This is a genomic window from Acidimicrobiales bacterium, from assembly GCA_016716005.1.
In the GTDB taxonomy this organism is placed as follows: Bacteria; Actinomycetota; Acidimicrobiia; order Acidimicrobiales; family JADJXE01; genus JADJXE01.
This window is the reverse complement of record JADJXE010000001.1, coordinates 960582-1018252: the sequence shown is the minus strand read 5'-3', so window position 1 is coordinate 1018252 and position 57671 is coordinate 960582. Positions and strand designations below refer to the sequence as shown.

Annotated in this window: 52 protein-coding genes and 1 pseudogene (2 of these 53 cut by a window edge); 46 read left to right on the top strand and 7 right to left on the bottom strand. The window is 73.7% G+C overall.

All coding sequences use genetic code 11. The features are described from left to right. From tsf to IPM45_04815, 21 genes and pseudogenes are all read left to right on the top strand, one after another. On the top strand, positions 1 to 92 hold the 3' portion of the coding sequence (gene tsf / locus IPM45_04915; protein MBK9178905.1) for a translation elongation factor Ts. 703 nt of this gene lie to the left of the window's left edge; only the last 92 of its 795 coding nucleotides appear in the window; its start codon lies off the left edge, out of view; its stop codon occupies positions 90 to 92. Next, on the top strand, positions 89 to 811 hold the full coding sequence (locus tag IPM45_04910) for a UMP kinase (GenBank protein ID MBK9178904.1): 723 nt from the start codon (positions 89 to 91) through the stop codon (positions 809 to 811). The genes tsf and IPM45_04910 overlap by 4 nt, the downstream gene beginning before the upstream one ends. 54 nt (positions 812 to 865) lie before the next feature. Continuing rightward, entirely contained in the window at positions 866 to 1423 is a 558-nt protein-coding gene (gene frr / locus IPM45_04905; GenBank protein MBK9178903.1) for a ribosome recycling factor, read from the top strand. 45 nt (positions 1424 to 1468) lie between these two features. Next, a complete protein-coding gene (locus IPM45_04900) occupies positions 1469 to 2875 on the top strand; it encodes a phosphatidate cytidylyltransferase (GenBank protein MBK9178902.1) in 1407 nt (468 codons plus the stop codon). Between the two features lie 9 nt (positions 2876 to 2884). After that, on the top strand, positions 2885 to 4054 hold the full coding sequence (locus IPM45_04895; GenBank protein ID MBK9178901.1) for a 1-deoxy-D-xylulose-5-phosphate reductoisomerase: 1170 nt from the start codon (positions 2885 to 2887) through the stop codon (positions 4052 to 4054). A 61-nt stretch (positions 4055 to 4115) separates the two neighbouring features. Continuing rightward, positions 4116 to 5423 (top strand): site-2 protease family protein, encoded by a 1308-nt coding sequence (locus tag IPM45_04890; protein ID MBK9178900.1) that lies wholly within the window; start codon positions 4116 to 4118, stop codon positions 5421 to 5423. Further along, positions 5420 to 6640, top strand: a complete 1221-nt coding sequence (gene ispG / locus IPM45_04885) for a flavodoxin-dependent (E)-4-hydroxy-3-methylbut-2-enyl-diphosphate synthase (protein ID MBK9178899.1) — start codon at positions 5420 to 5422, stop codon at positions 6638 to 6640. Before IPM45_04890 ends, ispG begins: the two co-directional genes overlap by 4 nt. 82 nt (positions 6641 to 6722) lie before the next feature. After that, positions 6723 to 8132, top strand: coding sequence for a proline--tRNA ligase (locus tag IPM45_04880; protein MBK9178898.1), 1410 nt, complete (start codon positions 6723 to 6725; stop codon positions 8130 to 8132). Between the two features lie 197 nt (positions 8133 to 8329). Then, positions 8330 to 8854 (top strand): ribosome maturation factor RimP, encoded by a 525-nt coding sequence (locus tag IPM45_04875; GenBank protein ID MBK9178897.1) that lies wholly within the window; start codon positions 8330 to 8332, stop codon positions 8852 to 8854. A 17-nt stretch (positions 8855 to 8871) separates the two neighbouring features. After that, a pseudogene (gene nusA, locus IPM45_04870) lies at positions 8872 to 10131 on the top strand (transcription termination/antitermination protein NusA). A gap of 197 nt (positions 10132 to 10328) precedes the next feature. Further along, entirely contained in the window at positions 10329 to 10637 is a 309-nt protein-coding gene (locus IPM45_04865; GenBank protein MBK9178896.1) for a YlxR family protein, read from the top strand. A 1192-nt stretch (positions 10638 to 11829) separates the two neighbouring features. Then, complete coding sequence (infB, locus tag IPM45_04860; GenBank protein ID MBK9178895.1) at positions 11830 to 13647, top strand: translation initiation factor IF-2; 1818 nt, start codon at positions 11830 to 11832, stop codon at positions 13645 to 13647. 43 nt (positions 13648 to 13690) lie between these two features. Continuing rightward, positions 13691 to 13969 carry a DUF503 domain-containing protein gene (locus IPM45_04855; protein ID MBK9178894.1) on the top strand — a complete coding sequence of 93 codons (279 nt, stop codon included), beginning with the start codon at positions 13691 to 13693 and terminating at the stop codon, positions 13967 to 13969. Beyond that, the gene (rbfA, locus tag IPM45_04850) at positions 13966 to 14367 is read left to right on the top strand and encodes a 30S ribosome-binding factor RbfA (GenBank protein ID MBK9178893.1); all 402 of its coding nucleotides are present in this window, start codon (positions 13966 to 13968) and stop codon (positions 14365 to 14367) included. Before IPM45_04855 ends, rbfA begins: the two co-directional genes overlap by 4 nt. Next, positions 14367 to 15260, top strand: a complete 894-nt coding sequence (gene truB / locus IPM45_04845; protein ID MBK9178892.1) for a tRNA pseudouridine(55) synthase TruB — start codon at positions 14367 to 14369, stop codon at positions 15258 to 15260. The genes rbfA and truB overlap by 1 nt, the downstream gene beginning before the upstream one ends. Further along, complete coding sequence (locus IPM45_04840; GenBank protein MBK9178891.1) at positions 15260 to 16249, top strand: bifunctional riboflavin kinase/FAD synthetase; 990 nt, start codon at positions 15260 to 15262, stop codon at positions 16247 to 16249. Before truB ends, IPM45_04840 begins: the two co-directional genes overlap by 1 nt. Next, on the top strand, positions 16246 to 17412 hold the full coding sequence (locus IPM45_04835) for an alpha/beta hydrolase (GenBank protein ID MBK9178890.1): 1167 nt from the start codon (positions 16246 to 16248) through the stop codon (positions 17410 to 17412). Before IPM45_04840 ends, IPM45_04835 begins: the two co-directional genes overlap by 4 nt. A 130-nt stretch (positions 17413 to 17542) precedes the next feature. Then, the gene (gene rpsO / locus IPM45_04830) at positions 17543 to 17800 is read left to right on the top strand and encodes a 30S ribosomal protein S15 (GenBank protein MBK9178889.1); all 258 of its coding nucleotides are present in this window, start codon (positions 17543 to 17545) and stop codon (positions 17798 to 17800) included. Positions 17801 to 17980: 180 nt separating this feature from the next. Beyond that, positions 17981 to 20383, top strand: a complete 2403-nt coding sequence (locus IPM45_04825) for a polyribonucleotide nucleotidyltransferase (GenBank protein MBK9178888.1) — start codon at positions 17981 to 17983, stop codon at positions 20381 to 20383. 38 nt (positions 20384 to 20421) lie between these two features. Further along, the gene (locus IPM45_04820) at positions 20422 to 21684 is read left to right on the top strand and encodes an insulinase family protein (protein ID MBK9178887.1); all 1263 of its coding nucleotides are present in this window, start codon (positions 20422 to 20424) and stop codon (positions 21682 to 21684) included. A gap of 43 nt (positions 21685 to 21727) precedes the next feature. Beyond that, on the top strand, positions 21728 to 22522 hold the full coding sequence (locus IPM45_04815; GenBank protein MBK9178886.1) for a 4-hydroxy-tetrahydrodipicolinate reductase: 795 nt from the start codon (positions 21728 to 21730) through the stop codon (positions 22520 to 22522). A gap of 61 nt (positions 22523 to 22583) precedes the next feature. Here the strand turns inward: IPM45_04815 and IPM45_04810 are convergent, their stop codons facing one another. From IPM45_04810 to IPM45_04800, 3 genes are read right to left on the bottom strand one after another with little or no spacing between them, the layout of a single operon-like run. Continuing rightward, complete coding sequence (locus IPM45_04810; protein MBK9178885.1) at positions 22584 to 23345, bottom strand: dihydrodipicolinate synthase family protein; 762 nt, start codon at positions 23343 to 23345, stop codon at positions 22584 to 22586. Beyond that, positions 23342 to 24094 carry an SDR family NAD(P)-dependent oxidoreductase gene (locus tag IPM45_04805; protein ID MBK9178884.1) on the bottom strand — a complete coding sequence of 251 codons (753 nt, stop codon included), beginning with the start codon at positions 24092 to 24094 and terminating at the stop codon, positions 23342 to 23344. The genes IPM45_04810 and IPM45_04805 overlap by 4 nt, the downstream gene beginning before the upstream one ends. Continuing rightward, complete coding sequence (locus IPM45_04800; protein ID MBK9178883.1) at positions 24091 to 24891, bottom strand: VTT domain-containing protein; 801 nt, start codon at positions 24889 to 24891, stop codon at positions 24091 to 24093. The genes IPM45_04805 and IPM45_04800 overlap by 4 nt, the downstream gene beginning before the upstream one ends. A 93-nt stretch (positions 24892 to 24984) precedes the next feature. Here IPM45_04800 and IPM45_04795 point away from each other — a divergent pair, with 93 nt between their 5' ends. From IPM45_04795 to IPM45_04780, 4 genes are all read left to right on the top strand, one after another. Continuing rightward, positions 24985 to 26637, top strand: coding sequence for a long-chain fatty acid--CoA ligase (locus IPM45_04795; protein ID MBK9178882.1), 1653 nt, complete (start codon positions 24985 to 24987; stop codon positions 26635 to 26637). A gap of 74 nt (positions 26638 to 26711) precedes the next feature. Continuing rightward, positions 26712 to 27305 (top strand): TetR/AcrR family transcriptional regulator, encoded by a 594-nt coding sequence (locus IPM45_04790; protein ID MBK9178881.1) that lies wholly within the window; start codon positions 26712 to 26714, stop codon positions 27303 to 27305. Positions 27306 to 27383: 78 nt separating this feature from the next. Further along, on the top strand, positions 27384 to 28019 hold the full coding sequence (locus IPM45_04785; GenBank protein ID MBK9178880.1) for a TetR/AcrR family transcriptional regulator: 636 nt from the start codon (positions 27384 to 27386) through the stop codon (positions 28017 to 28019). Between the two features lie 21 nt (positions 28020 to 28040). Then, positions 28041 to 29168: a diiron oxygenase gene (locus tag IPM45_04780; GenBank protein ID MBK9178879.1), complete on the top strand. Its 1128-nt coding sequence runs from the start codon at positions 28041 to 28043 to the stop codon at positions 29166 to 29168. A gap of 64 nt (positions 29169 to 29232) precedes the next feature. Here IPM45_04780 and IPM45_04775 read toward each other — a convergent pair whose 3' ends face one another. Beyond that, positions 29233 to 30024, bottom strand: a complete 792-nt coding sequence (locus IPM45_04775; protein ID MBK9178878.1) for a DUF2510 domain-containing protein — start codon at positions 30022 to 30024, stop codon at positions 29233 to 29235. Positions 30025 to 30147: 123 nt separating this feature from the next. After that, the gene (locus tag IPM45_04770) at positions 30148 to 30975 is read right to left on the bottom strand and encodes a DUF2510 domain-containing protein (GenBank protein MBK9178877.1); all 828 of its coding nucleotides are present in this window, start codon (positions 30973 to 30975) and stop codon (positions 30148 to 30150) included. A gap of 111 nt (positions 30976 to 31086) precedes the next feature. Here IPM45_04770 and IPM45_04765 point away from each other — a divergent pair, with 111 nt between their 5' ends. The 5 genes from IPM45_04765 to IPM45_04745 all read left to right on the top strand — a co-directional run bounded on the left by IPM45_04765 (position 31087) and on the right by IPM45_04745 (position 38096). After that, a complete protein-coding gene (locus IPM45_04765) occupies positions 31087 to 32283 on the top strand; it encodes a beta-lactamase family protein (GenBank protein MBK9178876.1) in 1197 nt (398 codons plus the stop codon). A gap of 10 nt (positions 32284 to 32293) precedes the next feature. Beyond that, positions 32294 to 32929, top strand: coding sequence for a MarR family transcriptional regulator (locus tag IPM45_04760; protein ID MBK9178875.1), 636 nt, complete (start codon positions 32294 to 32296; stop codon positions 32927 to 32929). Then, the gene (gene dapA, locus IPM45_04755; GenBank protein ID MBK9178874.1) at positions 32929 to 33807 is read left to right on the top strand and encodes a 4-hydroxy-tetrahydrodipicolinate synthase; all 879 of its coding nucleotides are present in this window, start codon (positions 32929 to 32931) and stop codon (positions 33805 to 33807) included. The genes IPM45_04760 and dapA overlap by 1 nt, the downstream gene beginning before the upstream one ends. A gap of 79 nt (positions 33808 to 33886) precedes the next feature. After that, positions 33887 to 35548: a ribonuclease J gene (locus IPM45_04750; protein MBK9178873.1), complete on the top strand. Its 1662-nt coding sequence runs from the start codon at positions 33887 to 33889 to the stop codon at positions 35546 to 35548. A 289-nt stretch (positions 35549 to 35837) separates the two neighbouring features. Further along, on the top strand, positions 35838 to 38096 hold the full coding sequence (locus IPM45_04745; GenBank protein MBK9178872.1) for a DNA translocase FtsK 4TM domain-containing protein: 2259 nt from the start codon (positions 35838 to 35840) through the stop codon (positions 38094 to 38096). Here the strand turns inward: IPM45_04745 and IPM45_04740 are convergent. Beyond that, a complete protein-coding gene (locus IPM45_04740) occupies positions 38093 to 39103 on the bottom strand; it encodes a DUF4436 family protein (GenBank protein ID MBK9178871.1) in 1011 nt (336 codons plus the stop codon). The two genes, IPM45_04745 and IPM45_04740, sit on opposite strands and share 4 nt — an antisense overlap. Positions 39104 to 39217: 114 nt before the next feature. Between IPM45_04740 and IPM45_04735 the strand changes: the two genes are divergently transcribed. The 16 genes from IPM45_04735 (at position 39218) to IPM45_04660 (ending at position 56558) form a co-directional block, all read left to right on the top strand. Beyond that, positions 39218 to 40288: a zinc ABC transporter substrate-binding protein gene (locus IPM45_04735; GenBank protein MBK9178870.1), complete on the top strand. Its 1071-nt coding sequence runs from the start codon at positions 39218 to 39220 to the stop codon at positions 40286 to 40288. A 50-nt stretch (positions 40289 to 40338) separates the two neighbouring features. Further along, positions 40339 to 41136, top strand: coding sequence for a metal ABC transporter permease (locus tag IPM45_04730; GenBank protein MBK9178869.1), 798 nt, complete (start codon positions 40339 to 40341; stop codon positions 41134 to 41136). Positions 41137 to 41184: 48 nt separating this feature from the next. Beyond that, positions 41185 to 42099, top strand: a complete 915-nt coding sequence (locus tag IPM45_04725; protein ID MBK9178868.1) for an SMP-30/gluconolactonase/LRE family protein — start codon at positions 41185 to 41187, stop codon at positions 42097 to 42099. A gap of 56 nt (positions 42100 to 42155) precedes the next feature. Next, the gene (locus IPM45_04720; protein ID MBK9178867.1) at positions 42156 to 43406 is read left to right on the top strand and encodes a radical SAM protein; all 1251 of its coding nucleotides are present in this window, start codon (positions 42156 to 42158) and stop codon (positions 43404 to 43406) included. Next, positions 43406 to 43990 (top strand): CDP-diacylglycerol--glycerol-3-phosphate 3-phosphatidyltransferase, encoded by a 585-nt coding sequence (gene pgsA, locus IPM45_04715; GenBank protein MBK9178866.1) that lies wholly within the window; start codon positions 43406 to 43408, stop codon positions 43988 to 43990. The genes IPM45_04720 and pgsA overlap by 1 nt, the downstream gene beginning before the upstream one ends. Then, the gene (locus IPM45_04710) at positions 43980 to 45224 is read left to right on the top strand and encodes a competence/damage-inducible protein A (protein MBK9178865.1); all 1245 of its coding nucleotides are present in this window, start codon (positions 43980 to 43982) and stop codon (positions 45222 to 45224) included. Before pgsA ends, IPM45_04710 begins: the two co-directional genes overlap by 11 nt. Next, a complete protein-coding gene (locus IPM45_04705) occupies positions 45217 to 46608 on the top strand; it encodes a M23 family metallopeptidase (GenBank protein MBK9178864.1) in 1392 nt (463 codons plus the stop codon). The genes IPM45_04710 and IPM45_04705 overlap by 8 nt, the downstream gene beginning before the upstream one ends. A 9-nt stretch (positions 46609 to 46617) precedes the next feature. Next, positions 46618 to 47148 (top strand): hypothetical protein, encoded by a 531-nt coding sequence (locus IPM45_04700; GenBank protein MBK9178863.1) that lies wholly within the window; start codon positions 46618 to 46620, stop codon positions 47146 to 47148. A 229-nt stretch (positions 47149 to 47377) separates the two neighbouring features. Continuing rightward, the gene (gene recA, locus IPM45_04695; GenBank protein ID MBK9178862.1) at positions 47378 to 49501 is read left to right on the top strand and encodes a recombinase RecA; all 2124 of its coding nucleotides are present in this window, start codon (positions 47378 to 47380) and stop codon (positions 49499 to 49501) included. Between the two features lie 197 nt (positions 49502 to 49698). Then, the gene (locus tag IPM45_04690; GenBank protein ID MBK9178861.1) at positions 49699 to 50043 is read left to right on the top strand and encodes a stage V sporulation protein S; all 345 of its coding nucleotides are present in this window, start codon (positions 49699 to 49701) and stop codon (positions 50041 to 50043) included. 62 nt (positions 50044 to 50105) lie between these two features. Continuing rightward, positions 50106 to 51584 (top strand): MiaB/RimO family radical SAM methylthiotransferase, encoded by a 1479-nt coding sequence (locus IPM45_04685; GenBank protein MBK9178860.1) that lies wholly within the window; start codon positions 50106 to 50108, stop codon positions 51582 to 51584. Then, complete coding sequence (miaA, locus tag IPM45_04680; GenBank protein ID MBK9178859.1) at positions 51581 to 52504, top strand: tRNA (adenosine(37)-N6)-dimethylallyltransferase MiaA; 924 nt, start codon at positions 51581 to 51583, stop codon at positions 52502 to 52504. The genes IPM45_04685 and miaA overlap by 4 nt, the downstream gene beginning before the upstream one ends. Further along, a complete protein-coding gene (gene dapF, locus IPM45_04675; protein MBK9178858.1) occupies positions 52501 to 53331 on the top strand; it encodes a diaminopimelate epimerase in 831 nt (276 codons plus the stop codon). The genes miaA and dapF overlap by 4 nt, the downstream gene beginning before the upstream one ends. After that, positions 53322 to 54581 carry a GTPase HflX gene (gene hflX, locus IPM45_04670; protein ID MBK9178857.1) on the top strand — a complete coding sequence of 420 codons (1260 nt, stop codon included), beginning with the start codon at positions 53322 to 53324 and terminating at the stop codon, positions 54579 to 54581. Before dapF ends, hflX begins: the two co-directional genes overlap by 10 nt. A 10-nt stretch (positions 54582 to 54591) precedes the next feature. Next, entirely contained in the window at positions 54592 to 55710 is a 1119-nt protein-coding gene (locus IPM45_04665; protein ID MBK9178856.1) for a succinyldiaminopimelate transaminase, read from the top strand. Next, positions 55710 to 56558: a hypothetical protein gene (locus IPM45_04660; GenBank protein ID MBK9178855.1), complete on the top strand. Its 849-nt coding sequence runs from the start codon at positions 55710 to 55712 to the stop codon at positions 56556 to 56558. Before IPM45_04665 ends, IPM45_04660 begins: the two co-directional genes overlap by 1 nt. A 58-nt stretch (positions 56559 to 56616) precedes the next feature. Here IPM45_04660 and IPM45_04655 read toward each other — a convergent pair whose 3' ends face one another. Then, positions 56617 to 57671, bottom strand: partial view of an acetyl-CoA hydrolase/transferase family protein gene (locus IPM45_04655; protein MBK9178854.1) — the 3' portion only. It continues 229 nt past the right edge of the window; only the last 1055 of its 1284 coding nucleotides appear in the window; its start codon lies beyond the right edge, outside the window — the gene reads right to left on this strand; its stop codon occupies positions 56617 to 56619.

Below are 57671 nucleotides of genomic sequence, written 5' to 3'. Positions count from 1 at the left end.
AGCCCTACGTGCGCGACGAGAAGCAGAGCGTGCAGCAGTACCTGGGCGATGCCCGCATCGTGCGGTTCGCGCAAGTGGTGGTGGGCGGCTGACGGTGCCGCGCTGGCGCCGGGTCGTCCTGAAGCTGTCCGGCGAAGCCCTCGCCGAGCACGGCAGATCGGGCCTCGATGCCGCCGTCATCGAGCAGATCGCGTCCGAGCTGGTCGACGCCCGGCTGGAGCTCGGGGTGGACATCGCGGTCGTCGTCGGTGGCGGCAACATCTGGCGAGGCATGCGCGGCGCCGGCGTCGGGATGGACCCGGCCCAGTCCGACTACATGGGCATGCTGGCCACGGTCATCAACGCCCTCGCCCTCCAGGACGCCATGGAGCGCCTCGGGCTCCCGACCCGGGTCCAGACCGCCATCGAGATGGAGCGCATCGCCGAGCCCTACATCCGCCGGCGCGCCATCCGGCACCTGGAGAAGGGCCGGGTGGTGATCTTCGCCGGGGGCACCGGCAACCCGTTCTTCACCACCGACACCGCCGCGGCGCTCCGTGCCGCCGAGGTGGGTGCCGAGGCGATCCTGAAGGGGACGCACTCGGGGGTGGACGGCGTGTACAGCGCCGACCCCAAGGCCGACCCCGCCGCCGTCCGGTTCGACCAGGTCAGCTACATCGAGGTCCTGAATCGGGGCCTCAAGGTGATGGACTCCACCGCCATCACGTTCTGCATGGACAACCAGCTCCCCATCGTCGTGTTCGACGTGCTGCAGCCCGGGAACCTGCGGTCCGTCCTCGAAGGCCAGGCGGTCGGTACGCTGGTCTCCTGACCGGCGGCACCATCCGGCCGACCGTCACAGCCCTCCCACAGCCCAGGATCCGTCATGATCGACGAGACGCTGCTCGAGACCATCGACAAGATGAAGAAGGCCGTCGAGCACACCCACGCCGAGTTCGCCACCCTCCGCACCGGTCGCGCGGCCCCGGCGCTGGTCGAGAAGCTCCACGTCGACTACTACGGCTCCGACGTCGAGCTCCGCCAGCTGGCCGGCTTCTCCGTGCCCGAGGCCCGCACCCTGGTGGTCCAGCCCTACGACAAGGGCGCGCTCGGCGCCGTCGAGAAGGCCATCCGCAACTCCGACCTCGGCCTCAACCCGTCGAACGACGGGGTCGTGATCCGTCTGACGTTCCCGCCGCTCACGGCGGAGCGCCGCAAGCAGCTGGTGAAGGTGGCCCGGCACATGGCCGAGGAGGGGCGGGTGGCCGTGCGCAACGTGCGGCGCCAGACACGCCACGAGCTCGAGGCGGCCGAGAAGAAGAGCGAGATCTCGATCGACGAGCTCGATCGGGCGGAGAAGGAGCTCGAGAAGATCACCCACGACCACGTGGACGAGATCGACAAGGCCCTGCACCACAAGGAACAGGAGCTGCTCGAGGTGTGAGCGCGCCCGGCCGCCGGCCGGGAGGCGCCCACCGAGGAGGTGTCCGTGGACGACCAGAGCCGCTACAAGCCTCCCGACGAGGAGGGCACGCCGGAAGGCGTGCGGATCATCGGCGCCGAGGAGGCGGCGGAGGCGGTCGAGCGCGGTGATCTGGCGTCCCGGCGCCCTGCCGACGCGCCCCGGTTCGGTGACCGGCCGCCGGCACCGGCGGGGCCCCGCCCGCCGTTGCGGTTCCCGTTGCCGGAGTCGGCCGACCCGGCCTCGCTCGGGCGCCCGCAGCCGGCGGGCGCGGCGCCGAACCTGCCCCACTGGACCGAGCCGGCCACCGGCGAGGTGCCCCGCATCCTGGCCGAGGGCTCCGACGAGGGCGGCGCCGAGGGCGGCGACGACCTCGATGCCTGGTCGTCGTTCGCGCAGGCGCCCCGTTGGCGCGACCAGCCCTCCGACTGGGAGGAGCCCGACTACGAGGACGGTTCCCTGCTCGCCGACGAGACCACACGGCTCGGCGCCCTCGATCCCGACCGGCCCGGCGAGGCCGAGCTGTTCTCGTTCGACGACGTCGAGCCCGACACGGTGGTGACGCCGATCCGCAGCCGCGCCGTGGCGGCCCCCGCCGAGGCCGGCCACGCCCCCGCCACCGGCGACATGGGCCGCAACCTGCCGCTCGCCGTGGGCACGGCGGTCGGCCTGGCGGCCGTGGCGCTGGTGCTCTTCTACATCGGGCCCGGCGCCGCCATGATCCTGGTCACGCCGATCCTGGTGCTGGCCGCGGCCGAGCTGTTCGGCGCCCTCCGCAAGGCCGAGTACCAGCCGGCCACCCTGCTCGGGCTGGTGGCTGTCGGCGCCCTCGGGCTGGCCTCGTTCTGGCGGGGCGAGTCGGCGTACCCGCTCGTGCTGTTCCTCACGGTTGTCTTCGGCCTCCTGTGGTACCTGGTGGCCGACACCATGGACCTTCCGATCCCCAACCTGGCGATCACCCTGCTCGGGGTGCTCTACGTCGGCGTGCTCGGGTCGTTCGCGGCGCTCCTGCTCAAGTTCCCGAACGGCATCGGGATGCTGCTGGGCGCCGTGATCGGGGCCGTCGCCTACGACGTGGGTGGCTTCTTCGTCGGGCGCAGCGCCGGGCGCAGCCAGCTCGCCCCGGACGTCAGCCCGGGCAAGACCTACGAGGGCCTGATCGGGGGCATGGTGCTCGCGGTGCTGGCCTGCGTGGTGATCGTCGGGCGGATCACCCCGTGGAACTCCTTCGGCGACGCGCTGCTGCTCGGCGTGGTGGTGGCCGTGGCCGCCCCGCTCGGCGACCTGTGCGAGTCGATGCTCAAGCGCAACCTGGGCATCAAGGACATGGGGGGGATCCTCCCCGGGCACGGCGGCCTCCTCGACCGCTTCGACACCCTCCTGTTCGTGCTGCCGGCCACGTACTACCTGGTGCGCGTGCTCGACCTGTTCTGAGCCGGCCCCTTGCCACCGGTCACCGTCGCCGTCGTCGGGTCCACCGGCTCGATCGGGACCCAGACGCTCGACGTCGTCCGGGCCGAGGGAGACCGGTTCGAGATCGTGGCGCTCGGGGCGGGCTCGTCGGTCGACGCCCTCGCCCGCCAGGCGCACGACGTGCGGCCCCGGGTCGTGGCCATCGCCGACCCCGGTGCCGCCTCCGCCCTGGCCGAGCGGGTGCCGCCCGGTACCGAGGTGGTGGCCGGGCCCGACGCCCTGGCGGCCATCGCGGCCGAGGCCGACGTGGTCGTGAACGGCGTGGTGGGCTTCGCCGGGCTCCCCGTCACCTTGGCCGCCCTGGGTGCCGGCCGCAGGCTCGCCCTCGCCAACAAGGAGTCGCTGATCGCCGCCGGACCGGTGGTGCAGCGGGTCCGGGCCACGCCGGGAGCCGAGCTGGTGCCGGTCGACTCGGAGCACAGCGCGGTGCACCAGTGCCTGCGAGCCAGCATCGACGGAGCCGGGCGCGAGCTGGCGCGCATCGTCCTCACGGCCAGCGGCGGGCCCTTCCGCGGGCGGAGCCGGGCCGAGCTGGCCTCGGTCACGGTCGACGACGCGCTGGCCCATCCCACGTGGCGGATGGGGCCCAAGATCACGGTCGACTCCTCGACCCTCATGAACAAGGGGCTCGAGGTGATCGAGGCCCACGAGCTGTTCGGCACGGGGTACGACCGCATCGAGGTCGTCGTGCACCCCCAGTCGATCGTGCACTCCATGGTCGAGTTCACCGACGGCGCCACCATCGCCCAGCTGTCGCGTCCCGACATGCGCCTGCCGATCGGCTACGCCCTCGCCTACCCGGAGCGGCTCGGCACCCCGTTCGGCCGCCTCGACTGGGCGGAGCTGGGACGCCTCGACTTCGAGCCGCCCGACGGCGACGCGTTCCCGTGCCTGGCCCTCGCCGACCGCGCCGGGCGGGTCGGGGGGACGGCACCGGCCTGGCTGAACGCCGCCAACGAGGTGGCGGTGGCGGCGTTCCTCGACGGGCAACTCGCCTGGGTCGCCATCCCCGAGGTGATCGCGGCCACGCTCGACCGCCACGACGGGGCTGCCGCCGACTCGGTGGACGCGGTGCTCGATGCCGACCGCCGGGCGCGGGCTGCGGCCGGTGCCGAGGTGCGCCGGCGGCGGGCCGCGTGACGGCGCCTGCGGCCGTGCCGCGCGAGGTGGCTTCCGGCGCCGTTCGGGGGAGAATGGCTCCGTGAACGACGCCGAGAACACCTCTGTCTCGCCGCCCCCGGACGGGGGAGCGCCGACACCCGACCCCAGGGGTGAGCGACCGCGGGGCGCCGGGATCCGACTCGCCCTGCTCGTCGCCGGGGTGGTGGCGCTCGGCGTGCTCGGGTCGGTGTCGGCGGTCGTGGTCGTGCTGGCCCTGATCGTCGTGATCTTCCTGCACGAGCTGGGCCACTACGTGATGGCCAAGCGGGCCGGCATGAAGGTCACCGAGTTCTTCATCGGGTTCGGGCCGCGGATCTGGTCCACGCGCCGGGGCGAGACCGAGTACGGCCTCAAGGTCGTGCCCGCCGGCGCCTACGTGCGGATCATCGGGATGAACAACCTCGACCCGGTCGATCCGGCCGACGAGCCGCGCACGTACCGCCAGGCGTCGTACCCCAACCGGATGGCGGTGGCCCTCGCGGGCTCGACCATGCACTTCCTGATCGCCCTCGTGCTGCTCTTCGTGCTCATCGTCGGCTGGGGGCTGCCGCGGGAGGACACCTGGGAGGTCGGCGCGCTGTCTCGGCTCGAGACCGGGCCCAGCCCCGCCGAGGATGCCGGGCTGCGCCTGGGCGACCGCATCGTGGCCGTCGACGGCCAGCCCACGCCGACCTTCGACGACGCCGTGGCCATCATCCGGGCCTCCCCCGGCGAGCAGGTCACCCTCACGATCGAGCGCGACGGGCGCACCCTCGAGGCCACGACCACCCTCGCCGACCGCAACCCCGACGGCGAGCCGGTCGGCTTCCTGGGGGTGGGCCCGGACTACCCGTTGGTGCGCGAGGGCCCGCTGGGCGCGGGGCGCCGGGCCGTCGTGGAGTTCGCGGACACCATGTGGCTGTCGGTGCGGGCCCTCGGGTCGTTCTTCACCCCGTCGAGCCTGGGCGACTACGTCGACCAGGTGGTGGGTCGCCAGCCACAGGGCGCGTCGGGGACGTCGGGTGCCGGCGACGGCGGTGACGGCAACCGGCTGCTGTCGCCGGTGGGGGCGGTGCGCATCGCGTCCCAGGCCGCCGACGCCGGGATCGCGGAGCTGCTCAGCTTCCTGATCGCGATCAACATCTTCATCGGCATCTTCAACCTGGTGCCGCTGCTCCCGCTCGACGGGGGGCACGTGGCCATCGCCACCTACGAGCGCATCCGCTCGCGGAAGGGCCGCAGGTACCAGGTCGACGTGGCCAAGCTCCTCCCCGTCACCTACGCGGTGGTGGTCGTGCTCGTCACGCTGGGCGTCACCGCCCTCTACCTCGACCTCACCGACCCCGTCTCCAACCCCTTCTCGCCGTGAGCCTCACCGCCTACCCCCGGCGCCCCACCCGCCAGATCACCGTGGGCTCGGTGGCCGTCGGCGCCGACGCGCCGGTCTCGGTGCAGTCGATGACCACCACCAAGACCGCCGACGTGGATGGCACGCTCGCGCAGATCTACGCCCTGGCCGGCGCCGCCTGCGACATCGTGCGCTGCACCTGCAACGACGGCGAGGCGGCCGAGGGGCTCGCCCGGATCGTCCCCCGGTCGCCGCTGCCGGTGGTGGCCGACATCCACTTCCAGTACAAGCTGGCCCTGGCGGCGCTCGAGGCCGGGGTCCACCAGCTCCGCCTCAACCCCGGCAACATCCGCAAGCCCGAGCACGTCAAGGCCGTCGCCACGGAGGCCCGCGACCGCGGCATCTCCTGTCGGATCGGGGTGAACGCCGGCAGCCTCGACCCCGAGCTCTACGAGCGCCACGGGGGCGCGACGCCCGAGGCCATGGTCGAGTCGGCCAAGCGGGAGATCGGCTACTTCGAGGAGGTCGGCTACGACCTCATCGAGATCTCGGTGAAGTCGTCGAACGTGCCGGTGATGATCGAGGCCTACCGGCTGCTCGCCGACGTCACCGACCACCCGCTGCACCTCGGGGTCACCGAGGCGGGGCCCCCGCCGGCCGGCATCGTGAAGGCCACCGCCGGGATCGCCACCCTGCTCGCCGAGGGGATCGGCGACACCATCCGCTACTCGCTGACGGCCGACCCGGTGGAGGAGGCCCGGGCCGGGCGCACCCTGCTCGAGGCGCTCGGGCTCCGCGAGCGGCGCGGCATCGACCTCATCGCCTGCCCGTCGTGCGGCCGGGCCGAGATCGACGTGATCGCCGTCGCCGGCGCCGCGCAGGCCGCCCTGCAGGAGCGCAACCTGCCGTTGCAGGTCGCCGTCATGGGCTGCGTCGTCAACGGGCCGGGTGAGGCCCGCTCTGCCGACCTGGGCATCGCCGCCGGGCGACACAAGGGCCACCTGTTCATCAAGGGCGAGGTCGTCCGGGTGGTGCCCGAGGCCGACATGGTGGCGGCCCTGGTCGAGGAGGCCGAGCGCCTGGTCGCCGAGGGCGTCGAGGCGCGCCTGGCGGCGCGCGACGTCGACGCCGCGGCCGAGGCCGAGGCCGATCGCGTCGCGCTGCTCGACGAGCAGGGCGCCGACGCCAACGCCAGCGAGCAGCGCGTGGAGCTGATCCGCCACACTCTCGAGGACTGACAGGGCCAGGCTCGCCGGCCGGGGTCTCCGCCCGGGATCTTCGGGCCGTCGGGTGATCGGTCGGCCGGTAGGTTGGCGACCCATGGCCAAGGCTCCGGTGCTCACCCCCCAGTCCGACGACTTCCCCCGCTGGTACCAGGACGTCGTCGCCAAGGCCGAGCTGGCCGACAACGGGCCGGTCCGCGGCACCATGGTCATCCGCCCCTACGGGTACGCCATCTGGGAGCGGATCCAGGCCGAGCTCGACCGCCGGATCAAGGAGGCCGGGGCCGAGAACGCCTACTTCCCGCTGTTCATCCCCGAGTCGTACCTCCACAAGGAGGCCCAGCACGTCGAGGGCTTCAGCCCGGAGCTGGCGGTCGTCACCCACGGCGGCGGCAAGAAGCTCGAGGAGCCGGCGGTCGTGCGGCCCACCAGTGAGACCGTGATCAACGTCTACTTCTCGAAGTGGGTGCAGAGCTACCGCGACCTGCCGCTGCTGCTGAACCAGTGGGCCAACGTCGTGCGCTGGGAGCTCCGCCCCCGCCTCTTCCTGCGCACCACCGAGTTCCTGTGGCAGGAGGGGCACACCTGCCACGCCACCCAGGCCGACGCCCGCTCGTATGCCGTGCGGATCCTGCGGGACGTCTACGAGGACGTGATGGTGAACGTGCTGGGGGTGCCGGTCTTCCTCGGCACCAAGACGGCCGACGAGCGCTTCGCGGGGGCGATCAACACGCTCGCCTGCGAGGCCATGATGCGCGACGGCAAGGCCCTCCAGATGGGGACGAGCCACGAGCTGGGCCAGAACTTCGCACGCGCCTTCGGCACCCAGTTCCTGGACGAGAACGGCGAGCAGCTGTTCGTCTGGCAGACCTCGTGGGGGGTGTCCACCCGGCTCGTCGGCGGGCTGGTGATGGCCCATGGTGACGACGCCGGGTTGCGGCTCCCCCCGGCGGTGGCCCCGACGCAGGTGGTGGTGCTGCTCGTGCGGGCCGAGGACGGTGCCCCCGCTGCGGCTGCAGCGCTGGCCGACGAGCTGCGGTCGGCGGGCCTGCGGGTGCACCTCGACGACCGGGTCGAGACGTCGTTCGGGCGTCGGGCGGTCGACTGGGAGCTGAAGGGCGTGCCCGTCCGGCTCGAGGTCGGCCCCCGTGACCTGGCCACCGGCCAGGTCACGCTGGTCCGCCGGGACAGCTCCGAGAAGGCCGCGGTGCCCCTGGCCGGGGTGGTCCACCGCACGCGCGACCTGCTGGCCGAGGTGCAGAGGGCGCTGCTCGCCGAGGCGCGCGACTTCCGGGATGCCAAGACGGTCGACGTCGCCTCGGTGGCCGAGGCCGTGGAGGCGAGCCGCAGCGGCTTCGCCCGGGTGCGGTGGGGGGAGGTCGGTGCCGATGGCCTGGCCGCGATACACGGCGCCACGGCCACCGTACGCTGCCTGCTCCGGCCCGACGGGGGGCTGCCCGACGAGGAGTCCCCCGACCTCGTGGCCCTGGTCGGCCGGGCCTACTGACCGCCCGCAGGCCGGCCGCGACCCCCGGTCGCCCCACCGGTCCCGGAGGGGGCAACCGCTATACTCGGCCAGTCGTGTCCGTGGCTGGTAGCCGAGGCGTGGGCTCTGCCCACGCCTCGTGTGTCTGTGGAGGTCCTGCGCGTGTGGAGGTGGTGCGGCGAGGAGCGGAGCCCCGACGCGCCCGCAGGGAGGCCGCGATGACCGCCCCGGACCGCCTCACGGAGATCATCGAACCGGTGATCGCCGGGCTCGGCCTGGATCTGTACGACCTGGAGTCGGGCGGAGGCCTGGTCCGGGTGCTCGTCGACCGGCCGGGCGGTGTCGATCTCGATGCGCTCTCGGCGGCGACCAGGGCCGTGTCGGGCGCCCTCGATGCCGCCGACCCGATCGCCGGCCGCTACACCCTCGAGGTCTCCAGTCCGGGCCTCGAGCGGCCGCTGCGGACGCCGGCCCACTTCGAGCAGGCCCTCGGCGCCACGGTGGCCGTGCGGACACGACCCGGATCGGAGGGGGAGCGGCGAGTGCGGGGGGTGCTGCGCGCCGCCGGGGCCGACGGCATCGTGGTCGAGCTGGACGAGCCCGCCGCGACCGGGGCCGGCCCGGCCGAACGTCGCCTCCGCTACGACGAGATCGAGCGAGCCCGAACCGTGTTCGAGTGGGGTCCGGCGCCGCGGCCGGGCTCGACCAAGCAGAGCCAGCAGAAGAGGGCAGCATCGCGATGACCGCCAACCCCGAGATCATGGACGCCCTGCACGCGCTCGCCGTCGACAAGGGCATCTCCGTCGACGTGCTCCTGATGGCCCTGGCCAACGCGCTGGAGTCCGCCTACAAGCGGATGCCCGGCGCGGCCGAGGAGGCCTACGTCACGATCGACGGCGAGACGTTCGAGATCACCGTCATGGCCCAGGAGATCGACGAGAACGGCGCGATCGTCCGGGAGTGGGACGACACCCCGGCCGACTTCGGGCGGATCGCCGCGCAGACGGCCAAGCAGGTGATGCTCCAGCGCATCCGCGAGGCCGAGCGCGAGATGAAGTACGAGGAGTACGCGGGGCGCGAGGGCGACATCGTCACCGGCATCGTGCAGCAGAGCGACGCCCGGTACACCCTCCTCGATCTGGGCAAGGTGGAGGCGCTGCTCCCGCAGGCGGAGCAGGTGCCCTACGAGCGGCCCGAGGCCGCGGCGCGCCTCAAGGCCTACATCGTCGAGGTGCGCCGCACCGCCAAGGGCCCCCAGATCGTGGTCAGCCGCACGCACCCCGGCCTAATCAAGCGGCTCTTCGAGCTGGAGGTGCCCGAGATCGCCGACGGCGTCGTGGAGATCAAGGCGTGCGCGCGCGAGCCGGGCCACCGCACGAAGATCGCCGTGTGGTCGAACGACCACAACGTGGATCCGGTCGGGGCCTGCGTGGGTGCGCGGGGCGGCCGGGTGCGCATGGTCGTCAACGAGCTCCGCGGCGAGAAGATCGACATCGTGCCGTTCTCCGACGACTCCGCCGAGTTCGTGGCCAAGGCGCTGTCTCCGGCCAAGGTGAAGGAGGTCCGGATCGACGAGATGACCGGCGTCGCCGAGGTGATCGTGCCCGACTACCAGCTGTCGCTGGCCATCGGGAAGGAGGGCCAGAACGCCCGGCTGGCGGCCCGCCTCACGGGCTGGCGGATCGACATCAAGAGCGAGACGCAGCTGGCCGAGGAGGAGGCCTACGGCGGCGAGGAGTGGGCGCAGGGCCAGTGGGTCCAGAACCCGACGACCGGTGAGATGGAGTGGGTGCCCGCCGAGGGCGGACCGGCCGTCACCGCCGGCCAGTGGTCCGACCTGGCCGGGGCCGCGCCCGACGGCGCCACCGACCTGGCCGCCGACGCCACCGAGCGCGTGGTGCTCGCCGAGGCCTTGGCCGAGGCGGCCGACGAGGCCGGTGGCGAGGCCGGCGACCTGCTCGAGGCGACCGCCGAGGAGCTGGCCGTCGAGGCCGCCGACGAGGTCGCGGCGGCCGAGGAGCTGGGCGCCATCGCCGACGAGCTGGACGAGGTCGCGGCGGCCGAGGAGCTGGGCGCCATCGCCGACGAGCTGGACGAGGTCGCGGCGGCCGAGGAGCTGGGCGCCATCGCCGACGAGCTGGACGAGGTCGCCACGGCCGAGCGGGTCGCCGAGGCGACGGTCGAGGCCGATGCGGAGCCGGAGGGGGGCGAGGCCGGCTGAGCGGCGAGGGCGGCCGGCCCCCGCAGCGCACCTGCATCGGGTGCCGCCGGGTCGCGCCGGCCTCCGAGCTGGTGCGGGTGGTCCGCACCGCCGACGGTGGTCTGGTCGCGGGGCGCACCCTGCCGGGACGCGGCGCGTGGCTGTGCCGCCCGGCGGATGCCTGTCTGCAGCTCGCAGTGCGCCGCCGGGCCTTCGCCCGAGCGCTGCGAGGCGACGTCCGCCCCGGGGCGGACGAGGTGCTGCGCGCCGCGCTCGGGGGCGGTGGCGACCCGACGACGCGTCGAGCGTCTCGCACGGCACACTGACGGAGAGCCGTTCGTGCCCGAGGGCAGGAACGTGCGAGGATGGAGGGCCGCTTCGGCGGGCGGCAGGGTGTGGCGCGCTCCGCGCTGCGCCGTGGACCACACCGGTCGACGGAAGGACTGGGACAAGCACGTGGCAGGAAACATCCGGGTCTACGAGCTCGCTCGAGAACTCGGGCTGACGAACAAAGAGACCCTCGACCTGTGCGCCGAGCTCGGGATCGGGGTCAAGAGCCACTCCTCGAGCATCGTGGAGCCCCAGGCAGACCGCGTCCGCCGCAAGGCCGAGCGCGAGGGCCGCACCCGCCCCGTGCAGCCCGAAGAGCCCGCCGTCGAGAAGCCGGCCAAGGTGACCAAGGCGACGAAGGCCGCCAAGGCGGCCGAGCCGGCCGCGGCCGAGACGCCGGCGCGGCCCGCCGAGGTGGCCCCGGCCCCGGCCCCGGCCCCGGAGGCGGAGGCGCCTGCGCCCGAGACGCCGGCCGAGCGGCCGGCTGCGGCGGCCGCGCCCCTCACCGAGGAGCCGGCCCGGCCGGCCGAGCGGCGGCCCCTCGTCACCTCGAGCGGAACCGAGCACCTGGTGCGGAGTCGACCGGCCGACATCCCGCCGCCACCGCGGGCTCCGGCTCCCGCTCCGGCTCCCGCCGCTGCCCCTGCCGAGGTTGCGACACCTCCTCGGCCGGCCGAGGGGGTGCGGCCCGCGGCTGCCGCGGCGCCGGCGGCCCGCCCGGTCCCGGGTGCGGCCCCCCGCGCCCCGTCGGGTCGCCCGATGCCGCCCCCGCCCGGTCGCCCCCCGGCCGCCCCCTCGGGCGGTCCGGTGCCGACCGCGCCCGTCCAGCCCCCGATCTCGGCCACGGGCAAGCCGATCCCGCCGCCGCCGCGGCCACCGCTGTCACCCTCGGGGCGGCCCATCCCGCCGCCCCCGGGACCGCCCCGGTCGTCGTCGGGCCGTCCGATGTCGCCCCCGGGCGGCCGAGGCCCGCGCCCGAGTGGAGCCCCGGGCGGCGGTCCCGGTCGCGGCGCACCCGGCGGCGGTGTGCGCACCGCCGGGGGTCCGGGCCGGCCCGGTGGGGGTCCCGGCGGTCCCCCGGGGCGCGGCCCCGGTGGGGGTCCCGGCGGCCGAGGCGGCCCGCAGCGGCGCGCTCCGCGTCGGTCGAAGCGCCGTCGCCGCAACCTCGAAGAGCTCCAGCCCCAGACCATGACCTCGTACACCCCGTCGAGCGCGCCGGTGCCCGAGGGCACGGTGATCGTCGAGCGCGGGGCGTCGGCCCAGGAGCTGGGCCCCAAGATGAACCGCACGGCGGCTGACGTCGTCCGGTTCCTGATGCAGCAGGGCGAGATGGTCACCGCCACCATGTCGCTCACCGACGAGCAGATCGAGCTGTTCGCCCTGGAGCTGGGGGCCGATCTCCTGCTGGTCGACCCCGGCCAGCAGGAGGAGCTCGAGCTCCAGGCGCTGTTCAACGACGACGACGACGAGGACGAGGCGCTGCAGGAGCTGCGCCCGCCGGTCATCACCGTCATGGGCCACGTCGACCACGGCAAGACCCTCTTGCTCGACCGGATCCGGGCCACCAACGTGGTCGCGGGCGAGGCCGGCGGGATCACCCAGCACATCGGTGCCTACCAGGTCGTGAAGGACGGGCGCAGCATCACCTTCATCGACACCCCCGGTCACGAGGCGTTCACCAAGATGCGCGCCCGTGGAGCGGAGGCCACCGACATCGTGGTGCTGGTGGTGGCGGCCGACGACGGCGTGATGCCCCAGACGGTCGAGGCGCTGAACCACGCCAAGGCGGCGGAGGTCCCGATCGTGGTCGCCATCAACAAGGTCGACCGTGAGAACGCCGATCCGAGCCGCGTGATGCAGCAGCTCTCCGAGGAGGGGCTCATCCCGGAGGCCTGGGGCGGCGACACCATCATGGTGGAGCTGTCCGCCCTGCAGTCGATCGGCATCGACGAGCTCCTGGAGCAGCTGCTGGTCGTGGCCGAGCTCGAGGAGCTCACCGCGAACCCTCACGGGAGAGCCAAGGGCGTCGTGCTCGAGGCCAACCTCGACGTCGGCCGGGGCCCGGTCGCCACGGTGCTCGTCGACAAGGGCACCCTCGAGGTGGGCGATCCGATCGTGGCCGGCGCCGCGTGGGGCACGGTCCGCGCGCTCATCGACGACCACGGCACCCAGGTCAAGCAGGCCGGCCCGTCGGCCCCGGTGCAGGTGCTCGGGCTCTCCACCGTGCCGAACGCCGGCGACGAGTTCCGGGTCGCGCCCGACCAGAAGACGGCGAAGACGGTGGCCGAGGCCCGTGAGTGGCGGCAGCGGTTGAAGGCCCAGCGCGGCATCGCGGCGGTCACGCACGGCGGCGTGAAGCTCGAGGACATCTTCGACCAGATCCAGAAGGGCGAGGTCGCCACCCTCAACCTGGTCCTCAAGGCCGATGTGCAGGGCTCGCTCGAGGCGCTCACCGAGAGCCTCCGCAAGCTCGAGCGCGACGAGGTGAAGCTGGCCTTCGTCCACCGCGGCGTCGGCGGCATCACCGAGAACGACATCCAGCTGGCGGCCACGACCAACGCCACCATCATCGGCTTCAACGTGCGACCCGACCGCAAGGCGAGGGAGCTGGCCGAGCTCGAGGACGTCGAGATCCGGACCTACGAGATCATCTACCAGGTGCTCGAGGACATCGAGAACGCGATGGTCGGCATGCTCGCTCCGGAGTTCGAGGAGGTCGTCACCGGCGACGCCGAGGTGCGGGAGATCTTCCGGATCCCGCGGGTGGGCGCCATCGCCGGCTGCTACGTCCGCAACGGGGTCATCACCCGTGGCTCGAAGGTGCGGTTCCTGCGCGACGGCGTGATCATCTGGAAGGGGTCGATCTCGTCGCTCAAGCGCTTCAAGGAGGACGCCCGTGAGGTGCGGGAGGGCTTCGAGTGCGGCATCGGGCTGTCCGACTTCCAGGACCTGAAGCCCGGCGACCTCATCGAGACCTTCGAGGAGCGGGAGATCCCGCGCACCTAGGCCGCGGGCCCCGCAGCTCCCATCGCTCGTGTACGTGATCGCCGTGGAGTTCGACCTGCACCTGCCGGCGTGCCGTTCCCTCAAGGCCAAGCGGTCGGTGCTGAAGCCGATCGTCGAGGGCGCCCGGCGGCGCTACGGCGCCGCTGCGGCCGAGGTCGGCCACCAGAACCAGTGGCAGCGCGCCCTGGTCGGGGTGGCGGTGGTGGCCGGCTCGCACCGCCACGCCGGCGAGATCGCCGACGAGGTCGAGCGCTTCGTGTGGTCGAACCCCGAGGTGCAGGTGCTCGACGTGGAGCGCACGTGGCTGGAGACGGGGCGGTGAGCCGCCGGCACGGTGGTGCACCGCGGCCGTACCCCCGCACCGCCCGCCTCAACGAGCTCGTCCACGAGATCGTGGCCGACGCGCTGGGTCGCATGGACGACGACCGGCTGTCGCTCGTCACCGTCACGGCCGTCGAGGTCGAGCCCGACCTCCGCCACGCAGTCGTGTGGTTCTCCACCCTGGGCGATGCCGACCCCGAGGCCGATGCGGAGGTGCTCGAGGCCCTGGGCCACGTGCGGGGTCGGCTCCAGGCGGCCGTCGCGCGCCAGGCCCGCACCAAGCGCACGCCGGAGCTGCTGTTCAGGATCGACGAGGTGTCGCGCACGGCGGCGCGCATCGAGGAGATCCTCACCGACCTGCACCAGGGCGAGCCGCCCCGCGACCCCTCCGCCGGCTGATGCCCGACGGGCTCGCCGTCGTCGACAAGCCGGCCGGCTGGACCTCGCACGACGTGGTGGCCAAGGCGCGGGGCCTCCTGCGCGAACGCCGGGTCGGCCACGCGGGCACGCTCGACCCGGACGCCACGGGCGTCCTGCTGCTGGGGGTGGGCCGGGTGACCCGGCTCCTGCGGTTCCTCTCCGGCCTGCCCAAGTCCTACGAGGGCGAGGTGGTGCTGGGCACGGCCACGTCCACCCTCGACGCCTCCGGCGAGGTCACGGCGCGGGCCGACATGGCGGGGGTGGCGGAGGCGGACGTCCGGGCGGCCGCCGCCGGCCTCACCGGCGAGCTGCTCCAGGTGCCGCCCATGGTGTCGGCGGTGAAGGTGGGCGGGCGGCGGCTCCACGAGCTGGCCCGCCAGGGCGTGGAGGTGGAGCGGGCGCCGCGCCCGGTCACCGTCACCCGCTTCGACGTCGCGCCCACCGCCGATCCCCTGGTGTACGCCATCTCCGTCGAGTGCGGCTCGGGCACGTACGTGCGGGTGCTGGCCGCCGACCTCGGTGCCGCTCTCGGGGGGGCGGCGCACCTCCGGGCGCTGCGGCGCACGGCCGTCGGGCCCTTCGGCCTGGCCGAGGCGGTGCCGCTCGGGGCGCTCGATGCCGCGCTCCTCCTGCCGCCGGCCGAGGCGCTCCGGGGCCGTCCCCGGGTGGTCGTGGGCGCCGAGGTGGCCGCCGAGGTCGCCCACGGGAAGGTCCTCGAGCGGGACGACCTGGGGGTGTCCGGGACCGGCCCCTGGGCCGTGGTCGACGCCGCCGGTGCGCTGCTGGCGGTGTACGAGCCGCACGGGGGCCGAGTGAAGCCGGCCGTCGTCGTCGCGGTTCCGCCATCGGGGGGCGGTAGCGTCCCCGGCTGATGGAGGTGCTCCGCGACGGCGATGCGTGCCCCCGCCCCGACGAGGGCACCGCGGTCACGATCGGCGCCTTCGACGGGGTGCACCTCGGGCACCGGGTGCTCATCTCGGGGTTGCGCGAGCGCGCGGCCACCCTCGGGGCTCGTGCCGCCGTCGTCACCTTCGACCGCCACCCGGCCTCGGTGGTGCGCCCCGACTCGGCGCCGAAGCTCCTCACCGATCTCGACCAGAAGCTGGAGCTGCTGGCCTCGACCGGCGTCGACTACACGCTCGTGGTGGGCTTCGACGAGGCCCGGTCGAAGGAGGAGCCAGAGGACTTCGTGGCCGAGGTCCTCGTCGACTGCCTCAACGCGCGGCTGGTGGTGGTCGGGGAGGACTTCCACTTCGGCCACCGGCGCCGGGGCAACGTGGCCCTCCTGCGGTCGATGGGAGCGTCGCTCGGCTTCGCGGTCGAGGGGATCGGGCTCGTCGACGCCGGCGGCGACCCACCGGCCGCGGGTGCGGTCGACGGCGAGCCGGTGTCGTCGACGGTGGTGCGGCGGGCCCTGGCCGAGGGCGACGTGGCCGGGGCCGCCGCCCTGCTCGGCCGGCCGCACGAGGTGCGCGGCGTCGTCGAGCACGGCGACGCCCGGGGGCGCCTCCTCGGCTACCCCACGGCCAACGTGCACGTCCCAGCCGAGATCCGCCTGCCCGCCGACGGCATCTACGCCGGGTGGTACGAGCGCCCCGACGGGACGATCCACGCCACCGCCATCTCCCTCGGCCGGCGACCGACGTTCTACGACCACGCGGCCATGTCGCTGCTCGAGGCGTACCTGCTGGACTTCGACGGCGACCTCTACGGCGAGGCCGCCAAGGTCCGATTCGTGGCCCGGCTCCGGGGTGAGCAGCGGTTCGACTCGGTGGAGGCCCTGGTGGAGCAGATGACCCGCGACGTGGAGGCGACCGGTGCCCTGCTCGGCCTGCGGTCGTCGTCGGGAGCGCCGGGGTGAGCCATCCGCCGGGGGAGGAGGGAGGCGGCGCCGAGGTCGCGTCCACGGTCACCGAGTTCGTGGGCGAGCCCGTCGCCGGGCCGTCTCCGGCCGGGCCGAGCTCGCTGCGGCCCCCACGGCTCGCCCGCCACGTCATCCGGCTGGCCGACGGTCACCGCGTCCAGCTCGCCGTGAGCGGACGGGGCGTGCCCCTCGTGGTCGTCCACGGCTTCTCGGCCGAGGGGATCCTCTACGCCCAGACCCTCTCGCGCCTCGTGGCGATGGGCTTCAAGGTGATCGCCATCGACACCGCGGGCCACGGGGGCACCGCCGGTCTGGCCGACGGCGGCGGCACGCTCAAGGGCTACGCCGAGCTGCTGGGACGGGTCGTGGGGGCCCTCGGGATCCGCGGCGCGGTGCTCGCCGGCCACTCGATGGGCGGTCGTCTGGTGGTCGAGCTGGCCGCCCGCGAGCCCCAGCGGGCGATCGCGGTGCTGCCCGTCGACGCGATCGTGGGCGGCACCTGGGACCGCTTCGTGAACGTGGCCCGGGTCGCCCCCGCCCTGCTCGGCGGCATCGGCATCGCCCTGCTCGTCGACAGCCTCTCCACCCTTCCCGTCGTGCGCGACCCGCGCCAGGCGGCCAAGCTCGCCCGCCTGTTCGCCCCCGTTGCCGCCGGCCACGCGCGCCGGCCCCTCCGGCTGGTGGCGCCCGGGCTGTCGATCCTGCGGTCGGGCGGCAGCCGCTGGATGCTCGACCGGCTGGGCCAGGACGGCGTGCCGGTGATCGTCATCCACGGCGACCGCGACCTGGGTGTGCCCGTGCAGACCGCCGCCTCGGCGGCCCGGTGGGCCAACGGGCAGCTCGTGGTGGTGCACGGGGCGACCCACTCGTGGCTGCTGAAGGACCCCGAGAGCCTGCCCGCGATCGTGGCCGAGCTCCTCCGGGGGCGGCTCGGCCGGGCCATCGGCCGGGCGCTGGAGGCCGAGGGCCTCGACCCGGCCACCGCCACCCTGGGGGCGATCGAACGGGTGCTCTACGAGCCCGGGGCGCGGGTCCTCGAGCTCACCCCGCCCCTCGACGACGACCCCGCCGGCGAGGCTGCGCGCCGGTTCGGGGTGGTGCACCGCCGCGGGCGCCGGCCCGAGCCGCGCTTTCGCTGGACCACCCTCGACCACGCCTGAGGGCCGGCCGGGCGGGTCGCCTCCGGAAGCCCCGGCTGCTAGCCTGAGGCGTCGGCCCGATGCCGGGTGCCCGTCTGCGGCCCCCTGACGGCACGTGCCGCACGCCCCATCCGTCGCCCAAGGTCAGCGCATGCCCGACAAGACCGCAACCATCGCCGCCCACCGGCTGCACGACACCGACACCGGCTCGCCGGAGGTGCAGATCGCGATCCTCACGGAGCGGATCAACCACCTCACCGAGCACCTGAAGGTCCACAAGAAGGACCACCACAGCCGGCGCGGCCTGCTCATGCTGGTCGGTCAGCGCCGCCGGTTGCTCGACTACGTCAAGCGCAACGACGTGGAGCGCTACCGGGCGATCATCGCCCGGCTCGGCCTGCGTCGATAACCATCCCGGCGAGCGGCCCGTGGGGCCGCACGCCTCATCCCATCACCACCCGAGCGACGAAGGCGCCAGCTGCCAGTTGCCGGCTCCCTGGCCCACGCGGCGAGGTGGCTGCCAACTGGGAACTGGCCCCGTCGCTCCCGATGCGGCCCCACGAGGGTGGGGCCGCGAGAGGAGATCCGCATGGCGGATGTCATCACCGTTTCCACGCCCGTGTCCGGTACCAGCAACACCCTGTCGTTCGAGACGGGCCGGCTGGCCACCCAGTCCCAGGGCGCCGTGGTCGGCAAGATCGGCGAGACCATGGTGCTCGTCACCGCCAACGCCGCCTCCGGCGTGCGGGAGGGCATCGACTTCTTCCCCCTCACGGTCGACGTCGAGGAGCGGATGTACGCCGCCGGGAAGATCCCCGGCTCGTTCTTCCGCCGGGAGGGCCGCCCGACCGACCAGGCGATCCTCACCTGCCGGCTGATCGACCGGCCGCTGCGCCCCAGCTTCCCCGACGACTACCGCAACGAGACCCAGGTCGTGGTCACCGTGCTGGGTGCCGACCAGGCCAACCCGCACGACGTGCTGGCCATCAACACCGCGTCGGCCTCGCTCATGATCTCGGGCATCCCGTTCGACGGCCCCATCGGCGCGGTGCGCCTCGTCTACAGCGCCGACGGTGCCTGGCTGCCCAACCCCACCTACCAGGAGGGCGACGCCGGCACCTTCGAGCTGGTGGTGGCCGGCCGGGCCCTGCCCGACGGCGACGTGGCCATCATGATGGTCGAGGCCGGGGGCACCGAGCAGGCCTGGTACCTCTACCAGGACGGCGCTCCCAAGGTGACCGAGGAGGCCATCGCCGAGGGCCTCGAGGCCTCGAAGCGCTGGATCCGCGAGTCGGTCGAGCTGCAGCGCGAGCTGGTGGCCGCCGCCGGCGTGCGCGCGCCCATCGCCTACGTTCGCCAGCTCGACTACGGCGACGACGTCGGGGAGCGGGTGCAGGCCCTGGGGGCAGAGCGCCTCGGCGCGGCCACGACGCTGGTGCTCAAGGCCGAGCGCAACGCAGCCATCGAGCTCGCGACCAGCGAGATCCTCGCCGAGCTCGCCGACGAGTTCGAGGGCCGCGAGAAGGAGATCAAGGCCGCCGTCCGGTCGCTCACCAAGAAGCTGGTGCGCACCCGGATCGTCGAGGACGGCGTGCGCATCGACGGCCGCGGGCCCACCGACATCCGGGCGCTGTCGGCGGAGGTGGGCGTCATCCCCACCGCCCACGGCTCCGGGCTGTTCCAGCGGGGCGAGACCCAGGTGCTCGACGTGGCCACGCTGGGGATGCCCCGGATGAACCAGCTGCTCGACACCATCGGCATCGACGAGCACAAGCGGTACATGCACCACTACAACATGCCGCCCTCGGCCAACGGCGAGGTCGGCCGCGTCGGCAGCCCGAAGCGCCGTGAGATCGGCCACGGGCTGCTGGCGGAGCGGGCCCTGCTCCCCGTGGTCCCCAACCAGCAGGAGTGGCCCTACACGCTCCGTCTGGTGTCCGAGGTGCTCTCGTCGAACGGCTCCACGTCGATGGCGTCGGTCTGCGCGTCCAGCCTGTCGCTCATGGACGCCGGGGTGCCGATCAAGGCACCGGTGGCCGGCATCGCCATGGGCCTGGTCTTCGCCGAGGGGAAGTACCTCACCCTCACCGACATCCTCGGCGCCGAGGATGCCTTCGGCGACATGGACTTCAAGGTGGCCGGCACCGCCGACTTCGTGACCGCCCTGCAGCTCGACACCAAGATCGACGGCATCCCCGCCGACGTCCTGGCCGACGCGCTGCAGCAGGCCCGTGAGGCCCGCCTGGCGATCCTCGACGTCATGAACGAGGCCATCCCGGCCCCGCGGGAAGAGGTGCGGAGCACGGCGCCCAAGATCATGAGCTTCCCGATCCCGATCGAGAAGATCGGCGAGGTCATCGGGCCCAAGGGGAAGGTGATCAACGCCCTGCAGCAGGAGACCGGCGCCGACATCGCCGTCGACGACGACGGGATCGTGGGCACGGTCACCATCGGCTCGACCGACAGCGGGGCGGTGGCCGAGGCCCGGCGCCAGATCGAGCTGATCGTGCACCCGCCGCAGCCCGAGGTGGGCGAGATCTACACCGGACGGGTCGTGAACGTGACCAAGTTCGGCGCCTTCGTGAACATCCTCCCCGGGCGTGACGGCCTGGTGCACATCTCCAAGCTGGGTGGGGGCAAGCGCATCGACCGGGTGGAGGACGTCGTCGATCTCGGCGACGAGCTGCAGGTGCGCGTCGACGACGTCGACCCCAACGGCAAGGTGTCGCTCACCCCGGTGGGCGAGGACGTCGCCGGTGGCGCCGACGAGGCCGGGCACGGCGCCGGGCGCTCCGAGGCGCGACCGCCTCGCGACGATCGCCCCCGCCGCTCGGCTGCGGCGGACGACCGCGTCGACGTGTCGTTCGAGGAGGCCTTCGAGGCCGAGCTGGGCGACCAGTTCGGCGACCTCGGCCCCGCTCCGGCCGAGAGCAGCGGCCGCCCCGACGGCGATCGAGGCGCCGATCGGCGTCGCCCCCGGCGCCGGCGCTGAGCGCCTCGGCCGGACCGGCCGGGTTCGAGCCCGAGGTCGTGGCCGTCGGCGACGCCATCGAGCGTCGCCGGCTGGCCTCGGGCCTCCGGTTGGTCACCGAGCGGATGCCCGAGGCCCGCTCGCTCAGCCTGGGCGTCTGGGCCGGCGTCGGCGCGCGGGACGAGCCGGACGAGCTGGCCGGCGTGTCGCACTTCCTCGAGCACCTGCTGTTCAAGGGCACGCCCACCCGCTCGGCCCGCCAGATCGCCGAGGCCGTCGACGCCGTCGGCGGGGAGATGAACGCCTACACGGCGAAGGAGTACACCGCGTACTACCTGCGTCTCCCGGCCGAGGAGCTCGGGTCCGGGCTGGCCCTGCTGGCCGACGTGGTGAGCGCGCCGGCGCTCCGCACCCACGAGGTGGAGGCCGAGCGCCAGGTGATCCTGGAGGAGCTCCTCATGGACGAGGACAGCCCCGAGGACCGCGTGCACGCGCTGGTCCTCGAGGGACTGTTCCCCGGGCACCCGCTGGGGCGGGAGACGGCAGGCACGGCTGACACCGTCCAGGCCGTCACCCGCGACGACATCGCCGGCTTCTTCAGCCGGCACTACGGCCAGGGGTCGCTGGTGGTGGCGGCCGCCGGCCGGCTCGACCACGAGGAGGTCGCGTCGCGCGTGGGGGACCTGCTGCCCGGTCCCGACGCCGGCCAGGTGCCGGCCCGAGCCGCTCCGGCAAGGGCGCCGGCGCCGCTGCTCGTGCTGCGGCGACCCACCGAGCAGGCCCACCTGGCGCTCGGGTTCCGGGGCGTGGCACGCCACGACCCCGACCGCTACGCCCTCGACGTCGCCAACCACGTGCTCGGCGGGGGCATGTCGAGCCGGCTGTTCCAGGAGGTGCGCGAGGAGCGCGGCCTTGCGTACAGCGTGTACTCGTCGGCGTCGGCGTACACCGACACCGGTGCGCTCGTGGTGTACGCCGGCACCGCACCGGGACGGTTCGCACAGGTCGCGGGGCTCATCGCCGGCGAGATCGAGCGGCTGGCGGCCACGGGGGTCACGCCCGCCGAGCGGGACGTGGCGGTCGGGTTCCTCACCGGCTCGATGGTGCTCGGGCTGGAGGACTCCGGCAGCCGCATGGCCAGCCTGGCGACCAGCGAGACCACCCGCGGTCGCGTCGTCACCGTCGACGAGAGGCTCGCCGGGTACCGGGCTGTCACCGTCGACGACGTGCACCGCGTGCTCGGGCGCGTGCTCGGTGGCCCGCGCACGGTCGCGGTGGTCGGCCCGTTCGAGGCCGACGCCGTCGTCGCCGCCCTCGCCTGAGCGTCCCGGGCCGGGCTGGCGACCCGTGAACTACCGTTCGTCCATGGCGATCCGGGTTGGGGTGTTCGGGGCCGCGGGCCGGATGGGGACGACGGTGTGCCAGGCCGTCGCCGCCGACCCCGAGTTCGAGCTGGTCGGCGCGGTCGATCCGCACCACGAGGGGCTCGACGTCCACACCGTCACCAAGGTCGACCTGCCGTACCACCTGTCCGTGGTGGGGAGCCCCGACGGGCTGACCGAGTCCGGGGTCGAGGTCGCGGTCGACTTCACGCACGCCGACGCCGCTCGTCAGAACCTCCGCTGGTGTGCCGAGCACGGGGTGCACGCCGTCGTCGGCACCACGGGGTTCGACGCCGGCGACTACGACGAGCTCCGGCGGCTCTTCACGGCCAGCAACTGCGTGGTGGCCCCCAACTTCGCCATCGGCGCGGTGCTGATGATGCGCTTCGCCGAGCTGGCCGCGCCCTACTTCGACACCGCCGAGGTGATCGAGCTCCATCACGACGCCAAGGCGGACGCGCCGTCGGGCACCGCCATGGCCACGGCCGAGCGCATCGCGGCGTCGTCGGGCGAGTGGGCGGCCGACCCGACCCGCACCGAGGTGCTCCCCGGCGCCCGAGGGGCGGTCGGACCGGCGGGCATCCGGGTGCACAGCGTCCGCCTCCGGGGTCTGGTGGCGCACCAGGAGGTGCTGTTCGGCACCACCGGCCAGTCGCTGACGATCCGGCACGACTCCTACGACCGCAGCTCGTTCATGCCCGGCGTGCTGCTGGCGGTGAAGGCCGTGGGCTCGCGGCCCGGCGTCACCCTCGGCCTCGACGCCCTTCTCGACCTCTAGTCCGCGAGGGGCGGGGCTCGCCGAGCTCCGCCCCGGACGGCCGGGCCGATCGCCTGCCCCCTCAGAGCCGGCAGGTCGCGGAGGTGCCGTAGCGGCGGGCCAGCTCGGCCTTGAGGCCGCGCGGGAAGTCTGCTCCGACGATCCGGTGGGCCCCGAGGAGCGCTCGCTGGGCCGCGCCGTCGCCCTCGAAGGCGGCCACGCACGTCTCCGGTTCGAGGTTGGCCGCCGCCAGGATCGCGCCGGCGCAGCCGAGGAGGCCGGCGTAGGCGACGATCGACGACGACCCGACGTAGACCGGGTGGTGGAACACCTCGAGCTCGCCGAGGAGGCGCTCGGGGTCGCCGGTCGAGTCCTTGAGCCCGACGACCGGCAGGTGGGGGAGGGCCTCGAGGGGAAGCACGCCGCCGACCGCGGGGTAGTGGTACGCGAGCACGCCCACGTCGCCGGCCGCGCCGGCGACCGCGGCGTAGAAGGCCGCGTGATCGGCGTCGGCCGGGCCGGCCAGGGCCAGCACCCCGTCGGCGCCCAGGGCGCCGGCCCGGTCGGCCACGTGCTCGACCTCGGGCAGGGTGAGGCCACCCGTGCCGACGAGCACGGCCACACCCTCGGGCCGTGCCTCGCGCACGGCGTCGAGCAGCTCGAGGCGCTCGTCGGCGCCCAGCGCGGCGGCCTCGCCGGTGGTGCCCGCGACCAGCACGGCCCGTACTCCCCGGTCGGCCAGGTGGGCGGCGTGCCGGGCGGTGGCGCCGTGGTCGACCGCGCCGGCGTCGTCGAAGAAGGTCACGAGGGCCGCGGCGACCCCCGTGAACACGGGCTCCCTCACGGGCTCTCCCTCCGGTGCACCCTGGTGGCGCTGTACTGGTCGCGGGGCTTCACGACGATCTGGTCGATGTTCACGTGCGAGGGTCGGGTGACCGCCCACGCGATGCAGTCGGCGATGTCGTCAGCGGTGAGGGGTTCCACGCCGGCGTACACGCGGGACGCGCGCTCTTCGTCGCCGGCGAAGCGGACGACGCTGAAGTCGGTCTCCGTCATCCCGGGATCGACCTCGGTGACCCGGATCGGTCGGCCCAGCAGCTCCTGGCGGAGGGTCTCGGTGAAGGCCCGCACCGCGTACTTGGCGGCGTGGTAGCCCGCACCTCCCGGGTAGGTGGTCAGGCCGGCGATCGAGCCGACCATCACCACGTGCCCGTCGCCGCTCTCCTCGAGCTTGGGCAGCAGGTGCTGGGTGGCGCGCAGCGTGCCGAGCACGTTGGCCTCGAACATCCAGCGCCACTGCTCCTCGTCGGCCCGCTCGATCGGGTCGAGGCCGAGCGCTCCACCGGCGTTGTTCACCAGCACCCGGCACGAGGGCACGGCGTCGCAGAAAGCGGCCACCGACACCGGGTCGCACACGTCGAGCGGCATCGCCCGGGCGCCGATGCGGTCGGCCATCGCACGCAGCAGCTCGAGGCGGCGTGCTCCCACGACCACGTCGAAGCCCTCGGCCGCCAGGCGGCGGGCGGTGGCCGCGCCGATGCCCGCCGAGGCGCCCGTGATCACCGCCACGCCACGCGATCCGTTCGTGCTCATCCGCCCTCCACCCCTCCCGGGCCGGCGCGCTCACCGGCCGCCGGCCGCGGCCGCCCGCGGGCGCCCTCGATGGGGGCGCCGGGGACACCGAGCTCGTCGGCCACGTGGTCGAGCTCGACCTCGGCCTCGAGCTCGTCGGCCGCTTCCTCGAGCTCCTCGGCCATGCGCTCGACGGTCTCGAGCTCGCCCTCGCCCTTGCGCTGCTGGATCGTCGCCTGGATCACCACGAACAGCACCGATGCGGCCACCAGCCACCACTGGTAGCGCTGGATGAACCGGAGCACGGCGTCGAGCGGCTCCTCGAACAGCCCGCCGAGCCACCAGATGAGCGCCAGGCGAGCGACCGTGCCGGCCGCGTTGAGGATGAAGAACGTGCGTACCCGCATGCGGGCGGTGCCGGCCAGCAGGCAGATGAGGTTGTTGGGCATGATCGCCACCAGGGCCGGGCCCACCTTGGCGAAGGCGCGCTCCACGAAGGCGACGTAGCCGCTCGACCCGAGCCGCCGCTCGGCCCACCGCAGGGCCGGCTGCCCGTACGACCTCCCCAGCAGGAAGAACAGCGGGTCGGAGAGCAGCAGCCGGAAGAAGCCGACGACGAAGAAGGGCACGGGGTCGACACCGGCCGCGGCGACCAGCAGCAGGTGCCGGTTGCGCGAGTCGAGCACCAGCAGCCACACCGGGTGGTTCACCACGAGGGTGGGGGCCAGGGCGGTGCCGACGTTGGCAGCGATCACGAGGAGGATGATCGGCACCACCAGCAGGGCGAGCCTGCGCCGGTCGACGGTGGTGCTCGCCACGGGGTGAGCCTACCGGTGCGGCTCCGAGCGCCCGGCGGGTGGCGGGCGCCTACGCTGCGTCACGCACATCGACCGCACGAGGGGGACGTACCGATGCAGGGCCTGATGCAGGACTACCCGCTCACCTTGCCCCACTTCTTCCACCGGGCCGAGCGGCTCTTCCCGGCCAAGCAGGTGGTCACCGCCACCGGCGAGGGGATCGAGCGGGAGAGCTACGGGCAGTGGGCCGAGCGCACCCGGCGGCTCGGCGGCGTGCTCGACCGGCTCGAGATCGCCGCCGACGGCCGGGTTGCCACGTTCGCGTGGAACACCGCCCGTCACCTCGAGCTGTACTTCGCCGCGCCGTGCACGGGCCGGATCCTGCACACGCTGAACATCCGCCTGTTCCCGGACCAGCTCACGTACATCGTGAACCACGCCGAGGACGAGGTGGTCTTCGTCGACCGGTCGCTGGCCGCCCTGCTGTGGCCGCTGATCCCGTCGTTCCACACGGTGCGCCACCTGGTCCTGATGGACGACGGCAAGGGGGAGCTGCCGGCTCGCCCCGGCGAACAGGTGCAGGGCGCTCGCCACGCCATCCAGGTGCACGACTACGAGTCGCTGCTGGGGGCGGCCGCACCGGTCGACTTCCACGTGGCCGACGAGGACCGGGCCGCGTCGATGTGCTACACGAGCGGCACGACCGGCAACCCGAAGGGTGTCGTCTACTCCCACCGGTCGACGTTCCTCCACACCCTGCAGGCGATGACGGCCGACTCGCTGGGGGCGCGCGAGAGCGACGTCATCCTCCCGGTCGTGCCCATGTTCCACGCCAACGCCTGGGGCCTCGCCCACGCCGGCGTCGCCGCCGGTGCCACCCTGGTGATGCCGGGGCCCGACCTGTCGCCCAGGGCGGTCGCCACGCTCATCGAGCAGGAGCGGGTCACGGTGGCCGCCGGTGTGCCGACGATCTGGATGGGCGTGCTCCCCGAGCTCGAGGGCCGCGACGTGTCGCACCTGCGGGCGATCCCGTGCGGGGGCTCGGCGGTGCCGAAGGTGCTCTCGGAGGCCTACCGGGAGAAGATCGGCATGCCGATCCTGCAGGCCTGGGGGATGACCGAGACCAGCCCCATCGCGGCGGTCTGCACCGTCAAGAGCACGCTGCGGGGCCGGCCGGAGGCCGAGCTCGCCGACCTGCGCTCCACCGTCGGGCTGGTGCCCGTGGGCGTGGAGTTCCGAGTGGTCGAGCCGGGCACCACCACCATGCTGGCGTGGGACGGCGAGACCAGCGGCGAGCTGCAGGTTGCCGGGCCGTGGATCGCCCGTGCCTACTACCGGCTGGAGGGGTCGTCCGACTCGTTCACCGACGACGGCTGGCTCCGCACCGGCGACGTGGCCACGGTCGACGCCGAGGGGTACATCCGCCTCGTCGACCGGACCAAGGACCTCATCAAGAGCGGCGGCGAGTGGATCAGCTCGGTCGAGCTCGAGAACGAGATCATGGCCCACCCCAAGGTGGCCGAGGCCGCCGTGATCGGGGTCCCCCACGAGAGGTGGTCGGAGCGGCCGCTCGCCTGCGTGGTGGTGAAGCCCGGCGAGGACCTGACGAGGGACGAGCTCCTCGAGTTCCTCGGACCCCGGGTCGCGAAGTGGTGGCTGCCCGATGACGTCGTGTTCATCGACGAGGTGCCCAAGACGTCGGTGGGCAAGTTCTCCAAGAAGGATCTGCGGGCCCGCTTCGAGGACTACGCGCTGCCGCCGGGCTGAGCGGTCACGGGGTCCCCACCCCGTTCCTCGATCTCCCCCACCACGGGGCTGCCGCCGCGGCCGATACTGGAGCGGTGCCCGGTTCGAGCGACGAGACCCGCGAGCGGATCCTCACCGCCACCTACGCGTGCATCGCCCGGGACGGCCTGTCCCGCACCACGGTCGAGGACGCCGCGCAGGAGGCGCTGGTGTCGCGGGCCACCGTGTACCGGCTCTTCCCTGGCGGGCGCGACGAGCTGATCCGCGCCACCGTCGACCGGCAGGTCGACCTCTTCTTCCTCGAGCTGCGCGACGCGGTGGCGGGGACGCCGGACTTCCCGACCATGCTGGGCGAGGGCCTGCTGTTCGCCCGACAGGCCCTGCTCCGCCACGAGGTCCTCCAGGAGGTGCTGGCCAGGGAGCCCCAGCGGCTCCTGGCGCAGCTGTCGGTGAGTTCCGACCGCGTGCTGCCGCTGATCGCGGCGTTCCTCGTCCCCTACCTCGAGCGGGAGCGGCTCCGGCCCGGCGTGTCGGTCACCGCGGCCGCCGACTACCTGGCCCGGATGATCCTGTCGTTCATCGGGTCGAGCGGGTCCTGGGACCTGACCGACCCGGTGGAGGTCGATCGGCTGGTGCGCACCGAGCTCCTGGGCGGTGTCCTGGAGGGCGAGCCCGATCGTCCTCGGTGACCGAACGTCGCTTCTGTGACCGACGTCACTCTCTCTCGCGTGGACGATGAGACACGACGAGCCCTAGTGTCTTGCGAGATGGGGCCCATCGCGCTCGCCGATCATCGCTCGGGCGCCAACGCCGAGTCCGACCTCGAGCAGCGCGTCGTCGACGCGGGGCTCCGCTGCGTGGCGCGCTGGGGCCTGGCCAAGACCACCGTCGACGACATCGCCCGCGAGGCCCGCTGCGGGCGCGCCACGGTGTACCGGGCCTTCCCGGGCGGTCGTGACGCGCTCCTCGCGGCGATGGTCGCCAGCGAGGTCGGGCGGCTGCAGGTGGCGGTGGCGGCCGCCCTCGATCGGTCCGCCGACCTGGAGGGGCTCCTCGTCGCGGCCGTGAGCGCCACCACGGCCGGGCTGCGGGCCAGCGAGCCGCTGCAGTCCCTGCTCGCCCACGAGCCCGAGGTCGTGGTGCCGCACCTCTCCTTCGAGGGCCTCGACCGGGTGCTCGCAGGGGCCGCGGCCTTCGCCGGCCCCTGGTTGCGGGCCCACCTCGACCCCACCACGGCCACCCGCACCGCTGAGTGGCTCGTGCGCCTCGTGCTCGCCCACCTGTCCGACGGGTCGGTCGATCTGGCCGACCCGGCCGAGGCGCGCCGCCTGGTGCGCCGGTTCGTGCTCCCGGGCCTGCCCGGGCCCGACCACCTGTCCCGTCCCGTCCCGTCCACCACCTGATCCAAGGGGGATCCCGTCACCATGGCCGACTACTCCGACCTGCTCGGACGAACCGAGATCAACGACATCGAAGCGATCCTGTCGATCTCGAACACCGACGTCGACGCGGTGGTCCATGCCGTGCGCGACAACGCCGACGCCATCTTCACGTGGGACTACGAGCGCAGCCGCCCGGCGCTCTCGAAGCTCTACGAGAAGGCGAAGCTCGGCCAGTGGAACGGCGAGACCGATCTCCCCTGGGACACCGATGTCGACCAGGAGGCCGTCGTCGTCGCCAACCAGCTCGCCGCCGGCGGTGGCATCGGGCAGAACCCCGAGCTGTACGCCGACTCGCCCGTGGCCAAGTGGGACGAGAAGCAGTGGATCGACTTCGGCGTCCAGAGCCAGAACTGGACCCTGAGCCAGTTCATGCACGGTGAGCAGGGCGCGCTGATCTGCACGGCCAAGATCGTCGAGACCGTGCCGTGGATCGACGCCAAGTACTACGCGTCCACCCAGGTGATGGACGAGGCCCGCCACGTGGAGGTCTTCGCCAAGTACCTCGACACCAAGCTGTCAGGCCACTACCCGATCAACGCCCACCTGCGGATGCTGCTCGACGACATCGTCACCGACAGCCGCTGGGACATGACGTACCTGGGCATGCAGATCATGGTGGAGGGCCTGGCCCTCGCCGCCTTCGGCTTCATGCACCAGATGACCACCGAGCCGCTCCTGAAGCAGATGCTCCGCTACGTGATGAGCGACGAGGCCCGCCACGTGGCCTTCGGCGTCCTGTCGCTGAAGGAGTACTACGCGGAGCTGTCGCACGCCGAGCTGCGGGAGCGCCAGGAGTTCGCCTTCGAGGCGGCGGTGCGGATGCGTGACCGCTTCCTGCAGCAGGAGGTGTGGGAGCGCATGGGCATCAAGCCCAAGGAGATCATCCCGTTCATCCTGCAGGACGAGACCCGCGGCCTCTTCCAGCAGATGCTGTTCTCCAAGATCGTGCCGAACTGCAAGAAGCTCGGGCTGCTCGACGCGGCCGACGGCTGGCTGCGCCAGCGGTTCGCGGAGATCAACGTCATCCAGTTCGAGGACTGGGCCGACACCGGCGAGGAGTACACCTCGTTCGCCCTGGGCGAAGAGGTCGAGGGCGCCCAGACCGCCTGAGCCGCACCGGACGGGACGACGCGAGCGGGGCCGCCCTCCGGGGCGGCCCCGCTCGCGTGTGCGCTCAGCGCAGCACGATCTCGAGCTCGTAGGTGCCGGTGGTGTCGCCGTAGCCGGTCACCGACACGACGTACGTCCCGGCGATCAGGCCCCCCTCGATCTCGGCCTCGGTCGTGTCGAGCACGTCGGTCTCGCCCTCGAAGCCCTCGTCCTCGGTGGTGAGCACGTAGCCGCCGAGCTCCGAGTCGAACTCGGCCTCGTCGACGAGCTCGTCGACCGACATGCCGGCCTCGCCGGCGAGCTGTTCGGCGTACGCCCGGAGGAGGCCCTCGTCGACGGCGAGGTTGATCTCGGCGTCGAGCTCGGCGCTGGGCTGCACCGTGGCCACGATCGTGCCCCCCTCGGGCACCTGCACCCGGTGGAGCACGGGTGCCGTGCTCTCCTCCACCTGGCCGGTGAACGTGCCGGTACCGCTGCTGCCACCACCCCCGTCGTCACGGACGAGCACGAGATAGGCGACGAGCCCGATCACGACCACTGCGCCGATCGCCAGTCCCACGATGAGGCCGACCGGGGGGCCCGTCCTCTGGACCGGGGCCCCCGGCTGGTACGGGGGTGCACCGCCGGCCGGCTGGTAGGGCGGCGGGCTCACCGGGTGGGCCAGGTCGGGGTGCGGGGTCGCCTCGGGGTGGGGCGCGGGCGTGGGCGGGGGCGCGCCGAGTGGGTCGGACCCGGTGCTGCCCTGGTCGGCCACGTGCTCGGTCCACCCGGCCCCGTCCCAGTAGCGGTGCTCGTGGCGCGCCAGCGGGTCCGGGTACCAGCCGGGAGCCGGTGACGGAGTCGGAGTCCAGGCCATGACGACCTCCCAGGATCGAGGGGACGCGCCGAGAACACCGGGCACCGACGCCTCCCTCCTGCAGTGTCGCGCCGAACGACGCGCGGCCGGCAGAGGCGGCCGGACGAGAGGTCCCCTGTCGCGTCAGCGGATGTCGATCTCGAGCTCGTAGCTCCCCTCGGTGCCGTCGTAGCCGGTGACCGTCACCACGTACGTGCCGGCGCGGAGGGGGAGCTGACCGCCGACCACGGCGTCGGCCGAGTCGAGCACCGCGACGTCGCCCGGCATGCCGCCGACCTCGTTGTCGAGGACGTAGCCGCCCAGGTCCGGGTCGTACTCGTAGGTGCCGTCCAGCAGCTCGTCCACGGCTCGCTGCACGTCCCCGGCGACCTGTTCGGGGTCGTCGACCCCTTCCAGCAGGAACTCCTCGAGCATCTGCCGCAGCAGGGCCTCGTCGACGGCGAGGTGGAGGTCGGCGTCGAGCTCGGCGCTCGGGCGAGCGGTCGCGACCAGCCTGGCGCCGTCGGGCACCTGCACGCGGTGCAGCTCGGGGGCGACGCCCTCCTGCACCACGCCGGTGAGCACGCCGGTTCCGCCGGTGGCGCTGCTGCTGGCGCTGCTGCCGCTGCTGCCGTCGTCCCGGAGCGCGACGAACGCCACGATGCCGATCACGGCCACGACGGCCACGGCCAGCCCGGCGATCAGCGCGACGGGCGGGCCCGTGCGGGATGGTGGGGCGGTGGGGGCGGCCGCGCCGGGCCCGGCCGGCGGGGGCCCCGTCGGAGGCGGGCCGGCGGGCGTGCCGACGCCTGGTGCCGGGCCGGAGGTCGCGGCCACGTCGGCCGGGTCGAGGCCCGTCGCGCCCTGGTCCGCGACGTGCCCGGTCCACGCGGCGCCGTCCCAGTAGCGGTGTTCGTGGCGGCCCAGCGGATCGGCGTACCAGCCCGGTGCCGCTGGCGGGGTCCAGGTCATGTCGACCTCCCTCTCACGGGTCCCCGCGCCACGTCGTCGGTTGCGGAGCGGGCCCTCCGTCGGCAGTCTCGCGCGGCGCCCACCGGGGGCGGCAGGGTCGGAGGTCCGCGCGTGGGAGTGGTCGAGGGCTGGGTCGAGTCGGGCTTCGGGCCGGTCCGGGAGGCGTTCGAGACGAACTTCACCCGGCACGGCGAGATCGGCGCGGCCGTGTGCATGCACGTCCACGGCCGGGTCGTGGTCGACCTCTGGGGCGGGGTCGCCGACCCCGCCACCGGCCGGCCCTACACCGCCGACACCCTCCAGCTCGTCTTCTCGACCACCAAGGGTGCGGTCGCGATCTGCGCCCACCTCCTGGCGCAGCGGGGCCAGCTCGACCTGGACGCACCGGTGGCGCGCTACTGGCCCGAGTTCGCGTCCGCGGGCAAGGCGGCCATCCCGGTTCGGTGGCTGCTCACCCACCAGGCCGGCCTGGCCGCGGTGGGCGAGACCCTCGAGCTCGCGGAGTTCCTGGCCTGGGAGCCGGTGGTCGAGAAGCTCGCCGCCCAGGAGCCGCTGTGGGAGCCGGGGAGCGATCACGGCTACCACGCCGTGACGTACGGCTTCCTGGTGGGCGAGGTGATCCGCCGGGTGAGCGGGCGCTCCGTGGGCCGGTTCTTCGCCGACGAGGTCGCGGCGCCGCTCGGTCTCGAGTTCTGGATCGGCCTCCCGGAGGCCGAGCAGACCCGAGTGGCGCCGCTGCTCGACTTCCCGGCCGTGACCGACGACGCCGCGGGCGAGCCCGACCCGCTCCTCGAGGCGCTCCTCGACCCGACCAGCCTGGCCCATCGGGCGTTCCTCAACCCGCCGCTGGCGATCGCGGCGCTCAACCACCCGCGGATCCGGGCGGCCGAGCTGCCGGCCCTCAACGGCGTGTGCACCGCCCGCTCGCTGTCCCGGCTGTACGCGGCCTGCATCGGTGCCGTGGACGGGGTCCGCCTGCTCAGCGCCGAGACCGTCGACGGGGCGCGGGCGACGCAGGTGCTCGGGCCGGACCGGGTGAACCCCGTCGTCGACATGCACCACGCCACCGGCTTCTCGCTGCCCACGGCCGAGAACCCCATGGCCGGTCCGGGCTCGTTCGGGCACGCCGGCCTCGGCGGGTCGCTCGGGTTCGCGCACCCCGAGCTGGGGCTCGCCGTCGGCTACCTGATGAACCAGTGCCAGAGCCACGCCGTCACCGACCCCCGGCGCCAGGGCCTGGTGGAGGCCGCCGTGCGGTGCCTGGGGGGCGTCGAGCCCACCACGGTGACGCCCGACACCCGCTGGTAACTTGGCCGCCGTGTCGCACCGGTCCGCTCCCCGTCTGCTCGTCCTCCACGGGTTGCGGCTGAAGGGGTTCGGGGGACCCGAGGCGATCGGCTCGGTGACGTCGCTCCCCGTCGAGGAGGTCGGCCGCCAGCTGGCCGAGCTCCAGGCCGACGAGCTGGTGCTGCACCGTGAGGGTCGCCTCACCGGCTGGTCGCTCACGCCCACGGGCCGCAAGGAGCACGAGCGGCTCCTCGCCGAGGAGCTCGACCAGGTGGGCTGTCGGGCCGAGGTCGACGGCGCCTATCGCACCTTCCTGGGGCTGAACGGGGAGATGCTCGCCGTCTGCACCTCGTGGCAGGTGCGGGAGGTGGCAGGCGAGCAGCTGGCCAACGACCACAGCGATGCGGCGTACGACCGGGCCGTGATCGACCGGCTCGTCGCCCTCCACGACCGCGTGCGCCCGGTGGTGGCTGCGCTGCGCGAGCGGCTCGAGCGGTTCGGGGGGTACTCCGTCCGGCTGCGAGGGGCGCTCGAGAAGCTGCTCGCCGGCCAGCTCGAGTGGTTCACCCGGCCGCTCATCGACTCGTACCACACGGTGTGGTTCGAGCTGCACGAGGACCTGCTCGCCACCCTGGGGATCGAGCGGGCCAAGGAGGGCCAGCACTGATGGCGCGGTTCGGTGCGGTGATCACCGCCATGGTCACGCCCTTCGACCAGGAGGGGCGCCTCGACCTCGACGTCGCCGTCCGGCTCGCCCGGTGGCTCGTCGAGCAGGGCAACGACGGGCTCGTGCTGGCGGGCAGCACCGGCGAGGGCTCCGTGCTGACCGACGACGAGAAGCTCGACCTGTGGCGAGCGGTGTCCGAGGCCGTGACCGTGCCGTGCATCGGCGCCACCGGCAGCAATGACACCGCCCACTCCGTGGCGCTCACCCGCCGGGCCCAGGGGTGCGGGCTGGCCGGCTGCCTGGTGGTGACGCCGTACTACAGCCGGCCGTCGCAGGCGGGGATCGAGGCGCACTTCCGCGCCGTGGCCGGGGCCACCGCGCTCCCGATCGTGATCTACGACATCCCGATCCGCACCGGCCGCAAGGTGGCCACCGACGTGATGCTGCGTCTCGCACGCGACGTCCCGAACGTGGTCGGCGTGAAGGACGCCGCGGGCAGCCCGTCCGAGTCGGCGGTGCTGCTCGCCCGGGCGCCGGGCGGCTTCGAGCTCTACAGCGGCGACGACAGCATGACGCTGCCGCTGCTGGCCGTCGGCGGGGTCGGTGTGATCGGCGTGGCCACCCACTGGACGGCACGCCAGCACGGCCGGATGATCGCTGCGTTCGCCGCCGGTGACGTGCCGGAGGCCCGCGCCGTCAACGCCTCGCTGCTGGAGTCGTTCGCCTTCGAGACCGGTGACGCCTCGCCCAACCCCATCCCGTCGAAGGCGATGATGCGGGTCCTCGGGCACGCGGTGGGGGAGTGCCGGCTCCCGCTCGGGCCTGCGCCCGCCGGTCTCGAGGACCGGGCCCGCGAGGTCCTGGCCGCGCTCGGCTGACTGGGCGCCCCACGGCCCCGCGTCCGGCCGTCGGCAGGTGAGGTGCCGGCCCCGCGGTCGGCGCGCCTACCCTTCCGGCATGCCCCAACCGGTGCGGATCGCCTTCCTGGGCGGCCTGGGCGAGATCGGCCGCAACTGTGCCGTCTTCGAGCTCGACGGCAGCCTGCTGCTGCTCGACTGCGGCCTGATGTTCCCCGAGGCCGACATGCTCGGCATCGACCTCGTCCTCCCCGACTTCACGTACCTGCACCAGAACGCCGACCGGATCGTCGGCTGCGTCGCGACGCACGGGCACGAGGACCACGTCGGCGGCCTGTCGTACCTGCTCCGTGAGGCGTCGTTCCCCGTGTACGGGTCTGCGCTCACCCTGGGCCTGGCGCGCAACCGGATCGACGAGGCAGGGCTGCTCGACCGCACCGAGCTGATCCCGGTGGCCGACGGCGAACGGCGGCGGATCGGGCCCTTCGACGTGGAGTTCATCCCCGTCACCCACTCGGTGCCCCACGGGTTCGCCACCGCCTTCCACACCCCCCAGGGAGTCATCCTGCACTCGGGCGACTTCAAGCTCGACCTCACGCCGGTCGACGGGCGGTTGACCGACCTGGCCCGCATCGGTGCCATCGCCTCGGAGCAGGGCATCCGGCTCCTGCTGTCCGACTCGACCAACGCCGAGGAGTCGGGTCACTCGCCCTCGGAGCGCGCGGTGGGCCGGGTGCTGGCCGCGCTGTTCCACGCCCACGCGGGCCGGCGGATCATCACCGCCTCCTTCGCCAGCCACATCCACCGGATCCAGCAGATCGCCGACGCCGCCATCGGGACCGGGCGCAAGGTCGCCACCCTCGGGCTGTCGATGAAGAAGAACGTCCGCCTGGCGCGCCAGCTCGGCCTCCTGCGCATCCCCGACCACGCCCTGGTCGACATCGAGGCGCTCGACGACCTGGCGCCGGGCGAGGTGTGCGTGATCTCGACGGGTTCCCAGGGTGAGCCCATGTCGGCCCTCGCGCTGCTGGCCGCCAACGAGAACCGCTGGCTCAAGATCTCCGCCGACGACACCGTGATCCTCAGCTCGCACGCCATCCCCGGCAACGAGCACAACGTGAACCGGGTCATCGACGGGCTGCTGCGGCTCGGCGCCGACGTCGTGCATTCCGGCGTCTCCGACGTGCACGCCACCGGTCACGCACAGGCCGAGGAGCTCAAGCTCTTCCTCGCGCTGACGCGCCCGGAGTTCTTCGTGCCCGTGCACGGTGAGTTCCGCCACCTCTCCGCCCACGCCCGTCTGGCCAAGGAGATGGGCGTGCCCAACGCCCGGATCCTCCTGGCCGAGGACGGCGACGTCGTGGAGCTGACCGACGCGGGCATCGATTTCGCCGGTCGGGTGCCGGCCGGCTTCCTCTACGTCGACGGCATCGTCGGCGACGTCGGGCACGGCGTGCTGCGCGACCGGCGGGTGCTGGCCGAGGAGGGCGTCGTGGTGGTCGTGGTGGGTGTCGACGTGGAGTCCGGCGCCATCATCACCGGACCCGAGGTGATCACCAGGGGCTGGGTGTACGCGCCCGAGGCCGAGGATCTCCTCGGCGAGGCCGCCGACAAGGTGCGCGAGGCCGTGCACGACGCCTTCGGGGCGGGCACCCGCGACATCGAGGCCCTGCAGCGCCACGTCCGCCAGGCGGTGGGGCGGTTCGTGTCCGAGCGGACGCGGCGCCGCCCCATGATCGTGCCGGTGGTGATGGAGGCCTAGCCCCGGCCCGGCCCCCCGGGAGCGCCACCTCGCGCCGCCCCCGTTCGGTCGGTCGCCCGTCGCTGGTGTTGCTGTTGTTAGCCTTGTGGACACTGTGGCTACGAAGCAGCACACCGCCAAGGCCAAGACCACCGCCGCGAAGCCCGCCTCCCGGGCCGCCGCCCGGTCGTCGGCCAGCCGGTCGCCGGGCGCGGGTGGATCGCGGTCGCGCTCCGGATCGGGTACCCGGGTCGCCGCTCGGCGCCGACCGAGCCCGCCTCCCGGCCGGGCCCGACGGGCCGCGAGCGGCGTGGGGCGCGCCGTCCGGTCGGCGGTGAAGGGCCGGGGAGCCGACCTGGCCGGTGTGGCCACCCTGGTTGCAGCGGCCATCGCCGCCATGGGCCTCCTCGGCGGGCTGGCGGGGCCCCTCGGCGACGGTCTGGCCGGCGCGACGGGCACCTTCATCGGCCTCTGCCGTTTCGTGCTCCCGCTCGCCCTGCTGTGGGTCGGCCTGCTGCTGGTGCGGCGCGCCGACGGCGGCCGTGCGGGAGGGGTCGCGCTCGGTCTGATGGTGACGATGGTGGCGGCCTGCGGCCTGCTGCAGCTCGGTCGCGGCCCCTCGACGTGGGAGGGCGTGGCCGCGGTGCGAGACGCGGGCGGCGTCGTGGGCTTCGGCGTGGCCACGCCGTTGCGGGCTGCGCTGGCCGGGACCGGAGCTGCGGTCGTGCTCGTCGGGCTGGCGGTCGCCGGGCTGCTGCTCGCCGGCCGCACCACGATCCGGGCGGTGGCGGCCCGCACGGCTGCGGGGATGAAGCCGGTCGGCGACGTGGCCCGGCGCTGGGCGGGTTCGCTCGTCCAGATGGGCGACGGGCCCGAGGTCGAGTCGGTGTCGGTGATGCCCCTCGACCCGCGCCCGAGGCCCACCTTGTACGACGGCGCGCTCGACGACGACGACGGGCCGCTCCACCCCGCGGTCCCCGCCGGGCCGGGCACCGAGCCGGCGCCGGCCGGTGGGTCGGCCGGCCCGCTGGACGCACCCGCCGGCGAGCCGGTCGACGGCCAGCAGCTCCAGATCGACCTGGGCCCCGCCACAAGGACGAGCGCGTGGAAGCTCCCCGCGCTGTCCCTCCTGAAGAGGAGCGGTGCCCAGGAGATCGACAAGCGGCTCGTCGAGGACGGCGGCCACACCCTCGAGCACGCCCTCGCCGCGCACGGGGTGGAGACCCGCCTCGTGGGCATGACCGTGGGGCCGACGGTCACCCGCTACGAGCTCGAGCTGGCCCCGGGCGTGAAGGTCGCCCGCGTCACCAGCCTCAACCGCGACATCGCGTATGCCATGGCCTCACCCGACGTGCGGATCCTCGCGCCCATCCCCGGGCGCTCGGCCATCGGGGTGGAGGTGCCGAACCGCCAGCGCCACCTGGTCGCCCTGGGCGACATCCTGGCGTCGCCCGAGGCCAAGCAGGCCCGTCATCCCCTCGAGGTGGCGGTGGGGCGCGACATCGCCGGCCGGGCCGTGATGATGAACCTCGCGACCATGCCGCACCTGCTCATCGCCGGTGCCACCGGCGCCGGCAAGTCGTCGTGCGTGAACTCGATCATCACGTCGCTGCTCATGCGCACCACGCCCGACCAGGTGCGCCTGATCCTCGTCGACCCGAAGCGGGTCGAGATGGGCCAGTACAACCGCCTGCCGCACCTGCTCACCCAGGTGGTCACCAACCCGAAGAAGGCGGCCAACGCCCTGGCCTGGGCCGTCAAGGAGATGGAGCGCCGCTACGACCTCCTGCACGAGGTCGGCGTGCGCGACGTCGGCGGCTACAACGCGACGTTCGACCGAGGAGACCTCCGGGCCGAACCCGGCTCCGACCGCACCTTCGAGCGGCTGCCCTACGTCGTCGTGGTGGTCGACGAGCTCAACGACCTGATGATGGTCGCGGCGCGCGACGTCGAGGACTCCATCTGCCGGATCGCCCAGATGGCGCGGGCGGTCGGGATCCACCTCGTGGTGGCCACCCAGCGGCCGTCGGTGAACGTGATCACGGGGGTGATCAAGGCGAACATCCCCGCCCGCATGGCCTTCGCGGTGTCGAGCCTGGCCGACAGCCGGGTGATCCTCGACCAGGCCGGCGCCGAGCGGCTGATCGGCAAGGGCGACCTACTGCTGCTGGGTGCCACCTCGAGCGTGGCCCAGCGCATCCAGGGCGCCTGGGTGGGCGAGGACGAGGTGCGCAAGGTCGTGGCCCACTGGCGCCGCCAGGCCCCCGACGTCACGTACGTCGAGGGTGTCGCGGGCGAGGAGGGCGCCGCCGGCGGCGCCGTGGCCAGCAGCGACGGCGACGACGACGAGGTGCTGGTGCGTCAGGCCATGGAGCTGGTGGTGCGCTCGCAGCTGGGGTCCACGTCGATGCTGCAACGCAAGCTGCGGGTGGGGTTCGCCCGCGCCGGGCGGCTCATGGATCTGCTCGAGCAGCGCGGCGTGGTGGGTCCCTCCGAGGGATCCAAGGCCCGGGCCGTGCTGATGACCCCGGACGAGCTCGACGAGCTGCTGGCCCGCGACGGGTCCTAGCCGGGCGGTGGTGCCGCTGGCGGTTCGGCGGCGGCGGGCTCCTCGCCGGCCGTGACCAGGTGGCGCTGGCGCCGCGCCTGGAAGAACCAGGCGCCGAGGAGCACGAGGAGCGTGAGCGCCGTGACTGCCACCGCCCAGTAGAACGCCACGTAGTCGACGAGGGTGCCGGGCGGGGGCTGGCCCGGCAACGAGCCGCGCAAGGGCGGCAGGGCGAAGAGCACGCCCACGGTGTAGGCGTAGGCCCAGAAGGGCGGTTCGTCGCCCCAGATCACCACCACCCAGGCCATGGCCAGGCCGGCCGCAGCGAGGGCCCACATGAGCAGCATCATGGCCACCGCGTAGAACACCACCTCGCGGGCGCGGCTGATCTCGACGTCGACGGCGCTGGCCTCCGGGGTCTGCGCGAAGAGGCCCTCGGAGGGCCCGGCGGTGAACCGGAACGAGTCGACCGCGGCCAGCAGGTCGACGCTCACGGGGACCAGGAGGCGGTTCTCCGGGGACGTCGCGGCCTCGGCGGCCACGACGACCAGGCTGGAGACGTAGCGGTCGAAGGGGTAGCGGATCACCTGGCCGTCGGCCAGCGCGAGGGTCGCCTCGATCGGGTCGACGGCCTGGCCCGCCGGCAGGTCGTAGCGGTTGGCGCCGCGCACGTCGTTCACCCGCAGCACCAGATCCTCGGACGGGAGCCCGTCGGCCGAGAACGACCCGGACACGCCCACGACCAGGCGTACCCGGGTCTCGCCGGCCGAGGGCGACACGCCGATGATCGTGGCCGTCACCTTCACCCCGCTGTCGTCGGGCAGCGCAGGGCCCAGCACCAGCACATCGGCGGGCCCTCCAGGATCGCCGGCGAAGACGACCACGAGCGCCATGAGCGGCCCGAGCGCGACGAGGGTGATCAGGGTGATGGCGCCGATCAGCACAGGGGACACCCGCCGGTGCAGCCGGTCGCTCCGCCGGTTGACGCGGCCGGCTCCGGGGACGCCCGCAGGCGGGTCGGGGCGCATCTCCACCGGGACGCTAGCCCTGCCCCGCTCCCCGGTGGGAGTTGCCGCCGGGGAAAGCGAATGAGTATGGTTCTCAGTAACGGGAAGCTCCCGAGAGGCCGGAGGAGCGGGGAGATGGCGATGCGTCGGATCCGACTGGGCGGTGCGTTGGTGGTCGCGGCGATCCTGCTGGCGGCCGCCGCGTGCGGAGGCGACGATGACGCCGTCGGGTCGTCCGGGAGCGCGGCGGCCGGGGAGCGCCCTGAGATCGTGGTGACGTACTCCGTGCTCGGGTCGGTCGTGGATCAGCTCGTCGGCGACACGGCCGACGTCACCGTGATCATGCCCAACGGCATCGACCCGCACGACTTCGAGCCCTCGGCCCGCGACATCGCGACCCTCAACGGCGCGGACCTGATCGTGGCCAACGGGTTCGGCCTGGAGGAGGGCATGGCCGACGCCATCGGGCAGGCCGAGGCCGACGGCGTGCCGGTCTTCCTCGCCACCGATCACATCGACGTACGCCTCATCGGCGAGGGCGAACCCGCCGACGAGCACGGGACCGACGGCGCGGCAGCCGACGAGCACGGGACCGACGGCGCGGCAGCCGACGAGCACGGGACCGACGGCGCGGCAGCCGACGAGCACGGGACCGACGGCGACTCGCACGAGCACGAGCACGGTGACGGCGCGGAGGATCCCCACTTCTGGTTGGATCCGGCGTCGATGCGGCAGGCCATGGACGCGCTGGCCGAGACCGTGGAGGCCGAGCTGGGCCTCGACCTGACGGAGCAGGCGGCCGCGCTCGACGCCGAGCTGGCCGCGCTCGACGAGCAGGTCGCCGCGATCCTCGAGCCGATCCCGGCGGGCGAGCGCAAGCTCGTCACCGGCCACGAGTCGCTCGGCTACTTCGCCCGCCGGTACGGCTTCGAGCTCGTCGGTGCCATCATCCCGAGTGTCACCAGCCAGGCCCAGGTGTCGGCGGGCGAGCTGGCCGCCCTGAGGGAGCAGATCGAGGCGAGCGGTGTGCCCGCCATCTTCACCGAGATCGGGACGCCACAGGACGTGGCCGACGCGATCGGGCGGGAGACGGGCGTGGTGGTGATCGAGCTCCCGTCGCACAACCTGCCCGACGACGGCTCCTACGAGACCTTCATGCTCGACGTGGCGACCGGTGTCGCCTCGGGGCTCGCCCCGCAGGACTAGAACCGGCCGTCGTGGGATGGTTGGTCGAGCCCTTCGCCCAGAACGAGTTCATGCGCAACGCCCTGCTGGCCGGGGTGCTGGTGTCGGTGGCGTGCGCCGTGGTCGGCACGTTCGTGGTGCTCCGGGGGCTCGCCTTCATCGGTGACGCGCTGGCGCACGGCGTGCTGCCCGGCATCGCCGGGGCGCTGCTGCTCGGCCTGCCGGCCACGCTCGGTGCGGTGGTCGGCACGGTGGTGATGATCGGTGGCGTCTCGCTCGTCACCACGCGGTCGCGGCTCTCGAGCGACACGGCCATCGGCCTGCTGTTCGTCGGCATGCTGGCGCTGGGCGTCGTGATGGTGTCGAGGTCCACGTCGTTCACGGGCGACCTCGTGCGGATCCTCTTCGGGGAGATCCTCGGCATCTCCGCCACCGACCTCGTGGTGCAGGCCGTCGCCACAGGGGTCGTGGTCGTCGCCGCCCTGGTGTGCGCGCGTCCGTTCCTGCTGCTCTGCGTCGACGCCGAGCAGGCCGAGGTGGCCGGCTTCCCCGTCCGGGTCTTCCACACCCTGATGATGGCGCTGGTGGCCCTCACGATCATCGTGTCGTTCCAGACCGTGGGCACCCTGCTCGTCTTCGGCATGTTGCTGGCCCCGGCGGGCGCCGGCGCCCTGCTCGCCCGGCGGGTGGGCACGATGATGGTGTGGGGCGTGCTGATCGGGTGGGTGTCGGTGTTGGCCGGGCTGTTGATCAGCTACTACTACGACCTGGCCGCGGGCGCGTCCATCGTGTTGGTGGCGGTGGGGCTGTTCTTCGTGGTGCTCGTGGTGCAGAGCCTGCGGGCGCCGCACCTCCTGCCGGCCCACTGAGCGGGTGGCAGACTGCCCGTGCTGCCGCGAGACGCAGGGGGGACGGGCATGGGTGAGCTGCACGTGGTGACGACCGGGCTCCGGTTCCCGGAGGGGCCGATCGCCATGGCCGACGGGTCGGTGATCCTGGTCGAGATGTTCGGCCCGCGGGTCACCCGCGTGCTGCCCGACGGCACCAAGGAGACCGTGGCCGAGGTGCCCGGCGGGCCCAACGGCGCCGCCATCGGCCCCGACGGCGCGCTCTACCTGTGCAACAACGGCGGGTCGTTCACCCCCGTCGACCTCGGCGACCTGCTGCTCCCTGGGCCCTTCGACCCCCAGCGCTACCTCGGCGGCCGGATCCAGCGCATCGACCTGGCGTCCGGGGTGGTCACGGATCTGTACACCGAGTGCCACGGCCGGCCGCTGCGGGCGCCGAACGATCTCGTGTTCGACTCGCACGGAGGCTTCTGGTTCACCGACCACGGCGTGCGCGACGACCGCACGAGCGACCGCACCGGCATCTTCTACGCGCAGGCCGACGGCTCCGGCATCCGCGAGGTGATCCACCCCACCGACGGCCCCAACGGCATCGGCCTGTCGCCCGACGGGGCGACCCTCTACTACGCCGAGACCCACACCGGGCGCGTGTACCGCCGCTCGGTCGTGGCGCCCGGTGAGGTCGCCGGCGCCATGCCCCTGGACACGTCGATCTGTCTGGCCGGCCTGCCCGGGCTGGCGCTGCTCGACTCGCTCGCCGTCGACGGCGACGGCAACGTGTGCGTGGCCACCCTGGTCAGCGGCGGGATCACGGTGATCTCGCCCGAGGGCGACATCGTCGACTTCGTGGCCACGGGCGACCTGCTCACCACCAACATCTGCTTCGGCGGCCCCGACCTGCGCACCGCCTACATCACCTTGTCGGGCACCGGGCAGCTCGTCTCGACCGAGTGGCCCCGGCCCGGCCTCCGACTCGCCCACTGACCTGCCGGCCGGGGGCCGGCTCGGACGGGCCCGGCCCGCTCGGTAGGCTCTCGGGGATGGCCGAGCGGTACTGGATCGAGACCCTCGGCTGCCCGAAGAACCAGGTCGACTCCGACAAGCTGGCCGGCACCCTCCTGGCCGACGGCCTGGTGCCGGCCGGCTCGGCCGACCAGGCCGACCTGGTCGTGGTGAACACCTGCGCCTTCATCGAGGCGGCTCGCCAGGAGTCGGTGGACACCGTCCTGTCGCTCGACGGCGCCCGCCGGAGCGGCTCCCGCCTGGTGGTCACCGGGTGCCTGGCCGAGCGGTACGGCACCGAGCTGGCCGCAGCCCTTCCCGAGGCCGATGCCGTCGTCGGCTTCGGCGTGCCGTTGCGGCTCGGTCCGGGGCCGGCACGGCCGAGCCTCGACCTGCTCGACCTGCCCCGGCCCCCGGCGGCGGCGCCATGGGCCTACGTGAAGGTCGCCGAAGGGTGCGACCGGGCCTGCGGGTTCTGCGCCATCCCGTCGTTCCGCGGGCCGCAGCGCTCGCGCTCGATGGCGTCGGTGCTGGGCGAGGTCGAGGGTCTGGTCGGCGGCGGCGTGCGTGAGGTCGTGCTGGTCGCGCAGGACCTGGCGGCCTACGGGCGCGACGCCGGGGTGGGGCAGCGGGTGATCGTCCCGCTCGTGCAGGCCGTCGCCGAGCGGGCGCCTCGGGTGCGGCTGCTCTACCTGTACCCGTCCGACCTCGACGACGCCCTCGTCGACGCCGTGCTCGCCACCGGGGTGCCCTACTTCGACCTGTCGCTCCAGCATGTGTCCCGGCCGCTGCTGCGGCGCATGCGACGGTGGGGCGACGGCGAGCGGTTCCTCCGACGGATCGCGGCGATCCGGCGCCGGGAGCCGGCGGCGGCGCTGCGGTCGAACCTCATCATCGGCTACCCGGGTGAGACCGAGGCCGACCACGACGCCCTGCTCGCCTTCCTCGACGAGGCCCAGCTCGACTGGTGCGGGTTCTTCCCGTACTCGGCCGAGGAGGGCACCCACGCGGCCCGGCTCGACGGGGTGGTGCCCGAGGGGCTGGCGCTCGAGCGGCTGGCCGAGGCGCAGTCGCGCCAGGACGCCATCACCGCGGCCCGGCGCGACCAGCTGATCGGTGCCGAGATCGAGGTGCTGGTCGACGCGCCGGGCGAGGCCCGCAGCCACCGGGAGGCGCCCGAGATCGACGGGATCGTGCTGGTCCCCGCCGCCCTGGCCGTCGGCTCGTTCGCCCGGGTGGAGGTGGTGGCCGCGCTGGGGCCCGACCTCCGAGCCGTCGAGGCCAGCTGATGAGCTCCTCGTTCGGCCCGTCGGCGCTGGCCACCCCCGCCAACCTCGTCACGGTGCTCCGGCTGATGCTCTCGCCGCTCCTCTTCGGGCTGGTCGCCGAGGGGCCGTCGTGGCTGGCGGTGAGCTTGTGGTTCGTGCTGTCGGCCTCCGACTTCGTCGACGGCTACCTGGCCCGCCGTCACGGCACGACCCGGTCCGGCGCCTTCCTCGATCCGCTGGCCGACAAGGTGCTGGTGCTCGGCGCCATGGTGGCGCTGGTCGTCAACGGCACCTTCTGGTGGGTGCCGGTGGCCATCATCGGCGTCCGCGAGGTGGCCATCAGCGTGTACCGCACCTGGGTGGGCCGGAGAGGGGTCAGCGTGCCGGCCCGGCGCCTGGCCAAGCTCAAGACGCTGGTCCAGCAGCTCGCCGTGGGGTTCGCGCTGCTCCCCCTCACCGCCGACGCCCGGTGGCTGTGGCAGCCGCTGCTCTGGGCGTCGGTCGTGCTCGCCGTCGTGAGCGGCGCCCAGTACGTCGTCGGCGCGGGCCGGTCGCACGCCGAGCCCCGCACCGATCCGCCCCTGGGAGCGGCCGGTGCGGTGTGACGTGGTGGCGGTGGGCACCGAGCTGCTGCTCGGCCAGGTCGTCGACACCAACTCGGCCTGGATCGGCGAGCAGCTGGCCCTGGCCGGCATCGACTCGTACGTCCAGACGAAGGTGGGTGACAACCTGCCCCGGATCGTCGCCGTGCTGCGCCAGGCGCTGGCCCGCTCCGACGCCGTGATCGTGTGCGGGGGCCTGGGCCCGACGCAGGACGACATCACCCGTGAGGCCATCGCCGAGGTGATGGGCGTCGACCTCCGGCGCGACCCGGAGATCGTGGAGGTGATCCGGGACCTGTTCGCCTCGCGTGGGCGCCGCATGCCGGCGAACAACGAGCGCCAGGCCGACGTGCCCGTCGGTGCCACCGTCATCCGCCAGACCCGGGGGACGGCCCCGGGCCTCGTGTGCCCGGTCGGCATGCAGGTGATCTACGCGGTGCCCGGCGTCCCGCACGAGATGCAGGACATGGTCCGGCGGGCGGTGCTCCCCGACCTGCAGGCCCGTTCGGGGGAGCCGGCCGTCATCCTGTCGCGCACGCTCCGGACGTGGGGCGAGAGCGAGTCGGGCCTGGCCGAGCTGCTGGCCGACCGCATCGACGAGCTCGACCCCCTGGGCAACCCGACCCTGGCCTTCAACGCCAGCGGCATCGAGGGCCTGAAGGTGAGGATCACGGCGAAGGCCGCCGACGCCGCGGCCGCCACCGCCGCCCTTGACGACGAGGAGGCCAGCCTGCGGGCGCTGCTCGGGCCCCTGGTGTTCGGGGTCGACGGCGAGACGATGGAGCACGCCGTGCTCGACCTGCTCCGTGGCCGTGGCCTCACCCTGGCCGTGGCCGAGTCGGTCACGGGTGGCCTCGTGGCCGCCCGCATCACCAACGTGCCGGGCGCCAGCATGGTCTTCCGGGGCGGCGTGGTGTCGTACGCCAGCGAGGTGAAGCACGAGCTGCTGGGGGTGCCCGAGGGACCGGTGGTGTCGGAGGCAGCGGCCGCGGCCATGGCCGACGGCGTCCGCCGCCTGCTGGGCGCCGACGTGGGCCTGGCCGCGACGGGCGTGGCCGGGCCCACCGAGCAGGAGGGCCAGCCGGTCGGCACCGTGTTCTTCGGCCTCGCGCTGGGCGACGACGTGTCGGCGGTGCGCACCCTGCTCCCGGGTGACCGTGACCGGGTCCGTCAGTTCGCGACGATCACGCTCCTGAACCGGCTGCGGCTGCGGCTGCTGGAGGGCGGCGATGGGTGAGCGCCCGGTCGGCGCCCCGCGCTTGGGCGGGCGCCGGCTGCGACGGGTGGTCGCCGCGGTCGGCGTGGCCGGCGGCCTGGTGCTCGGTGGGGCCGGGCTGGCCGCCGGTGAGGCGTTGCCCGGCGACCGGGCCGAGGCCGTCGGCGTGTGGGGTGCCGCCGACCTGCCGCCGCTGCTCGGGCGGCCGTCGAAGCCGATCGTCGCCATCGCGGCCACGCCGAGCGGCCAGGGCTACTGGCTCCTGGCCGCCGACGGCACCCTCGCGGCCCACGGTGACGCCCGCTGGTACCCGCCGTCGGGCCCGATCCCGGCCGGCGACCCGGTGGTGGGGATGGCCGTGTCGCCCACCGGGCTCGGCTACTGGCTCGTCGATCGGGTCGGCCGGGTCTTCGCCTACGGCGACGCGCCCCTGCTGGCCACCTCGGGCGGTGCGATCACGCCCGGGCAGCCGGCCACGGGGATCTCGCCGGCGCCGGGTGGCCGGGGCTACTGGGTGGTGGCCGCCGACGGCTCGGCGGTGGCCTACGGCGAGGCCAGGCTGGCGCCGTCGGGCAGCGGGGTGCCGCCGGCCGGCGTGGTGGCCCTGGTGCCCACGCCCTCGGGCGCCGGCTTCTGGCTGGCCTCCTCCGACGGCCGGGTCTTCCCCTACGGCGACGCCGGGTGGTTCGGCGCACTCGACGCCGCTGCCGCCGGGTCGCCGGTGGTGGGCATGGTCGCCACGCCCGCCGGCCTCGGGTACTTCCTGGCCCTGGCCGACGACCGGGTCGTGCCCTTCGGCGACGCCGGGCCGTTCGGGGCGTGGGCCGCGTGCCCGGCCCGGCCGGCCTCGGGGATCGCCTGGCGGCCCGGCGGCGGCTACTGGATCGCTCGCTCGATCGCCCCCTGGCCGGGGCCGGCGGCCACCGCCGGCCTCCGCCCCGTCCAGCAGGTCGCCGCCGAGGGCGCGCAGATGGCCGAGGCGCTGCGGGTGCAGCAGGGCTGCCAGGCCCCGGGCGGCGCCCGCCGGCTGGTGCGCCCGGTGGGAGCCGCGCCCATCGCGTCGCCCTTCGGGTGGCGGACCCACCCGATCTACGGCGAGCGCCAGCTCCATGCCGGCGTCGACTTCTCGCGCCCTGCGGGCTATCCGGTGGCCGCCGCCGCCGACGGCGTGGTGGTGTCGGTGAGCACCCGGGTGGGCTACGGGCTGGCCGTCGTGATCGATCACGACGGGCGGCTCGGGACCGTGTACGCGCACCTGTCGGGCGCTGCGGTCGGGGTCGGGCAGCGGGTGGGCGCCGGCCGGACCATCGGGTGGGTGGGCTCGAGCGGGTTCGCCACCGGGCCGCACCTGCACTTCGAGGTGCGCGTGAACGGCGATCCGGTCGACCCGGTCGGCTGGCTCTAGGGGGCGGGCGTGTCGGAGCCACCGCCGGCTCGGCTGTTCGTGGCCGCCGAGCTCCCGGCCGAGGCGCTCGACCAGCTGGCCCGCCTCGAGCGGGCCGAGCGGCCGGGCGTGCGCTGGACCCGGCGGGACCAGTGGCACGTGACGCTGCGCTTCCTCGGCGACGTCGGCGAGCCGGCTGCGGTGGTCGAGGCGCTGTCCGGGGTGCGGGCCGCGCCGGCCGAGGCCGTGCTCGGCCCCCGCGCCGCCCGGCTGGGCCGGGGCGTGCTGTGCGTGCCGGTCGCCGGCCTCGAGGGGGTTGCGTCGGGGGTGGTGGCGGCCACGGCCGGTCTCGGGCGACCGCCCGATCCGCGCCGCTTCACCGGCCACGTCACCTTGGCCCGGTTGCGCCACGTGGGTGCCTGCGGCCTGGCCGAGGGCGCGGTGTCGGCGGCGTGGGTGGCGCGCGAGGTCGTGCTGGTTCGCAGCCACCTGGGGCGGGGTGGCGCGTCCCATGCCGTGCTGGCCCGAATTCCCCTGGGGTGGGGGCGGCCGGCCCGGTAGCGTCCGATCGCCGGCCCGCTGGCGCCGGCCCTCGCCCCCTCCGTGGCCTCGGCGGACGCCTGTTCGATGCTTGATCGAACAGGCGTTCGCAACTACAGTCGTGTCGTTCGCGGGGGATGGATGACACACCTCCTGCGTAGGGTCGGATCCAGAGCAGATCGGGGCCAACGGCCAACACCGGCGGTCCTCCCCCACAGCAGCGCCGCCTGCGGGTGGCAGACGAAAGGACATGGCCCCGGTGGATCGCCAGAAGTCCCTCGAGATGGCCCTCAGCCAGATCGACAAGCAGTTCGGCAAGGGCTCGGTCATGAAGATGGGGGAGAAGGGCACGATGGCCATCGAGGCCGTCCCCACGGGCGCCCTCGCCCTCGACCTCGCCCTCGGCATCGGCGGCCTGCCCCGTGGGCGGGTCGTCGAGATCTACGGCCCGGAGTCGTCGGGCAAGTCCACGCTCGCCATGCACGTGGTGGCCGAGGCGCAGCGCAACGGCGGCATCTGCGCCTACATCGACGCCGAGCACGCCCTCGACCCGGTCTACGCCCGCGCCATCGGGGTCGACGTCGACGAGCTGCTGATCTCCCAGCCCGACACCGGCGAGCAGGCCCTCGAGATCACCGACATGCTGGTGCGCTCGGGCGCCATCGACGTGGTGGTGATCGACTCGGTGGCCGCCCTCACCCCCCGGGCCGAGATCGAGGGCGAGATGGGCGACTCCCACGTGGGGCTGCAGGCCCGCCTCATGTCGCAGGCGCTGCGCAAGCTCACGGGCAGCCTCAGCAAGTCGAACACCATCGCCGTGTTCATCAACCAGCTCCGCGAGAAGATCGGTGTGATGTTCGGGTGCCTCTCCCACGACACCCGCGTGGTCCTCGCCGACGGCACCACCGAGGAGATCGGCAGGATCGTCGAGCACCGGCTCCCCGTCGAGGTGCTCTCGTACGATCCCGCGCTCGACCGGGTCGTGCCCAGGCGGGTGGTGAGCTGGTTCGACAACGGTCCGACCGATGAGTTCCTGCAGCTCACGGTGGCCAAGCCCGGCGGGGACGGCCGATCGCAGCTCACGCTCACCCCGAACCACCAGGTCTGCACGTCCGGCGGCTGGCGCGAGGCCGCCGAGCTCCGCGTCGGCGACCGGGTCCTCCAGGCGGTGCCCCACCATCTCTCCGAGCTCCAGTGGCAGGTGCTCCTCGGAGGGCTGATGGGTGAGGGAGCGTTGTCACCCGACCGGAGCGGCCGCGGCGAGCGGTTCCGCTTCGGTCACGGCGCCGACCAGGTCGAGTACGCCGAGTGGAAGGCGTCGCTGTTCGCCAACCTCACGGTCGGCAGGTCGAGCACGGCCACGGGAGCGGTGTGCTTCGATCTCCAGCCGTTGCCGGAGCTGGCCGAGCTCCGTCGGGCCGTCTACGTCGACCGCGAGGGCGACGGCGAGGTCGACGGCGAGAAGGTGCTGAGCGGCGACTACCTCAAGGGGCTCACGCCGCTGTCGATCGCCGTCTGGTACATCGACGGCCTGCAGCCACGCTCGCAGGGTCCGAGCGGCCGGGCCGAGATCTGCGTGGAGGCGCTGGAGGCCACCAGCCGCGAGCGTCTTCGGGCTCATCTGGCCGACACCTGGGGCATCCACGCCACGCTCGTCGAGCGAGGCGGCACGGCGGTGCTGCGGTTCTCCACGGGTGAGACGGCCAAGCTCCATGCGCTCATCGGGCCCTACGTCCATCCGTCGATGGAGCGGACGCTGCTGGCCAGGTATCGGGGGCGCTTCGGGGTGGAGGCGGTCTTCGCCCCCGTACACCACCGGCTGGTGCCGCTGCCGGTCACGGACATCCGGGTCGAGGCGCCCACCGGCTCGACGCACCGGTTCGACATCGAGGTGGAGGGCAGCCACAACTACTTCGCCGACGGGGTGATGGTCCACAACTCGCCGGAGACCACCCCGGGCGGCCGGGCGCTGAAGTTCTACTCGTCGATCCGGCTCGACATCCGTCGCATCGAGTCCATCAAGGACGGCGTCGAGGTCATCGGCTCGCGCACCCGTGTGAAGGTGGTGAAGAACAAGTGCGCACCGCCGTTCCGCCAGGCCGAGTTCGACATCATGTACGGCAAGGGCATCAGCCGTGAGGGCTCCGTGCTCGACATCGCCACCGACCTCGGGATCGTGAAGAAGTCGGGGGCCTGGTACACCTACGAGGGCGAGCAGCTGGGCCAGGGCCGCGAGAACGTGAAGGTCTTCCTGGGCGAGAACCCCGAGCTCATGGTGGAGATCTCCGAGCGGATCCGGGCCCACGTCGGCCTGACCGAGTCGCAGGAGGGCGAGTTCTCCGAGTCCGACGAGGCGCCGATCGTCCTCGACTAGGTCGCCCACGGCCGAGTGGCCGGCCGCCCCGCTCGGCAGCAACAGCAGCCACATCCCCATCACCGTCCACAGGCTGTGGTTGACTGTCCGGCCAAGCGGAGTAGCCGGCTCGCCCGTGGCGTGGGCGCTCGCCGGTCCCTCGGGACCGGGCCGGTTCGACGATCGGCCCGACTCGCCACGTCCCGAACGAGCCGCTGATGCACCTGCTCCGAGTCTCGAGTCGCTCCGACCCCAACGCCGTGGCCGGCGCCCTGGCGGGCGTGGTGCGGCGCTCCGGGCAGGTGGCCGTGCAGGTGGTCGGGGCCGGGGCGCTCAACCAGGCGGTGAAGGCGGTCGCGATCGCCCGCAAGCACGTGCTCGCCGACGGGATCGACCTGGTGTGCTCGCCGGGGTTCGTGGAGGTCGACGTCGACGGCGAGGAGCGCACCGCCCTGCGGCTGGTGGTGCACGACCGGCGCCATCCCCACACCGACGACGGCCCCGCGGTCGACCTTCGCGACGATCTCCTCCCCCGGCCGGGCGCCTCGGGCGGTTCGGGCTGATCGCGCCGGCCGTCGCTCGGCCCGGCGACCGCAGGGCGGAGCCGGCCGCCTACCCTGGTGTGATGCCCCGGCGGTACCTGGTGCGCACCTTCGGGTGCCAGATGAACGAGCACGACTCCGAGCGGATCGCGGGTCTGCTCGAGGCCGACGGCCTGGTGGCGGCCGCCGGCCTCGACGACGCCGACGTCGTCGTGCTCAACACCTGCTGCATCCGGGAGAACGCCGACAACAAGCTCTACGGCAACCTCGGCCACCTCAAGTCGCTCAAGGCCCGCCGGCCGGGCCTGCAGATCGCGGTCGGGGGCTGCCTGGCCCAGAAGGACGGCGAGGTGCTGCGGTCGCGGGCGCCCCACGTCGACGTCGTGTTCGGCACCCACAACGTCCACCGGGCGGCCGAGCTGCTGCGTCTGGCCGCCACCGACGGGCCGGTCACCGAGGTGGTCGAGCAGCCCGAGCACGACGACGAGGCCCTGTTCCCCTCGGCTCTGCCGGCCCGACGCGAGGTGCCCTGGGCGGCCTGGCTGACCATCCAGATCGGTTGCGACAACCAGTGCGCCTTCTGCATCGTGCCCGCCGTGCGGGGGCGCGAGGTCAGTCGGCCCTTCGGTGAGCTGGTGGCCGAGGCCCAGGGTCTGGCCCGCGACGGCGTCACCGAGATCACGCTGCTCGGCCAGAACGTGAACTCCTACGGTCGCGACCTCACGACCCGCCTGCGCGCCCGGCCCACCACCGCCGCCGAGCGGGTGGCCGAGGCCGGGGCCGCCTGGGCCGCCGACGGGCGCGTGCGGCCGCGGCCGCTCTTCGCCGATCTGCTCGTGGCGGTCGGCGCCGTCGAGGGGATCCGGCGGGTGCGGTTCACCAGCCCGCATCCCAAGGATCTCCGGCCCGAGACCATCGAGGCCATGGCCGCCACCCCTGAGGTGTGCCCGCACCTGCACCTGCCGCTGCAGGCCGGCAGCGACCGGGTGCTGGCGGCCATGCACCGGGGCTACACCGCCGAGCGCTACCTCGAGCGGCTCGCCGCGGCCCGCGCCGCCATCCCCGACCTGGCCGTCACCACCGATCTCATCGTGGGGTTCCCCGGCGAGACCGACGACGACTTCGAGCGCACCCTCGAGGTGGTGGCCGCGGCCGAGTACGACAGCGCGTACACCTTCGTGTTCAGCCCGCGTCCCGGCACCGAGGCGGCGGCGCGCACCGACCTGTTCGTGCCCGCGGAGGTCACCGCCGACCGCTTCGCCCGGCTCCGGGTGGTGGTCGAGCGCAGCGCCCTGGCCAAGCACCGCGACCGTGTCGGCCGGGTGGAGGAGGTCGTCGTGGAGGGGCCCAGCCGCAAGGACGCCGGGGTGCTCACCGCCCGGACCGGCCAGAACAAGCTCGTCCACCTGGTCTCGGAGAGGCCGATCCGGCCGGGCACCTCGGCCGAGGTGCGCATCACCGGCGCGGCCCCGCACCACCTCACCGGCGACCTGCTCGGCGTGACCGCCCAGCCGACGCACCGCACCCGGATCGCCGTCGGGGTGAGCGCCACCCACCCGTGAGCGGCCGTCACCTGGCCCTGGTGGGCTGCACCGCGTCGGGCAAGTCGGCGATCGCCCTCGAGCTGGCCCGTCGGCACCGCGACCTCGAGCTGGTGACGGTCGACTCGATGCAGGTGTACCGGGGCATGGACATCGGCACGGCCACGCCCACGGCCGCCGAGCAGGCCGAGGTGCCCCACCACCTGCTCGACCTGGTCGACCCGGGGGAGGACTTCACGGTGGCCCGCTACCGCGACGCCTTCGACGAGGCCCTCGCCGGGATCGAGGCACGCGGTCACCGGGCGCTCCTCGTCGGTGGCACGGGCCTCTACCTGCGGGCCGTCATCGACCGACTCGAGCTGCCCGGCGAGTACCCCGAGGTGCGACGGGCCCTCGAGGCCGAGCCCGACACGGTGGCGCTCCACGCCCGCCTCCGGAGCCTCGACCCGGTCGCGGCGGCCCGGATGGAGCCCGGCAACCGGCGCCGGGTGCTGCGGGCCCTCGAGGTCACGCTGGGCGGCGGGCGACCGTTCTCGTCGTTCGGCCCCGGTCTCGGCACGTACGGGCCGACACCGTTCGTGCAGCTCGGCGTCCGCCTGCCGCGGGAGGTGACCGATCGCCGGATCGAGGAGCGGTACGCGGCCCAGCTCGCCGCCGGCTTCCTCGACGAGGTGCGCCACCTGGCGGCCCGCCCCGGGGGGTTGTCGCGCACCGCCCGCCAGGCCCTCGGCTACCGCGAGCTGCTCGCCCACCTCGACGGCGCCTGCGAGCTTGCCGAGGCGGTGGAGGTCGCGGTCACCCGCACCCGGCGCTTCGCCCGCCGCCAGGACCGCTGGTTCCGCCGCGATCCGCGGATCCGCTGGCTCGAACCCCCGGCCGGCGACCCGAATCCGGCCGCGCTCGCCCTCGCAGTGCTGGAAGACTCGATCCTGTGCGGGTGACCAAGCACCACGGCCTCGGCAACGACTTCCTCGTGCTGCTCGACCCGGCCAGCGACGACGACGTCCCGCCCGAGCTGGCCCGATGGGCCTGCGACCGCCGCCGGGGGGTCGGCGCCGACGGCTTCGTGGTGGGCTCGGTGCCCACGGGCTTCTTCCCCGACGGGCCGCCCCACCTGCGGATGCTGCTCCGCAACGCCGACGGCGGCCGGGCCGAGATGAGCGGCAACGGCATCCGCTGCCTGGCCCAGGCCGAGGCCCGCCGGATGGGGGTCGACCGAGTCGAGCTGCGCATCCTCACCGACGCCGGCATGCGGGTCTGCGAGGTGCGCGAGGGGCCCGACCCCCGCACCGCGATGGTGAGCGTCGACATGGGCCGGGCGCGAGCCCTCCCCGACCCCGGTGAGGGGTGGCAGGCCGAGGCCGGGGTGCCGGTCCGCCGGGCCGCGCTGGTCGATCTCGGCAACCCGCACGCCGTGCTCCTCGTCGACGACCCCTCGCAGGTCGACCTGGCGGTGGTCGGCCCCGCGGTCGAGCGGCGCTTCCCGGCAGGGATCAACGTGGAGGTCGTCGCGCCCACCGCGGGCGGCGGGCTGCGCCTGCGCGTGTGGGAGCGGGGCGCCGGCATCACCGAGGCCTGCGGCACCGGCGCCTGTGCGGCGGCCTGGGCCGCGCACGGGTGGGGGCTGACCGGTGTCGACGTCACCGTGCACATGCCCGGCGGCGAGGCCGCCGTGATGGTGGGCGACCACGTCACTCTCGTCGGGCCGGCCACCTACGTGGCCGACATCGACCTCGATCCGGAGGGGGCCCGCGCCGCGTGTCGCTGATCGAGCGCACCTTCCGGGAGAAGATCGTGCTGGTGGGGGTCACCCTGCCGCCGGCGACGCCCGACGAGACCGAGGACAGCCTCGACGAGCTGGCCGCGCTGGTCGACACGGCCGGGGCCGACGAGGTGGGACGGGTCGTCCAGCGCCGGGACGCGCCCGATCCGGCCACCTTCATCGGCAAGGGCAAGGCCGAGGAGCTGCGGGAGGTGTCCGAGTCGGTCGACGCCGACACGGTCGTGTTCGACAACGAGCTCACGCCGGCCCAGCAGTTCAACCTGGAGAAGCTGCTGGGCCGCACCGCGATCGACCGGACAGCCGTGATCCTCGACATCTTCGCCCAGAACGCCCACACCCTCGAGGGCAAGGCCCAGGTGGAGCTGGCCCTGCTCCGCTATCGCCTGCCCCGCCTGCGGGGCAAGGGCGGCTCGCTGTCCCAGCAGGCCGCCGGCATCGGCACCCGGGGCCCGGGCGAGACCCAGCTCGAGGTCGACCGGCGGCGACTGCAGCGGCGCATCACCAAGCTCGAGCACGATCTCGACCAGCTGAACGAGACCAGGCACCTGCAGCGCAAGGCCCGGCGGCGCTCGCGCCTGCAGACCGTCACCATCGTGGGCTACACCAACGCCGGCAAGAGCACGCTGCTCAACCGGCTCACCAACGCCGGCGTGCTGGTGGAGGACCGCCTGTTCGCCACCCTCGACCCCACGACGCGCCGGCTCCACCTCCAGGGCGGCGAGGCGGTGCTCCTCTCCGACACCGTCGGGTTCGTGAAGAAGCTCCCGCACCAGCTGGTCGAGGCGTTCAAGAGCACCCTGGAGACCGTCGCCGAGTCCGACCTGCTGGTGCACGTGGTCGACGCCTCCGCCCACGACCCCGACGGGCAGATCGAGGCCGTGCGGGTGGTGCTGGCCGAGATCGGCGCCGACAGGGTGCCCGAGCTCCTCGCGTTCAACAAGACCGACAGGACGCGGGAGGGCGCGCGCCTGGTCGCGAGCCACCCCGGGTCGGTCGCCATCTCCGCGGTGCGGGGCGACGGCATCGACGAGCTGCTCACGGCCGTGAGCGACCGCCTGCGCGCCCTGGCCACCGTCGTCGAGCTGGTGCTGCCCTACGACCGGGGCGACCTGCTCGCCGCCGTGCACCGAGAGGGCGAGGTCATCGCCGAGGTGCACGAGGACGCCGGGGTGCGGGTGCGGGCCCGCCTCGACCAGGGCGCCACCGGCCGCTTCCGCGAGTACCTGGTGTCGTGAGCGAGGTGCGATGACGGCCGCCGGCTTCGAGCCACCCACCTACCCCTACGAGCGGCTCGCGCCGGCCAGGGCCCGGGCCGAGACCCATCCCGGCGGCGCCGTCGACCTGTCGATCGGCACGCCGTGCGACCCGCCGCCGCCCGCAGTGGTGGAGGCGCTGGCCACCTCGGGGGCCGAGCGCGGCTATCCGCCGTCGATCGGCACCCCGCGCTACCGGGCCGCCGCGGCCGGGTGGCTGGCCCGCAGGTTCGGCGTCGACGTCGACCCCGATCACCTGGCTGCGTGCGTGGGCACCAAGGAGTTCGTGGCCACGACGCCGCAGTGGCTGAAGCTCCGCCGGCCCGACCGCGACGTCGTGCTCTACCCGGCGGTGTCCTACCCGACCTACGAGATGGGGGCGATCCTCGCCGGCTGCCGGCCGGTGCCGGTGCCCGTCGACGACCGGTGGCGGCTCGACCTCGCCGCCGTCGACCCGGCCGATGCCGAGCGGGCCCTGTGCCTGTGGGCCAACACGCCGGGCAACCCCACCGGCGGCCTCGACGACCTCGGAGCGGTGGCGGCATGGGGTCGGGAGCGGGGCGTCACCGTGCTCTCCGACGAGTGCTACGTGGCGTTCACCTGGTCCGGCGCTCCCCGCACCATCCTCGAGCACGGATCCCGCGGCGTGCTGGCCGTGCACTCCCTCTCCAAGCGCTCCAACCTGGCCGGGCTCCGAGCCGGCTTCTACGCCGGCGACCCGGAGCTGGTGCGCTACCTGCGCGAGGTGCGACAGCACGCCGGCTTCCTCGTGCCCGGGCCGGTGCAGGCCGCCGGGGCGGTCGCCTTCGACGACGACGTGCACGTGGACGAGCAGCGGGAGCGGTACCGGGCTCGGCTCGAGCGCCTGCGGGAGATCCTGGCGGCCTGGGCCGGCGTCGAGTCACCCCTGCCCGGCGGGGGGTTCTACCTGTGGGTGCCGGCGCCGGGCGGCGACGCCTGGGCCTTCACCGACCGGCTGGCCGACGAGGGCGGCGCCCTGGTGAGCCCGGGTGAGCTCTACGGCTCCCCGGGTGCCGGCCACGTGCGGGTGGCGGCGGTGCAGCCCGACGAGCGCATCGAGCTGCTCGCCCGCCGGCTGGGGGTGGGGTGATGGGCGTGCCCGCCGCGCCGCCGGGGGCCGTCGGGCCCCGGCCACGGCCACGGCTCCGGCCGTCGTGGGTCTGGTACGTGGTCGCCGGCGCCGTCGCCCTGGCGGGCGTCGGCGTGAGCGTCGTGCTGATCGTGCTGGGGGCCCTCCGCTTCGTGGGCGAGGTCGACGACCTGCAGCGCGTGGTGATGCCCGGCCGGGCGACCCTCGAGCTCGACGAGGGCTCCTACACCATCTACTACGAGTACCTCAGCGAGGTGGGCGGCCGGCCCTTCGACACGCCCGTCGTGCCACCCGACCTGCGCTTCACGCTCATCGGGCCGGACGGGACGCAGGTGCCGCTGGCGCTCTACGACGGCAGCTTCACGTACTCCGATGCCGACCGGGCGGGGAGCGCCCAGCTCACCTTCCGTGCTCCGACGTCGGGCGAGTACGTGCTCACCGGGGTCGACGTCACCGAGCGGAGCCCCGACGTGGTGATCGCCGTCGGGCCCGGGCTGGCCGGCACCCTGGTGCGGGCGGTGCTCGTGGGCCTGGTGGTCGGGGCGCTGTGCGAGGTGGTGGCCCTGGTGATCCTGGTGGTCACCGTGGTGCGGCGGTCGAAGAGCAAGCGCCTGCTCGACGCCCAGCACCCTCCGTCGGGCTGGCCGCCCCCGCCCGGCACCGGGTACGGCACCTGGGCGGGGGGCCAGCCGGCGTGGGCCGCGCCCTCGCCGGTGGCGCCGCCGCCGGGCTGGTCGCCCCCGCCCTCGCCGCCGTCCCCTCCCTCGCCCTCGCCCCCCGGGCCGGGGCCGGGGCCGGGGACCGGCGCGCCGTCGCCCGACGACCCGGGCTGGGCCGCGCCCCGCTGAGCGGCCGTCGGTCGTCTCCGTCCACGTCACGGCCGCCGCGAGGCGAGCCGGCGCGGCGTCAGAGGTAGCCGAGCTGGCGGGCCTCGTAGGTGAGCTCGTCGCGGAACTTGGGGTGGGCGACGCGCACCAGTTCCCGGGCCCGCTGGGAGATGGCCCGCCCCTTCAGCTCGGCCACGCCGTACTCGGTCACGATCTTGTCGACCGTGTTCTTGAGCGTGGTGACCACCGTGCCCGGCGCGAACTGGGCGCGGATGCGCGATCGCGACTCGTCGGCGGTGGTGGCGTGCAGCACCAGGAACCCCTGGCCCTGCCGGGCGAACATGGCCCCGCGGGCGAAGTCGGCCTGCCCACCCGAGCCCGAGTAGTAGCGGCCCTCGATCGTCTCCGACGCGCACTGCCCGAGCAGGTCGACCTCGAGGGTGGCGTTGATCGACACGAAGTTGGGCTCGCGGGCGATCACCCGGGGGTCGTTCACGTAGTCGACGGGCCACAGCTCGACCGCGGGGTTCTCGTGGAGGAAGTCGTAGAGCACCTTCGTGCCGAGGCAGAACGTCGCGATGATCTTGTTGGTGTTCAGGCGCTTCTTCACGCCCGTGACCACGCCGCGCTCGACGAGGGTGATGATGCCGTCCGACAGCAGCTCGGTGTGGATGCCGAGGTCGTGGTGGTCGTCGAGCAGCGACATGATGGCGTTCGGGATGGCGCCGATGCCGGCCTGCAGGGTGGCCCCGTCGGGGATGCGCTCGGCGACGAACTCGGCGATCCGCACGTCGGTGTCGGTCACCTTCGGGGGCGGCACCTCGACCAGCGGGTAGTCGGCCTCGTAGTACCCGATCGCCTGGCTCACGTGCACCTGGTTGCGCCCGAAGGTGCGCGGCATGTTCGGGTTCACCTCGAGGAAGAACCGGGCGTGCCCGATGAAGCTGGACGTGTAGTCGGCGTTCGTGCCCAGCGAGAAGTACCCGTGGCGGTCCATCGGCGACGTCGCGGCCAGCACCAGCGGGTCGCGGGTGCTCTCGCGGAGGATCTGGGGGACCTCGCTGAAGTGGCAGGGCACCAGCTCGCAGCCGCCCTCCTGGAACGCCACCCGCGTGATGGGAGAGAGGAAGTACG

Excerpts from the sequence above, each read along its gene's own strand:
- IPM45_04720 (MBK9178867.1), top strand. The coding sequence starts at position 42,156 with ATGGCCGAGCGGTACTGGATCGAGACCCTCGGCTGCCCGAAGAACCAG.
- IPM45_04775 (MBK9178878.1), bottom strand. The coding sequence starts at position 30,024 with ATGGCCTGGACTCCGACTCCGTCACCGGCTCCCGGCTGGTACCCGGAC.
- IPM45_04730 (MBK9178869.1), top strand. The coding sequence starts at position 40,339 with ATGCGCAACGCCCTGCTGGCCGGGGTGCTGGTGTCGGTGGCGTGCGCC.
- infB (MBK9178895.1), top strand. The coding sequence starts at position 11,830 with ATGACCTCGTACACCCCGTCGAGCGCGCCGGTGCCCGAGGGCACGGTG.
- IPM45_04770 (MBK9178877.1), bottom strand. The coding sequence starts at position 30,975 with ATGACCTGGACCCCGCCAGCGGCACCGGGCTGGTACGCCGATCCGCTG.
- IPM45_04875 (MBK9178897.1), top strand. The coding sequence starts at position 8,330 with ATGACCGCCCCGGACCGCCTCACGGAGATCATCGAACCGGTGATCGCC.
- IPM45_04690 (MBK9178861.1), top strand. The coding sequence starts at position 49,699 with ATGCACCTGCTCCGAGTCTCGAGTCGCTCCGACCCCAACGCCGTGGCC.
- IPM45_04725 (MBK9178868.1), top strand. The coding sequence starts at position 41,185 with ATGGGTGAGCTGCACGTGGTGACGACCGGGCTCCGGTTCCCGGAGGGG.
- truB (MBK9178892.1), top strand. The coding sequence starts at position 14,367 with ATGCCCGACGGGCTCGCCGTCGTCGACAAGCCGGCCGGCTGGACCTCG.
- pgsA (MBK9178866.1), top strand. The coding sequence starts at position 43,406 with ATGAGCTCCTCGTTCGGCCCGTCGGCGCTGGCCACCCCCGCCAACCTC.
- dapA (MBK9178874.1), top strand. The coding sequence starts at position 32,929 with ATGGCGCGGTTCGGTGCGGTGATCACCGCCATGGTCACGCCCTTCGAC.
- IPM45_04805 (MBK9178884.1), bottom strand. The coding sequence starts at position 24,094 with ATGAGCACGAACGGATCGCGTGGCGTGGCGGTGATCACGGGCGCCTCG.
- IPM45_04735 (MBK9178870.1), top strand. The coding sequence starts at position 39,218 with ATGGCGATGCGTCGGATCCGACTGGGCGGTGCGTTGGTGGTCGCGGCG.
- IPM45_04705 (MBK9178864.1), top strand. The coding sequence starts at position 45,217 with ATGGGTGAGCGCCCGGTCGGCGCCCCGCGCTTGGGCGGGCGCCGGCTG.
- IPM45_04815 (MBK9178886.1), top strand. The coding sequence starts at position 21,728 with ATGGCGATCCGGGTTGGGGTGTTCGGGGCCGCGGGCCGGATGGGGACG.
- IPM45_04840 (MBK9178891.1), top strand. The coding sequence starts at position 15,260 with ATGGAGGTGCTCCGCGACGGCGATGCGTGCCCCCGCCCCGACGAGGGC.
- frr (MBK9178903.1), top strand. The coding sequence starts at position 866 with ATGATCGACGAGACGCTGCTCGAGACCATCGACAAGATGAAGAAGGCC.
- IPM45_04660 (MBK9178855.1), top strand. The coding sequence starts at position 55,710 with ATGGGCGTGCCCGCCGCGCCGCCGGGGGCCGTCGGGCCCCGGCCACGG.
- rpsO (MBK9178889.1), top strand. The coding sequence starts at position 17,543 with ATGCCCGACAAGACCGCAACCATCGCCGCCCACCGGCTGCACGACACC.
- IPM45_04685 (MBK9178860.1), top strand. The coding sequence starts at position 50,106 with ATGCCCCGGCGGTACCTGGTGCGCACCTTCGGGTGCCAGATGAACGAG.
- IPM45_04665 (MBK9178856.1), top strand. The coding sequence starts at position 54,592 with ATGACGGCCGCCGGCTTCGAGCCACCCACCTACCCCTACGAGCGGCTC.
- IPM45_04880 (MBK9178898.1), top strand. The coding sequence starts at position 6,723 with ATGGCCAAGGCTCCGGTGCTCACCCCCCAGTCCGACGACTTCCCCCGC.
- IPM45_04740 (MBK9178871.1), bottom strand. The coding sequence starts at position 39,103 with ATGCGCCCCGACCCGCCTGCGGGCGTCCCCGGAGCCGGCCGCGTCAAC.
- IPM45_04825 (MBK9178888.1), top strand. The coding sequence starts at position 17,981 with ATGGCGGATGTCATCACCGTTTCCACGCCCGTGTCCGGTACCAGCAAC.
- IPM45_04785 (MBK9178880.1), top strand. The coding sequence starts at position 27,384 with ATGGGGCCCATCGCGCTCGCCGATCATCGCTCGGGCGCCAACGCCGAG.
- IPM45_04795 (MBK9178882.1), top strand. The coding sequence starts at position 24,985 with ATGCAGGGCCTGATGCAGGACTACCCGCTCACCTTGCCCCACTTCTTC.
- IPM45_04750 (MBK9178873.1), top strand. The coding sequence starts at position 33,887 with ATGCCCCAACCGGTGCGGATCGCCTTCCTGGGCGGCCTGGGCGAGATC.
- IPM45_04780 (MBK9178879.1), top strand. The coding sequence starts at position 28,041 with ATGGCCGACTACTCCGACCTGCTCGGACGAACCGAGATCAACGACATC.
- recA (MBK9178862.1), top strand. The coding sequence starts at position 47,378 with ATGGCCCCGGTGGATCGCCAGAAGTCCCTCGAGATGGCCCTCAGCCAG.